Below are 57,671 nucleotides of genomic sequence, written 5' to 3' on the forward strand. Positions count from 1 at the left end.
GGGAGAGTAGGTAGCCGCCGTTTTTTATGAAGCCCCTTCAGTAGAAATACCGGAGGGGCTTCATCTGTTTATAAACTTTGCAGGATGATTACTATGAAACTTCTTTTAACATATAAATCTGATAACTGATTAAACAAAACACATTATAGCTTGTTTTTATAATAGAGTTAAACTTTTAAGCTTAAATGATGTGAACGACGACCAACTGATACTTTTTTATTGCTACATTTGTCGCGAAATTAAAGAGATCTAGTATAAACAACTAAAAAGAAATACCATGAAAGTTTCTCTGAAATTCATATTAGCCACGATTCTGCTAATGCTATCTTATAGCATCGGTGGAAATGCTATGGATTTCGCTTCATGTGTTTCTAAGTGCGAAAGCTCTTGCCAGTTGTCTGAATCGTCTTCCGATATAAAGTCCAATTCTTCTTTAAATAGCCGCGCTGTAGGCTTCGACAAGTCTTCTCAGTCATTGACTATTTCCGATGTAGAATTAGGCTTTAAATCAGTTTCCGAAACATCATCTAATAATTATCGTCTACGTAGAATTATTGAAGTAAATGACTCTTTAAAGGACGTGATGCACAAGTTTTCTTTGTTGAGAGAAAACTCATTAGTATTAGATCAAAGTAAATCTTATTATTCGGATAAGGATCCACATTACTCCATTATCTCCAGCGATTACTATGTATTCGCTTTGAGACGTATCCTTATTTAGTATTCTCACTTTTTCTCCGTATTAATTTACTTTTCGTACTCTGTATGAACTGTGTGATTTTTTGTGCTCAAAAAGTCGCAGGGTCTGTAGCGCAGTGTATCTAATCTTTTGAAATTTTCTAAATAACTAAAATTAATATCTTAACAAAAAAACTTATTATGGAAACTACTAAAAAATCTCAGATTGTAGGTATAAAAAATGCCGGTATCGTAATCATCTGCTGTTTTATTATAGCAGTTTGTATTTATCACTTCCTATTAGGAAATCCGTCCAACTTTATGAACAATGATCCTAACAATCATCCGTTGCCTGGGAACTTCTTGGGTACTATTTACAAAGGTGGTATTATCGTGCCTGTTATTCAGACACTGTTGTTAACCGTGCTCGCTTTGAGTATCGAACGTTATTTTGCCCTTCGTTCCGCTTTCGGAAAAGGTTCCTTGGCTAAATTCGTTGCTAACATCAAAGCTGCCTTGGCTGCCGGTGATATCAAAAAAGCACAGGAAATTTGTGACAAACAACGTGGTTCTGTTGCCAATGTTGTAACTTCCACTCTACGCAAGTATGAGGAAATGGAAAAAAACACATCTTTGCCTAAGGAGCAAAAGCTGTTGGCTATTCAAAAAGAACTGGAAGAAGCTACCGCGCTGGAAATGCCGATGATGCAACAGAATCTTCCGATTATTGCTACTATCACTACTTTGGGAACATTGATGGGATTGCTCGGTACTGTAATCGGTATGATCCGTTCATTTGCCGCATTGTCTGCAGGTGGTGGTGCCGACTCTATGGCTTTGTCACAAGGTATTTCCGAAGCTTTGATTAACACGGCTTTCGGTATCTTGACTGGTGCGTTGGCTGTTATTTCTTACAACTACTTCACTAACAAAATTGACAAATTGACTTACGGGCTCGACGAAGTCGGATTCTCTATTGTGCAGACTTTTGCAGCTACTCATTAATTCTGCGGACCCTTTAAAATCTATTAATCATGGGTAGAGCGCAAATTAAAAAGAAAAGTACGTTCATAGATATGACTGCTATGAGTGACGTGACCGTATTGTTGCTGACTTTCTTTATGTTGACTTCAACATTTGTGAAGAAAGAACCGGTGCAGGTCAACACTCCGGCTTCCGTATCGGAAATTAAGATTCCGGAGACAAATGTGCTTCAGATTCTGGTAGATCCGGATGGGAAAATATTTATGAGCCTCGACAAACAGCAGGATATGCAGGCTGTTTTGGAGAGCATGGGTGATGAGTATGGTATTAAGTTTACTCCTGAGCAGGAGAAGCGGTTTGTTCTGTCTTCTACTTTCGGAGTACCTATTAGAAGTATGCAGAAATTCCTGGATCTTCCCGAAGAACAACGAGACAAGATTCTGAAGAATGAGGGAATTCCATGCGATAGCGTCGATAACCAGTTCAAGTCATGGGTACGTAACGCACGTGCTGCCAACGCTGACCTGCGAATTGCTATCAAAGCTGATGCTTCAACTCCATACTCGGTGATAAAGAACGTTATGAACTCACTTCAGGACTTGAGGGAGAATCGGTATAATCTGATTACTTCGCTCAAAGTGGAATCTGAAGATTAAAAGGGAGGAAAAACAATGAGTGCTGAAGTACAAGAGAGCGGCGGAAAAAATGGAAAGAGCAAGCAGAAGAAATTTGCTGTACGGGTAGACTTTACTCCGATGGTGGACATGAATATGTTGCTGATTACTTTCTTTATGCTTTGTACCACGTTGAGCAAACCTCAGACGATGGAGATAAGCATGCCGAGTAACGATAAGAATATAACTGAAGAACAGAAGAGTATGGTAAAGGCTTCGCAGGCAATCACATTGCTGCTGGGGCCGGACAATAAGCTCTATTATTATGAGGGAGAACCTAACTATAAGGATTATACCTCATTGAAGGAGACTACTTATGGCCCGGATGGGTTGCGTAGCATACTTCTTCAAAAGAATGCAACTGCTGTCAATAAAGTGAGAGCTTTGAAACAGCAGAAACTTGATCTTAAGATATCGGATGAAGAATATAAGAAACAGGTTTCCGAAATAAAGAGTGGAAAAGATACGCCGACTGTGATTATCAAGGCGACGGACGATGCTTCTTATATGAATCTGATTGATGCACTGGACGAAATGCAGATATGTAATATTGGTAAATATGTGATAACGGACATTGCCGAAGCGGATCGATTCTTGATTAAGAATTTTGATTCTAAGGGAGAGCTGTCACAGAATATAGCCGATAAATGATGTAACACCTAAAAAAGAAAAGTAAAATGGCAAAAATAGATTTAACTTCTCAGGAATGGTGTCAACTGATTTTTGAAGGCAAGAATCAAGCGTACGGTGCATACAAGATGCGTGCTAACTCGACTAAGCGCCATAATCTCGCGATGTTGGCAGTACTGGTCATAGCATTAATCGGATTTACGATTCCTACGCTGGTGAAGTTGGCAACCCCGAAGCAGAAGGAAGTGATGACGGAGGTCACTACTCTGTCGAAATTGGCAGAACCGGAAATCAAACAGGAAGAGATGAAACGGGTGGAACCCGTTGCGCCTCCACCTCCTGCATTGAAAAGCTCCATCAAGTTTACTGCTCCCGTCATCAAGAAAGATGAGGAAGTGCACGAGGATAATGAAATCAAGAGTCAGGAAGAGTTGACTTCTACCAAGGTGGCTATTTCCATTGCCGATGTAAAAGGTAATGACGAAGCCAACGGCAAGGATATCGCCGACTTGAAACAAGTGGTGACACAGGCTGAGCCGGAACCCGAAAAGGTGTTTGATATGGTAGAGCAAATGCCGACTTTCCCGGGTGGACAACAGGAACTGATGTCTTATTTGGGTAAGAATATCAAGTATCCGACTATTGCACAGGAGAATGGAACACAGGGACGCGTGATTATACAGTTTGTAGTAGAACGCGACGGTTCGATCACGGATGTGCGTGTGGCTCGTGGGGTAGACCCTTATCTGGATAAAGAAGCGGTACGTGTGGTAAAAAGTATGCCGAAGTGGATCCCGGGTAAGCAGAATGGAAAAGCGGTGCGCGTAAAATTTACTGTTCCGGTAATGTTCAGGTTACAATAATATGATGATGAAGAGACAATTTTGGCTGATAGGAATCGTTTTGTTGGCGGTATTAAGTGCTTGCCGCTCTAAATCGAAGGAGGGACCGACGGATACTTATTCGTCTGGAGTGATAGCTATTGCGGCGGATGAAAGTTTCGAACCCATAATACAGGAAGAGATTGATGTATTTGAAAGCCTGTATCCATTGGCCGGAATTGTCCCTCGTTACACGACTGAGGTCGAGGCGATTAATTTACTTCTGAAAGACAGTGTCCGGTTGGCTATTACAACCCGGACACTGACCGAGGAAGAAATGAATTCGTTTCACAGCCGGAAGTTCTATCCTCGGGAGATGAAGCTGGCTACGGACGGGCTGGCATTGATTGTGAACCGTGCGAATCCGGATTCTTTGATAAGTGTGTGTAATTTTCGCCGTATCCTGACAGGAGAAGTGAAAGAGTGGAAAGCGGTGAACCCTAATTCCCGTTTGAAGGATATTCAGGTGGTGTTTGATAATAAAAACTCTAGCACCGTGCGTTTTGCAATAGATTCTGTTTGTGGCGGGAAACCTTTGTCTACGGGCAATGTAAGTGCGTTGAAGACAAATCAACAGGTGATAAATTATGTGGCGGAAAATCCCGGAGCAATGGGAGTGATCGGAGTAAACTGGTTGGGAGACCGCAGTGATACGACTAATCTTTCTTTCCGGCAGGAGATCAGGGTTATGGCGGTGAGTGCCGAGGATGTGGCGACTCCTGTCAACAGCTACAAACCTTATCAGGCTTATCTGTATTATGGTAACTACCCGTTGGCAAGATCGATTTATGCATTACTGAATGATCCTCGTAGTGGGCTGCCTTGGGGATTCACTTCTTTTATGACATCCGATAAAGGGCAGCGGATTATATTAAAATCTGGACTTGTTCCGGCTACTCAGCCGGTGCGTATTGTCCATGTGAAAGACGAATAATAACTAAAATTGAGACTATCATGAAACGAGTACAAATGTTTTTAGCTGGAGCGTTTATAGCAGTTGGGTCGCTCTACGCACAGTCGTCCGATGCCGAATGGCAGATGGAAGTTGCAAAGTTGAAAGAAACTATTCAGTCGGATCCGGCGCAAGCTGCCGAGCAAGCTGAACAACTGATAAAAGGAAAAAATAAAAAGAATGTGGAACTTTTGACAGCTATCGGCGAAGCTTATTTGCAGGCCGACAAGTTGTCCGAAGCACAAATGTACGCTGCTCTTGCTAAAAAAGCGAATGGCAAGTCTGCTTTGGCTTCCGTGCTGGAAGGGGATATTGCGGCCAAGCAGAAAAATGCAGGTCTTGCTTCACAGAAGTATGAGGAAGCTATTTATTTTGATTCGCGTTGCACGCCTGCGTATCTGAAATATGCTGATATTTATAAGTCTGCAAATGCCGGTCTGGCCATAGAAAAGCTGAATCAATTAAAGACCCTTGAACCGTCCAACACAGCCATAGACAAGAAATTAGCAGAGATTTATTATTTGAAGAACGATTTCAGTAAGGCGGCCGATGCCTATTCCCGTTTTGCAATGGGACCGACGGCTAACGAAGAGGATCTGGTGAAATATGCATTCGCCTTGTTCTTGAATCATGATTTTGCGAAGTCACTTGAAGTGGCTAATATGGGATTGAAAAAGAACCCGCGTCATGCGGCATTCAACCGTTTGGCGATGTATAATAATACGGACTTGAAACGCTTTGAAGAAGCATTGAAGGCGGCGGACGTTTTCTTTAATGAATGTGATAAGGCGGATTATTCTTATCTGGACTATATGTATTACGGACATTTGCTGGAAGAACTGAAGAAATATGATGAAGCTGTCGGCCAATATGAGAAGGCTGTGGAACTGGATCCGACAAAGACGGATTTGTATAAGAATATTTCCTCTGTTTACGAGCAGAAAAATGATTATAAAAAAGCGATCGGTGCATATCATAAATATTACTCGTCTCTCGAAAAGGAAAAGCAGACTCCTGATTTGCAGTTCCAGTTGGGGAGACTTTATTATGGTGCAGGTACACAACCCGATTCGTTGACTATCAATGTTGAAGAACGTAAGCAGGCACTGATGTCTGCCGATTCTGTTTTCCAAGTGATTTCAGAGGCCGCTCCGGATAGCTATTTAGGCAATTTTTGGAGAGCACGTGCAAATTCTGCACTCGACCCCGAAACAACGCAGGGATTGGCGAAACCTTTCTATGAAGAAGTAGCCGCATTGTTGGAAAGCAAGAACGACCCTCATTACAATTCGGCGTTGGTAGAGTGTTACAGTTATCTCGGATATTATTATTTGTTGGCTATTGAAAACCCCACATTGAAAGCGGAAGCAAAAGCCAATAAGGAGAAATCCAAGGAGTACTGGAGTAAAATTCTGGCTATAGACCCCGCTAATGCTACTGCTAAAAGGGCATTGGACGGCATCAAATAGTGAATAATTTTAGTTGTTTGTCGTGACAGGAGGAGTGGAGAGTGATCTTAGCTCCTCCTTTTTTTACACTTTTTTTTGCTTTTCTATTGGAATATTGAAAAGATTGCCTACATTTGCAGTGTACTATTATACTAATACACTAAAATGCAATTGATAATCAAAAGAAAATGCTATGATTACAGTAGAAAACCTCTCATTTACTTATCGTAAATCGAAGCGTGTTGTACTGCACGACTTCTCTCTCTCGTTCGAATCGGGCAGGGTATATGGACTGCTGGGGAAGAATGGTGCCGGAAAGTCCACTCTCCTTTATCTGATGTCCGGTCTGCTGACTCCTAAAGGTGGCAAGGTAATGTTTCACGATACGGATGTACGCCGCCGGTTGCCGGTAACTTTGCAGGATATGTTTCTAGTGCCTGAAGAATTTGAACTGCCTCCTGTATCTTTAGTCAGCTATATTGAGTTGAACAGTTCTTTTTATCCCCGTTTTAGCAAGGAGGATATGATTAAGTATCTTCATTACTTTGAAATGGATATGGATATCAACCTCGGTTCGCTTTCCATGGGCCAGAAGAAAAAAGTATTTATGAGCTTTGCACTGGCAACGAATACTTCGCTTTTGCTCATGGACGAACCGACGAACGGATTGGATATTCCCGGAAAAAGCCAGTTCCGTAAGTTTATCGCATCGGGGATGTCGGATGATAAGACGATTGTGATTTCCACACATCAGGTTCGTGATATTGACAAGGTGCTCGATCATGTACTGATTATGGATGAAAGCCGTGTACTGCTGGACGAATCGACAAGTAGTATCTGCGAAAAGCTTTTCTTTGTAGAAAGTGATGATCGCGAACTGGCGCAGACAGCTCTTTTTGCCATTCCTACTATTCAGGGTAATTACCTGATCCTTCCTAATAAAGAGAAGGAAGAATCGGACATAAATCTGGAACTTCTTTTTAATGCTACACTGGCTGCTCCCGAGGAGATGGCCCGATTGTTTCAAACTCAAAAATAAAAGACGATGATAAAAGATACTTTTTTTAGTTTGCCTCGTTTTATGAATCTTTGCCGCAAGGAAATGGTGGAGAGTTGGAAGTCGAATGTACTTCGTATTGTATTGCTTTATGGGGTGATGACTGTTGTGTTGGTCTGGAACGGATATTTTGCATATCGTACTCACGATTCGGTTCGTTTTCTCGAACGTCATATGGAGGCCGATCCTGCCTGGGGATTTATATTAATAGCTTTTCTTTGGTTTCTATTCGGATTTGGTTGTTTAAGCGGGTCGCTGACAATGGAGAAGATGAAAAGCAAGACAAACAGGCTGTCTGCATTAATGACACCGGCTACTCCTTTTGAGAAATTCTTTTCTCGTTGGTTGGTATCAACTGTTGTCCTGTTGGTTGTTTTTTTCATTACCTTTGAACTGGCTGATTATACACGGGTATTGGTTTATTCGCTTATCTATCCGGACGTAAAAGAAGTGATACTTCCTGTCAATCTGGGAGATTTGGTAGGTAGCGGGAAACGGTGGTACTTGTTCCACAAAACGTATGAGTTGACACTGGTGCTTTCTATCTATTGCTTTGTACAGTCATTGTTTGTATTGGGCAGTTCTGTATGGCCGAAAAATTCGTTTCTTAAAACATTTGTTTCTGTTACGATAATTGTTTTAATTTACGTATTGGTCGGAATGTTGGTGGGGGATATGTTATTTAGCGGAAGCAGTAAAGATTATGGTTATATTTTTTCTTCAATAACGAAGGAACAGGTTACTGTCATGGTAACTGTGGGCTTTATGCTTTTTGCATTCGTAAATTGGACGCTCGCTTATTTCCGTTTCAAGGAGTCTGAGATCATTCAACGTATGTAATACTTTAGACTATGAATTTTAAAGAAAGTAAAGCTATTTATTTACAGATTGCAGATAGAATCTGTGATGAGATACTTCTAGGACAGTTTGCTGAGGAGGAACGCATTCCCTCTGTCAGAGAATATGCTACTGTTGTGGAAGTAAACGCCAATACGGTGATGCGCTCATTCGATTATCTCCAGTCACAGAATATTATTTATAATAAACGCGGTATTGGTTATTTTGTCGCCACCGGTGCGAGAGAATTGATTCATTCACTGAGGAAGAATACTTTTTTGAAGGAAGAACTGGATTACTTCTTCCGCCAAATCAAGACACTGGATATTCCTATAAAGGAGATCACGGATATGTACCGGGAATTTTGTAAAAAAGAACAGTAAAATAAATATTATGAAACGTACAACTTATATATTAATAGGACTTTTTGTAGCCGGACTTTGTGTGCTGGTAGGCGGAATGTTTATGATTTTTTGTTTAGGAAGGCCATACATTTCCAATCAACTGAATTTGCAAGGAGAGCAGATAACTAAAGAAGTGCCGGCTTGCCGGGTGGTCTGGCTGACTCAAACAAGGCTGTATACGCCAGAACGTAACGTCTGGCTGGCGAATTCTCTTCTGGAAGTGCAGCCTTCAAAAGAAGGGAAGAATCTGTTTTCTTGCTCGAAGAAGGTAAATGACTATCTGAAAATGACCGTTATGGGGGACACGTTGAAAATCCTTTTGGACTATTCGCTGGATCAACTTCCGCAGGAGTTTAAGAAATCCAAATTTATGGGAATGAATATAGGAGACATGCGATTGGATATGACGCAAGATGTGGAGTGTATTATAAATGATATTAATTCGCAGAAAATAGGATTCAAACATTTGGAAAAGGATTCTTTGTCCATTGATACGTCTAATTCTATTGTGGTCGATTCTTGTGATTTTGCAGCTTTGCAAGTCATCAGGAGTGGCGGGAATGTGGATTTTCAGAGTGGGACTATTAATAATCTGTATTTGAATCTGGGTATGATGGGTAATTGGTCTGTAAATGTTGAAAAATGCCATATCGGTACGGAATATTTAACCGCACATTATGCAAATGTACAACTTCAAAAAGGAGAGTGTGAGCGTATGATCTGGATTCCTGAGAAAAATGATTCCAAGTTAAATGTATCTTTAACCGGAAAAGCTTGTGTGACGGTAATGGAGTGATTATATGTCTGAAATAAAAAAGAGCAAAAGTGAACTTGTCTCATCTTTGCTCTTTTTTATATACTGTATTATAATACTTTGGTTAATGTGAAGCAGTCGATATCCGGTGCCCAGTTATAACTATTGCCCATTCGGATCGTATTGTAACCGGCCTTCAATTCAACGGGAATTGTGATTTGACTATGTTTCTCATCTTCCCCCAATGCGGCAATCTTAGTGATGACGCCATTGATATCAACTTCCAGCTGTCGTCCTTTGCCGTGTGAATATTGGATAGTCATCTGGTAGCGTCCGCCGTCTGTGCTATATACTTCCCGCCATTCTGCATAGTTTTCCGGTTTTCCGCCGAGGAATCCAATTTTCATCTTACCGGAAGCATCCTTGTCATGAGCATAAATAATGCCTTTAGGATTTTTACCCAAATCATTGAATAGAGGTAAGTATGCCCATTCGGCTTCATATAATGTAGGCTCCAGACGCGTTTCTCCTTCCATGCGGAGGAACATAGCGCTGTGAGGAGGCAGTGTTCGTTCAAATACATCGGAGAAATTTCCCAAGTCATTTTGTCTTGCTAAATCGCGTACTTTCACGTTTCCACCAAATTCGAGTGAGGTAAACGGTACAGAGAAGCTGCATAACGTATCCGAAGGATTGTAAAGTGCAACGGCACGTACATTGCCGCGTTTTTGCTCAATATCTTTCACCAGTACATAACCTTCATTTTCATGCTGCGCCACATATGCCTGCAATCCTAACGGGTCTTGGTTGAGTGCGATCAATTCCTTGTTTGTAAGTAATTGGAGTGAAGAATCCGGCAGGTTTTCCAGGTTGCAGCCGATTAGGAGAGGCGAACTCATGATACACCATAAACCGAAATGAGCTTCTTCTTCTGTCGGAGTAAGTCCTTTTCCGCCTACTTTGCTATTGTCACGGAATCCGATCACCATCATATCCATATCGTTGTAATGTCCGTTTCCGGCATAGGCAGATAGATAAAGATTCTTTCCGACTACATATTTCAGTGATCCCCAATGTGCATTGATATCTCCACTGATGCGCCAGGAAGTTGCCACATCTTTTGCCCAGGTACCGGGGAAAGCCCAGCGGCAGATGTTGACGGAAACGTTTTTGTTTACTTTGTCAATGCTGTTGCGGATAGAAGTATAACGTTCTTCCTCGTCCAGTCCGAGGACATCGCCTCCACAATAGTCTATTTTGATAAAGTCGAAGCCCCAGTCGCCAAAGTATAGCTGGGCGTCTTGAGGTTCGTGCCCATAGATACCTGCGCCTACTCCTGCAAGGTCGTTGTCCCAGATAGAACCACAAGTGTTATTGCCTGCATCCGTATAGATTCCCGCTTTCATGCCGAGACTGTGTATGTGGTCGGCAACCGGTTTCATTCCGTTCGGGAAACGTTTCTCGTTGGTGAACATGATTCCGTTGTCGTCACGTTTGCCGAAGAAGCCATCGTCTACGTTGATATAGTGGTAGCCCGCATCCTTCAAACCTTTTTCTACCATAAGGTCGGCCTGATGTTTAATAATGTCTTCACTAATATCTACTCGGAAAGCATTCCAGGAACTCCAACCCATGATAGGCGGAGTGATTGTCTTCTCATTCTCAGAATGAGCCACTTGAGTCTTTGTGCAACTGAAACACAGCAAAGAGAGTGCTGTTGCCGTCAAAATGTAGAATCTGTTCTTCATGATATAATAGGTTGATAGATTTCAGTCCGGCTGTTCCGGTTACGTCCCGACAGCCTAAAAATAATAAAGGGTAACTTGCTGTATTCCAGAAAGCTACCCTTTACCTTGTCGGAATGAGGCGACTCGAACGCCCGACCCCTACGTCCCGAACGTAGTGCGCTACCAACTGCGCTACATTCCGATTGCTTAAGAAAGTGGTGCCACCAGGAATCGAACCGGGGACACAAGGATTTTCAGTCCTTTGCTCTACCAACTGAGCTATGGCACCTTTCTCGTTTGCGGGTGCAAAGAATTTTTTACTAAATAATAATACTATGAAAACCTGGATTTCTTTTTAGGGGATAAATATGTACTCAAATGCAAGACCGTATATTTTATAATTTTACACACTAAAACATTCAAACAAATATAAAATGTGTAACTATGGGACTGCTTTTGTTGTAATTGCTATTTTACTGGCTTTTCTTATTTTTTTGCAGGTAAATGCTGTTTGGTCAAGATGGTCTTCCCATACCTGCGGAGAGCGTGATACGAAGAATCGGAGACCTGCTGCACTGCGGTGTATTTGCCATGAAGCTGGCGAATAATTCTGTGGTAGCTTTGGTCTGTGAGTCGCGATTGCAACTGATAATGATGCCCTCCGAGCATCAGCGTATTATTTGGGTATTAACAAATCTACTTCATAAAGTTGGATCGTGAGGTGCAGGGGGCAGGATTAGGATTGACACTTTCACAAACGATTGTCTGCAGTCTGGGTGGGAGAGTCGGTCTGGAATCTGAAATGAACGAAGGTTCTACTTTCTGGTTCGTGTTGCCGTTGAAGGCAACATCGGAAGAAATTAATGAAAATAAGTAAAGAGTGCCAAAAAGCAGTCGTAATCTTTATTCCCCTTCTTAAAGAAGGAGAAGTGAAGTTATTATTAGTTTTTGGCACTCTTTACTTTTTTTAGGTAGAATGAACACTTAGTCTTTATGACTTAGGCGTATCCTTATCTTTGTCTCCGCTTCCCAGAGACGTGCTGGTTGATGCAGAACTTCCGCTCGAAGGAGCAGAGCTGTTTGATGAACTCGGACCGGAAGCGGTTGTGCTTGGCTTGGTAACACTCGGACTTGCAGTAGCAGGTTGAGCCTGTACTTCCCAGTGGAAAGGTTCGAAATTGGAATTCGGATCTACCCAAGACGGTTTCTTGGACGCATAGATGATGAACGGGGCAACAACTACGATGATTGCACCGATAATCAATACAGAGAACCAAACGGTATTGCTACCGGTTGAAATCTGGCTAGGCGGGATAAAGCTGAGGATGAAGGCAAGTAACGAACCACAGAAACCAAGACCACCGACGAACCACATCAAACCGTTACCGGACTTACCGATACGGAACGGACGGTTCAGTTTCTTCATCTTATACCGCAATGCGATAGCTCCAGAGAACATCAATAGGTACATAATAAGGTAAAGAATAACTGTCAGCTGTGACAAAATCTGATAAAAACTCTGTACAGAAGGCATAACGACGAACAGTAAGCTCAGTACTGTTACAGCAAGACCTTGCACGAACAGGATATTTTTTTGTACACCCAGTTTGTTTGTCTTCTGGAAGAACGGAGGCATATAACCGGCCTTACCTACAGCAAATATACCTTTTGATGGACCGGCAACCCATGTCAATACACCGGCTAATACTCCGAATGCCAGAGCAATAGCAATGATCGGTGATAACCAGGAAGCGTGGATGTATTTAAAGTAGTTGTCAAAGCCAACAAGCAAACTTTGGGTAAGGTTGATGTCTTTGGCAGGAATGATAACACCTAGTGCAAACGTACCCAAAACGAAGATGAGAACTGTGATAAGTGCACCGATAAATACGGCTTTCGGATAGTTTTTGGAAGGATTTTCCACGTCTTTTACGTGGATACCACCCATTTCCATACCGGCATAAAACAAGAAGATACTAGCAGCGAGAACGACATTGTCGAAGTTTGTGAAGTCGGGGAAGAAGCTACTATGGAAATCCATATTGGACTGTCCTCCGGTTGCCAGGTAAATGATTCCTAGGATAATCAGCAGAGCAGCCGGGATAATTGTACCTACCATACCACCGATTTTGGCAACCTTACCGACCCAGCTCATACCTTTCAATGAAATGAAAGTAGCCAGCCAGTAAATGACAAGCACTACGATAAGCGTATAATACTTGTTGTTTGCCAGTGACATATCGTGTACGTCATTCATTCCGATGAAGGCAATGGATACGGCGCCGAATGTCAATACTGTCGGATACCAGATTGTACTTTCAATCCATTGCACCCAGATAGCGAGGAATCCCAACTTTTTGCCGTAGGCTTCGCCTACCCACCGGAATACACCACCCTGTTTATCCTGAAACATTGCCGCCAGTTCGGCTGCAACGAGCGATGTCGGGATCAGGAAGACAATCGCTGCGAAAAGATAGTAGAAGGCCGAACTCATTCCGTATACGGCCTCGGCTGGCAGTCCACGTAAGGATACTACCGCCGTAACGTTCATGATAGCTAGGGTAAACACGCCTAGCTTCACTGCATTTTTAATATTTGCCATAAGTTAAGGTTTTAAGTGAAAAATATTTTAAAGTCAGTCTTATAACAACATTTAGCGTGAGATGTTTCAGCAATCTCTTTCAAAGTTCGTTAATTAACATCGATAAACTGCTCTTTTGCCAATCTCAATTTGTCTGTTTCAAAACAATCGCTTTCTCCGATTGTTTCTAAGCATTATAAATTACATACGAATCATTTTATTATAAACTAAGTAGTTATGAAATCAGCACTTTCAGATTTTATCTTAGGGAAAAAAGGCATTTATGGCATTCTCCACATTATTATATTGGTGATGTCTCTTTTTCTCGTAATTAGTATCTCGGTAGATACTTTTAAGGGAATTCCTTTTTATACACAGTCGTCTTATATGAAAACCCAGTTGTGGATTTGCATTTGGTTTCTTTTCGATTTTGTATTGGAATTTTTTCTGGCGAAACACAAAGGACGTTATTTACGGACACATTTCATTTTCCTGTTGGTAGCCATTCCTTATCAGAACATTATTGCTTATTATGGATGGACTTTTTCTCCCGAAATTACTTATCTACTCCGTTTTATTCCTTTGTTGAGGGGGGGATATGCGCTGGCGATTGTGGTCGGCTGGCTGACGTACAATAAGGCTTCGAGCCTGTTCGTTTCTTATCTGACGATGTTGCTGGCTACTGTTTATTTCTCCAGTCTTGCTTTCTTTGTGCTTGAGCATAAAGTAAATCCGCTTGTCCATAGTTATGGGGATGCATTGTGGTGGGCATTTATGGATGTAACTACTGTCGGGTCGAATATAATAGCGGTAACGGTGACCGGTAGAGTGTTGTCCGTACTGTTGGCAGCGTTAGGAATGATGATGTTTCCTATCTTTACAGTGTATATCACGAATCTTATTCAGCAGTCCAACAAGCGGAAGAAGCAATATTATGCAGAAGAGGAGGAAGAAAAGGAGAAGGCTGTCGGACAAGAAACTCCGGCGTAATCCGTACAAGAGGCAAAAACATAATGCTTTTATAAAAGATAATATCCTTCATATTGAAGTATAACCGGGAAGAAGAAAAAAGGTTACTATCTGCAGACAGTAACCTTTCATCTTTTTCATAGAGAGAGTCGTTAATCAACTATAGTGATACGATTGTTACCAAATACATTCAATCTTAGTTTGTTCATGATGCATTCGATAGCCAACTGAGCTTTTACAGAGTTACCCGATCCGTCCAAAGGAGGAGCGAATGCAGCGATACCGAATTGTCCGGGTAATACGCCCATTACCCCACCACCTACACCTGTTTTTGCAGGGATTCCGGAAGTGTACATCCAGTCACCGGTATGTTCGTAGAAACCTACTGCAGCAATCATGGCTGTGATTTTAGGAGCAAGGCTAGCATCGAAAACTTCCTTTTTAGTCACTGGGTTCACACCACCATTGGCAATTGTCCCGGCAGCAACAGAAAGCTGTAATGCAGTAACTCCTAATGAACATTGGCGGGTATAGAGGTCTAACGACATATCTGGATCATCGTAGATACGGTTGTAGTTTTTCAACAACCAGGCAATAGAACGGTTATTGAAGTTCGTATCCGATTCGGATTTATATAATTCATCAATCAGCTGAGGAGCGCTGCCGCACAAATCGGTTACGTTTCCAACGATAGCATCCCATTTCTTGGCAGAGTCACCGATAGGCTTCACCATACTGCAAGCAGAAATAGCACCGGCGTTTACTAATGGAGTAGACGGATGGTCGTTCTCCAGTAAGATAGCGATGATTGAGTTGAAAGGCAAGCCGGTTGCATCAGCTCCGATCTTGTCCAGAATTTCCTTGGCGCCATATTGACGTAATGCAAGGATAGCGGTATGTACTTTCGATACGGATTCTATTCCGAAGCGGTAATCAGTATCTCCCACATGGATAGTCTGCCCGTTGAGCAGGCAGACACTAATTCCGAAGAGATCTTTATTGACATTTGCCAAGTAAGGAATATAGTCGGCATTCTTGCCTCCTGTATTGGTTTTTACCTGGTCGTATGCCTCCTGTACCACTTCTTTCAATTGAGCGAGTGTTACTTTTTTATCCATAGATCTATTCTTATTTAACTGTTTTGTAACGGCGGCCACCATGGTTGAACATCTTTGTTTCTACCGGAAGATTCTTTTCCTGAGCCATACGGGTAGGAGTCGGATAATCCAGTTTTTCTAGTTCGGCAACAGCATTGTTGATGTCACCTAGTAACATGTCTGCCATATCGCGGCTGAATCCTTGGCGGACAACGACACGCATTACTACATAGTCTTCCAGTTTAGAAGGTAATGTATAAGCCGGAACCATCCAACCATGTTGAGACAATTTGTCTTGTAGGTCATATAACGTCCATTTGGCTGCTTTGGCGTATTCAGGTTTGAGATACCAGATGAACAATGGGTTCACTACATCTTCGGAGTAATTGACGAACGGAGCCATTTTGGCGATTTCATCGTGGATATATTTAGCGATCATCAACGAATTGTATTGTACTTCTTTGTATCCCTGGAATCCTAAACGAATGAATTGATAATATTGTCCCAGAATCTGAGCGGCAGGACGGGAGAAGTTCAGACCTACCTGTGTGATGTTAGCACCCAGATAATTTACGCTGAACGCCATTTCTTCGGGCAGATATTCTTTGCCTTTCCAGCAAACCCAACCAAGTCCTGGATATACTAAACCGAATTTGTGACCGGATACACTGATAGAAAGCACCCATTTCAAACGGAAGTCCCACTTCTTTTCCGGATAAAGGAACGGAAGGATGAAACCACCGCTTGCGGCGTCTACGTGGATAGGAATGTCATAACCAGTTTTTGCGTTGTAAGCATCAAGTGCTTTATCTAATGCTTCAACATCATCGTTCAATCCTGTCCATGTAACACCTTGGATAGGTACGACACAGATTGTATTTTCGTCACACATCTTCAATGCTTCTTCGGGGTCGAGTGTGGTTTTATCAAGTGTCAAAGGCACTTCACGCATTTCAATCTGCCACAACTGTGCAAACTTCTCCCATACCACCTGGAAACCTGTTGAAATAACGAAATTTGGTTTATCGAATGGTTTGCCTTGAGCCTGTCTTTTCTTACGCCAGCGCAACCATGCAGCTACACCACCCAGCATACAAGCTTCTGAAGAACCGATTGCCAATGCACCTGTTTTCCATGTGTCTTTTTCGGGAGAGTTCCATAAGTTGGCAACGATATTGATACATTTACCATTCATTACTGCGATACGTGGATACTCTGTTTCATCAATATAATTGATATTGATAGCTTCGTTCATCAGCTTGGTTGCATATTCGTCCATATAAGTGGTAACGAAAGTAGCCAGGTTCAAACGTGGTTGAGTTTGGGCGAATGTTTCGTCTTTCACCATTTGATAAGCGACTTCAGGAGTAGTAGGGCCATCAGGAATTTTCTCTACCGGAGAGGGTTGTAGCATTCTGTCTGAGCCAAATACATCGGTTTTTGCATCACCTTTTCTGAAATTTAAATCTTCCATACTAATTTGTTTTTTAAAAGGTTTAGGGCGATGGGGATTTTCCCCGTCGAATTTCCCACAACAACAGCAGATAGATTTGGCGTTTATTAAGGGGGGAAGTTTTTCCCGTATGTAGGGAGTTTCATTAGTGTGTAAGATATAGTTAAACGAAAAAAAATAAGTAGGGAGAGAGGAATAATGGATAGTGAGATCAATAAGAATAGGGAGGCGGGAAAATAAAAAAAGCAAAAGAAGAACAGCTCCTTTTGCTTTTTTATACCTATTGACTTAACTGAAAAATGGCGTTTCAACATAGACGCCGGACTCTTTGCCGTTTAGCGGAAGTCTTTTAATTCTTCCTGCAATTTTTGGCGTGTGAAGAAGATACGGCTCTTTACCGTTCCTAACGGAAGATTCAGCTTTTCTGCTATTTCACGATATTTGAAGCCGGAAACGTGCATCGCGAACGGGACTTTATATTCTTTAGGAAGTGTGTTGACCACACGGTGCATCTCTTTCAGGTCATAAGCCTTTTCTGTACTCTCAAAACCGGCGTCTTGTGGCAGGTTCAGGTGATAAAGGTTATCGGTCCGGTCGATGAATGTTTGGTCGCGAACTACTTTGCGGTAGTTGTTGATAAAGATGTTGCGCATGATGGTATACATCCATCCTTTGAAATTAGTATCAGGCGTATATTTGTCTTCGTTATCTAATGCTTTCAATGATGTTTCCTGCAACAAATCGTTTGCTTCTTCGCGGTCGGTTGTCAGTTTATAAGCGAACTGCGTTGCTTTTTAAATTGTGAGTATTCGTTGTAATAATTTCGATGATGCAAGTTTACGGCATTTTTTCAGATACGACGGGGTAGAATCCGACGGATTTTGACCCAAAAGCTATCGGTGGATAGTTTTTAGGTGGTTTTTGATAGTTTTCAGGTGGTCTTTTGGGGGAATTTCGTTCAGATTCTGGATATTTTTCTCTTCATTTTCATTCGAGTCTATCATGCAAATGTCTTTTTTCTTCAAAAATCATTTCTTGTTATTTTGAACTTTATACCGGAAGTATTGTTGTTCTTCCAATCTAAACTTTTAACGAGCAAGTATATGAAAATAAAGACAGGTAAAGGGACGATCCCTCTCATAACTTTAATAGCTATATGGTCTATTTCGGCATTGACGTCTCTGCCAGGGTTGGCTGTTTCACCTATTTTGGGTGATCTTACAAAAATATTTCCAAAAGCTACGGATCTGGATATTCAGATGTTGACTTCGTTGCCATCGTTGCTGATTATCCCTTTTATATTGCTCGGTGGTAAATTGACGGAAAAAGTTGATTTTGTCCGTGTGTTGCAAGTCGGGCTATGGCTGTTTGCAACAAGTGGAGTGTTATATTTGCTTTCCAATAAAATGTGGCAATTAATAGTGGTAAGTGCCTTGCTTGGTGTAGGGGCAGGGTTGATTATTCCTTTGTCCACCGGATTGGTTTCCAGGTATTTTGTGGGTACATATCGGGTGAAGCAATTCGGGTTAAGTTCGGCGATTACTAATTTTACTTTGGTTATAGCGACTGCTGTAACCGGATATCTGGCAGAAGTCAGTTGGCATTTGCCTTTTCTGGTCTATCTGCTTCCCTTGATTTCTATTCTGCTGGTTGGACATCTAAAGACGACTCAGCCGGAAGCTGCCGTATCTTCTTCTCAGAAAGATGATTCGGAAGCCGAAGATTCATCCATAGATATAGGAGGTGGTAAATATGGTATCCATATCAGGCATCTGATACAGTTAATGGCTTTTTACGGGATAATTACTTATATTGTAGTAGTGGTGATTTTCAATCTGCCTTTCTTAATGGAAAAACATCATTTTTCCAGCGGTAATTCGGGGTTGATGATTTCGCTTTTCTTCCTGGCTATTACGGCTCCGGGCTTCTGCTTGAATAAGATTGTCGGCCTTCTAAAAGAACGTACCAAGGCATATAGTCTGTTATCCATAGCTTTAGGGTTGTTATTAATCTGGATAGCTCCGTTGGAGTGGCTCATTATTCCGGGTTGTCTGCTTGTCGGATTGGGATATGGCGTTATTCAGCCTATGTTGTACGAGAAAACGACTCATGCGGCGCTTCCACAGAAGGCAACAATGGCACTGGCATTTGTGATGATGATGAATTATCTGGCAATTTTGCTTTATCCTTTCATTGGTGATTTTCTGCAATGGGTATTTCATACACAGTCGCAGGAATTTCCGTTTATCTTCAATCTGTTGATTACTGTTGGCACTTTCTTCTGGGCATACCGTTGCCGTGATACTTTTTTGTTTAACGACCAATTGAAATAAAGATGAGAAATAAAAAACTGGAAGCTAACGTCAGCATGGCCGTTTCAAAGATATTCGGTGGTTTTAATATGAATGCGTTGAAATTTCTTCTTCCGTTGTGGATGAGTCCGCTAACGGGAGCGGCAATCCGTTGTACGTTTGCTGCGGCCGCTTTTTGGATTATCGGTTGGTTCATGCCGAAGGAACAGTCCACTCCGAAAGAAAAAATCCTGTTGCTTCTGTTGGGGGCGTTTGGGTTGTACGGCTTTATGTTCCTTTATCTTATCGGGTTGAGTAAGACTACGCCTGTTTCCAGTTCTATTTTTACTAGTTTGGAACCTATTTGGGTGTTTGTGATTATGATTGTGTTCTATAAAGAAAAGGTGTCAGTAAAAAAAATAGTAGGTATGGCTATCGGGCTGGTCGGAGCTCTGGTGTGCATCTTGACTCAGAAAAGTGACGACCTTGCTTCGGATGCATTTACAGGGAATATGCTTTGTTTGCTTAGTTCCGTAGCTTATGCTGTCTATCTGGTAATGAGCCAACGTATCCTTGCAAACGTGGGAGCGATGACGATGTTGCGTTATACATTTACGGGAGCCGCCATTACCGGTTTGATTGTTACGGCTATCACCGGTTTTGATGCTCCTGTACTGACAATACCTATCCATTGGCAACCTTTCTTGATACTGATGTTTGTATTGATATTTCCTACCACAGTCAGTTATTTGCTGATTCCGATCGGATTGAAATATCTCAAAACAACCGTTGTTGCCATTTATGGCTATCTGATTCTGATTGTTGCTACTATCACTTCACTAGCTATCGGACAGGACCGTTTCAGTTGGACGCAGACCTTTGCCATAGTGTTTATTTGTGCCGGTGTTTATCTGGTTGAAGTGGCCGAAAGCCGTGACAAGTCTCCGGACCCGTTGAAAAAATGAGAGTTTTTTCTGAAAGAAGCAGGAAAAGAAAAAGGCGTCCTTCGCAAGACGCCTTTCGTTATTTTGTCATCATGTTTTATAGAGAGGAGTTGATTGCTTGTGCGATAGACTTGAATTCTTCGTCCGACAATTTCAGTTTCGGATTAGAGAACAGCATATCCGATTCCTTCTGGATAGGGATTAAATGAATATGTGCGTGAGGAACTTCCAGTCCAATCACTGCTTCACCCACCTTCTTGCACGGGAAGGCCTTTTCGATGGCACGGGCTACCTGCTTTGCAAATACGTGCATTGCAGCCAGGTCTTCATCGCTCAAATCGAAAATATAGTCTACTTCTTGTTTGGGCACTACCAATGTATGTCCCTTTACCAACGGGTTGATATCGAGAAATGCGAAGAACTTGTCGTTTTCCGCCACCTTGTAGCAGGGGATTTCGCCTGCGATGATTCTGCTGAATATTGTTGCCATAACTTTTATTGATAAAATAAGGCAAGCCTCATACGGAGACCTGCCTTAACGTTAAATGGATATGTTTACTACTTCTAATGCAATTTTGCCTTGCGGTACTGTAATTTCTGCTACATCACCGATCTTCTTGCCAAGCAGACCTTGTGCAATCGGGGTGTTTACTGAAATTTTTCCTTCCTTCAGGTTAGCTTCACTTTCGGAAACGATGGTATAAGTCATCTTCATACCATTCTTTACATTTTTCAGTTCCACCTTATTTAAAATCTGTACGGAATCAGTTTTGAGCTTGGACTCATCAATGATTTTTGCATCCGCAATCACTGTTTTCAGTTTGTTGATACGCATTTCCAACAGACCTTGTGCCTCTTTGGCTGCATCGTACTCTGCATTTTCTGACAAGTCTCCTTTATCTCTTGCTTCGGCTATTGCCGCGGAGATCTTCGGGCGTTCCACTGTTTCCAGTTCTTTCAGTTCCGCCATAAGTTTCTTGTAACCTTCTTCTGACATATAAGCCATGATGTTTTCCTCCTTTAATTGTTTTAAATGGTCATATAAACAAAAAAGAATTCCAACATGTGCCATGTTGGAACCCTCTTTTCATTATTTCTTTGCAAAGATAGCTTTTTAAGTGATACGTGTCAAGCAAAAAATGCTGCTATGTAACATATTTAAATGAAATATGCTAATTTATAACAACTTAGAGTAATGACTTGACGGATGCTTCCAAATCCTTGATATCCTCGCCACGAAGTTTCAATTCGTTGTTGCGGTTAATCAAAAAGATAGATGGAACCTGGCGAACATTATATACAGCTACATTGGTGGAATAAACTCCGTTGCCGTCACGCACACATATCCAAGGGAGGTTGGCTGCTGCCGTTTTCCAGTAGTGTTCGTCCGCATCGAGAGAGATCTGGTAAATTTCCAATCCCTGTGAAGCATACTTATTATATAGTTCGCGAAGCAACATATTGTGGGGAGCGCCTGCCGGTGACTGGAATACGGAGAAGTCGAGTAATACGACTTTGCCTTTCAGGTCAGTCAACTTGCGCACATTCCCGTGTATGTCGCGCAAAGCAATGTCGATGATGCCGGTTTCTACAATTTTTTCCTGTGGAATCTCCAGTGCTTTTGCCTGGGGTTGACGTGTGTTTTTCATACCTTTAATAACGATATTATAAAGGTTCTTGGAGCGTACTGCATCGGGATATGTATTGTTGAGGCTGGTAGCTACGGCTGCAAAACATTTCACATCGTCTTTGTTGTTCAACGGATCGAATATCAGATAGTTGTTGAGCTTTTGGAACAGGGCGAAATAAGCGGCTGCCGTATTCGGTGCTGCGAATATATAGTTTACTTTCACATCCTCTTTATAGTTATTGAGCAACGTGGCCAGGCTGTCTTCGAAAATATCGTGGCTGATATTATTGTTGCGTAATGTAGCTAGCAAGTCGTCCACATTCTTTTGAAGAGCGATTTGTTTCAGCGTTAGCTCTTTTATTTTGTTGCTGTTTCCGGAACCTTCTATGGTGTACGCAGTTGAAAAGTCTACATACGGTGCTTTTATCTGGAGCGTTTCGATAGAATCGACAGAAAAGTTAATGACTTTGTCGTCTATTCGCAAACGGTAAAATTCGGGTGATTCGGGGCGGGGCTGTTTGAAACTGAATGCTCCTTCTCCTTTCAGTTTGACCGAGTCCAATGCGGCGATCCCTTCAAGGCCGGACGCTTCGAGATAAAGCATTTTTCCGTCGGCTCCTGAAATATCTCCGTTCACTTGGAATTTAGGACCGGAACTACAAGCTGTAATAGTAAGTGCGGCAAGCGCAACAAAAGTAATCTTTTTCATATCTCGTGTGTTTTTTACAAGGTGCAAATATACGTCTTTTCGAGATTAGTCAAAGCATTTTGCAGTGTTCTTCATCCTAATTTAGAAAAAAAATCAGTTACTAACTAACTTTTTAGCTCATTTCCACCTAATTACCACGATAAATGTATATCTTTGCAGGAATTTTGAAAGAAAAAGTATAGATAAAACAATTTTTATGATTAACCCAATTGTTAAGACGATCGAGTTACCTGATGGAAGAACCATCACACTCGAGACGGGAAAGTTGGCAAAACAGGCAGACGGTTCTGTAATGCTACGCATGGGAAACACCATGTTGTTGGCTACTGTTTGTGCCGCTAAAGATGCAGTTCCCGGAACAGATTTTATGCCTTTACAGGTAGAGTACAAAGAAAAATTTGCGGCATTCGGCCGTTTCCCCGGTGGTTTTACCAAAAGAGAAGGTCGGGCTTCTGATTATGAGATCCTGACCTGCCGTCTTGTTGACCGTGCTCTCCGCCCCTTATTCCCCGACAATTATCATGCAGAGGTATATGTAAATATCATCCTCTTCTCAGCAGATGGTGTAGATATGCCGGACGCATTGGCAGGACTTGCAGCTTCTGCAGCACTTGCTGTTTCAGATATTCCATTTAACGGACCGATTTCCGAAGTGCGTGTAGCGCGTATTGACGGTCAGTTTGTAATCAATCCGACTTTTGAGCAACTGGAAAAAGCTGATATGGACCTTATGGTGGCTGCTACTTATGAAAATATCATGATGGTAGAAGGCGAAATGCACGAAGTATCCGAAGCAGAATTGCTAGAGGCTATGAAAGTGGCTCACGAAGCAATTAAGGTACATTGCAAAGCTCAGATGGAGTTGACTGAAGAAGTTGGCAAAACCGTAAAACGTGAATATGACCATGAGGTAAACGACGAAGACTTGCGTAAGGCAGTTCGTGAAGCTTGTTATGACAAGGCTTATGCTGTTGCTGCTTCCGGAAATAACAATAAACATGAACGTTTTGCTGCTTTCGAAGCTATTTGTGAAGAGTTTAAGGCTCAGTTCTCAGAAGAGGAACTGGAAGAAAAAGCGGCTTTGATCGACCGCTATTATCACGATGTAGAAAAAGAAGCAATGCGCCGTTCTATTCTTGATGAAGGCAAACGCCTGGATGGTCGTAAAACTACCGAAATTCGCCCGATTTGGTGTGAAGTAGGTTACCTACCCGGTCCTCACGGATCTGCTATCTTTACTCGTGGTGAAACTCAATCACTGACTTCTGTCACACTGGGTACAAAACTCGATGAAAAGATTATTGACAATGTATTGGAACACGGAAAAGAACGTTTCCTGTTACATTATAATTTCCCTCCTTTTTCCACTGGTGAGGCAAAAGCACAACGCGGCGTAGGTCGTCGTGAAATTGGTCATGGCCACTTGGCTTGGCGCGCTTTGAAAGGACAGATTCCTGCTGACTATCCGTACGTAGTACGTGTTGTTTCAGAAATTCTCGAATCTAATGGTTCTTCTTCTATGGCTACCGTATGTGCCGGAACATTGGCATTAATGGATGCAGGTGTGAAGATCAAGAAGCCGGTATCAGGTATTGCAATGGGACTGATTAAGAATGCAGGTGAAGATAAATATGCAGTATTGTCTGATATCCTCGGTGATGAAGACCACCTCGGAGATATGGACTTCAAGGTGACTGGAACAAGAGATGGTATTACTGCTACGCAAATGGATATTAAGGTAGACGGTCTGTCTTATGAAATCTTGGAACGTGCATTGAACCAGGCTAAGGAAGGGCGTATGCACATCTTGGATAAGATTGCTGAAACAATCGCTGAACCGCGTGCAGACTTGAAAGAACATGCTCCCCGCATTGAAACCATGACAATTCCTAAAGAATTTATCGGTGCTGTGATTGGTCCTGGTGGTAAAATAATTCAAGGTATGCAGGAAGAGACCGGTGCTGTCATCACTATCGAAGAAACAGAAGGTGTGGGACGTATCGAAGTTTCAGGTACTAATAAGAAATGTATTGACGATGCAATGCGCATGATCAAGGCAATTGTTGCTGTTCCCGAAGTGGGTGAAGTGTACAAAGGTAAGGTTCGTTCTATCATGCCTTACGGTGCGTTCATCGAATTTTTGCCGGGTAAGGACGGTTTGCTGCACATTTCTGAAATAGACTGGAAACGTTTGGAAACAGTGGAAGAAGCCGGAATTAAAGAGGGTGACGAAATTGATGTAAAATTGATTGATATTGATCCTAAAACCGGTAAATTCAAACTTTCTAGAAAGGTTTTGTTGCCAAGACCGGAAAAGAAGTAAAAAAGTGACAGTTTTAATATAATATAGAATAACCCGATTACTAGAAGTCGGGTTATTTTTTTGTCTAAACTTTTGCTTTTCTGCAAAAGTTTCCGTTGAGTTATTACATAAATATTTTAAGGGTAACACTACTGTTGAGGAAGAAAAATGTATTCTTAACTGGGTGAATGAATCGGAGGAAAACCGTCGGACATTGCAGAAAGAACATATGTTGTTCGATATTGCCCTTTTCACCAATACCAAAATAAACAATAAGGGAGAGAAAGTGGCTGTGGGTACTCATATCTTACCTATGTTAAGGTAAGAGTGCCCGTATAGCTGCCGTTATAGTAGTAGCAATCAGTTGTGCTTTTTTATTCAAGGAGTATCATTATGGTAATACAGCGCATCTGCAGACAGTGACAGTGCCTGCTGGCCAGCGAGCACAGATTACTTTGGCAGACGGTACGAAAGTATGGCTGAATGCACAGCCTACATTAACATACTCCCATGATTTCGGACGGAATGAGAGGAATGTGGAACTAGACGGAGGAGCTTACTTCGAGGTGGCGAAAAATAAAGAAATCCCATTCTATGTAAATACGGAAACTAATCAGGTGAGAGTAGTGGAAACACATTTTAATGTGTGTGCTTACCGGGGTAGCAATGAATTTACAACTACTTTGCTTGAAGGTATTGTCGATATCTATGCGAAAGGCAGCGAACATTCGCTTACACGTCTGGGGGTGAACGAGGTTTTTATTTTCTGGGACGAAAAGTTCAGAAAGGAGCGTTTTACTGATTTTGATTATCTCCGTTGGAAAGATGGTTTATACTGTTTTGATGATACTCCTTTTAACCTGTTGCTTGGTAAACTGGAGAAATATTATAAAGTGAAGATCGTTGTGGAGAATCCGAAAGTACTGAATTATCGTTGCACGGGTAAGTTTAAAGATCAGGATGGGGTGGAACACGTACTGAAAGTAATTCAGAAAGATCATTCGTTTATTTACTCCATAAGTGCCGAAAAAGACAGTATCTTTATAAAATAAAGAAATGAGCTCACGCTAAATATATACCTTAAATTAGTACTAACCCTTAAAAGCATAACAATTATGAATAACAGTCAATAGCATCTCATTAAAAGAGAATCGGAAAGTACCCCCATACTTTCCGATTCGAAACAGTCAAAAATCGACCTTAATCAATTTATTAACTTAACACGTTGCAAAGATATGAGAAAAATTTCTTTGAAAGGGCTTTTTTGCCCAAATGAAGATCACTTTATTCCTTCTTCTGTTCGTAACATTTCAAGCTTATTGTGAGAATGGATACTCTCAGAGTGTAAAAATCAGCATTCCCCACTCAACGCTGAAAGTAAGTGAGTTACTCTCTAAAATAGAGTCACAGACCAACTATTTGTTTGTCTACAACAAAAAAACAGTAGATGTAAAACGGGTAGTTAATGTAGCTGCCAACAATCAGTCGGTATCCGAAATTTTGGACCGAGCTTTTGAAGGCACAGGTATTCATTATGTAATGGAAGGCAATATTCTCTGCATCCCATACCCAGTTCTCTTACGGGCAGGAGGAATTCTCAATAGCCTATTGGATGTGTATTAAAGAAGGTGGCAAGCTAGGAGATATTTATGGAAATGCTTTTGTTTGCAATGGCGATGGTTCTATTCAAGTAAACGCTGACGGTTCGCCGGTGAATAAGACCGGAAATAAAGACCTGCCGGAGCTTTAAAGGTGGATGAATAGTTTATAATTATAGGTGTAACTTTTTTTGATTCAAACGTGTTTCTCCGTGTATTAGGAAATGAGAGGAGAAAGATTGTGAGGGGGTGAAGTCGAGGGGGCTTCGCTCCCTTTTATTAAAAATACTCCCTCCTTTAAAAGAAAGAGGGCGTTAAGGCAAAAAATAGTTGAGGTGTTTTTTTCCATATATTTGCTTTGAGGGTGATAGAAGCATATTGATTTGTGTTGATTATCAGCGTTTTATCAATACGATAAAAACGGTGAAACTCAAGAATGGGAAGTTTGTGTTATTTATAAATTTGTATCGGAAGTTCTCCTTTCAATGCCCCTAGCGCATTGAAAGCCAATGATTCCATTTCGTTTTCTCCGGGATAAATATGGATCGGAGCTAAAAAAGAAATACGTTTTTTGAGTCGTGAAATGACATAATCGGAGTAAGCAATCCCTCCTGTCAGGAGAATAGCATCTATCTTCCCACAAAGTACAGTAGCGGCGCCACCTATTGCTTTTGCTACGTTATAAATCATGGCGTCCAATACGAACTCCGCTTTTTTGTCTCCTTCTTCTATGGATTTGATAATCACAGGTACATCGGTAGTACCCAAGTGAGCTGTCAGTCCCGCACGTCCGGAAATACGCTTCTTCAATTCATCTTTGGTGAACTGTCCGCTAAAACAAAGGTCGATGAGTTGACCGGCAGGCAGTGTACCTGCACGTTCCGGCGAGAAAGGGCCTTCGCCGTCCAACGCATTGTTTGCATCAATAGCCCGTCCATGGCGGTGAACTGCAATAGAAATACCACCTCCCAAATGGCAGATGATTAAATCAAGGTCTTCGTATTGTGTTCCCTGCTCTCTGGCGAAGCGGCGTGCTATTGCTTTCTGGTTCAAGGCATGCCAAATTGTAATTTTGGGCATTAACGGTGAGCCTGTGATACGGGCTATATCTTCCAGTTCATCCACTACTCCCGGATCGGCAATGAAAGCACGACAATTGGGTAAGGAAGAAGCAAGTTTGTCTGCAATTAATCCTCCAAGGTTACAGGCATGAGTGCGCATGGCGTGTACCGTATCACGTTTCATGGCTTCATTTACCTCATATACTCCACCCGGTATCGGTTTTACCAGTCCTCCGCGTCCGATGACTGCATCAAAGTCAAAAGGTATCTTATTGGCTTCCAACTCCTGGAGTACCAGATTCTTCCGAAATTCAAACTGGTCTACCACTTGTGAATAAACGGATAATTCTTCTACTGTATGGCTGATATTACGGACCAGTAGCGGAGTTTCATTTTCATATACTGCAATCTTCGTCGAAGTGGAGCCGGGATTGATAACTAGAATTTTCATCAATATTGATTTTTGAATTATGAATTATTGGGGACTTGATTTATTTGTTTTCTGCATTCACAGTCTCCTGAGACTTGCAGGCAAGCCATTGCCATGCTATAATATTTGGACAAGCCGGAGTCACTACGAGACGGAAGTACCACTGGGCAGATCGGTCCTTGCAATAAACCCGCCATTTCTGCCTGTGCAAACAGGGACACAGATTTGTAGAATGCATTACCCGATTCTATATTGGGGAATATCAGCACATCCGCTTGTCCGTTGATAGGAGATACAATACCTTTAATATCGCCGCTTGCCTGCTCGCAGGCGGTACGTACATCCAGCGGGCCGTCAATAATTACATTTCCGAACTCTCCGGCTTCGGCAAGTTCCACGATATTTACATAATCCAGTGAGTGGGGAAACTTGGCGCTTACTTTTTCCGTACAGTGGATTAAGGCGATACGTGGTTGTTCAATACCGAAGTGGCGGCACGTGCATATAGCATACCAGATCATTTCTATACGTTGTTGCAAAGTGGGACGCGGAATAACGGCAGCATCCGAGAAGAAAAGTAATTTGTGATACGTTGGAATTTCCATTACCGCCAGATGCGTAAGAATTTTCCCTTTCGGAAGCAATCCTTTTTCTTTGTCAAGTATAGCGTGCAACAGGTTGTCCGTATTAATAATTCCTTTCATCAGAATATCTGCTCCTCCCTCACGGACAATGCGTACCGCTTCGCGTGCTGCCTCGTCCGAATCTTCTATATGGATGATTTTTATGTATTCGGGATATTGTTTGAGTGTAGGATATTTTTCCAGAATAGCCGAATCTCCGATCATCAGAAACTCCGCAATTCCTTCTTCCAATGCGCGGGTAATAGCATATTCCGTGTTAGGATCATTGGCACAGACTACGGCAATCCGTTTTCTATGATTTAGTTTTTTGAGATGAGCCGTCAATTGGGCAAAACTTTGAATAGGTTCCATAACGTTAGATTTTTAGCAAATATCAGAAAAAGGATTGAGAAAATAGCGATTGCAATCCGAAAAATTACATCCATTATGTAACATTTTGCTATATTTTATTTGTTTTGGTCGATAGATATGCATGGAATCGTTTTTTCCTGTATTTTTGCAAATGAATCCCCCAATGAAATAAAAAAGACATGAAACAGTTTAAAAATCTATTTTTTGTTAGCTTAATCCTCCTTTGTTGGCTGTTCATTTCGTGCAAGACGACGAAGGTTCCTGAAGGTTGGTCCTTGGTCTGGAAAGAAAACTTTAATCAAAAAAAGAATTTTGATTCAAAGGTGTGGAGTAAGATTCCACGAGGAAAGTCGGATTGGAATAATTACATGACTGACTTTGATTCTTGTTATGCAATGCGTGAAGGCAAACTGGTGTTGAGAGGTATCGTCAATCAGGTTCAGCCCAATGACACGGCTCCTTATTTGACGGGCGGTGTTTATACAAAAGGCAAGAAGGCTTTTATAAACGGGCGTATTGAAATTTGTGCCAAGTTGAATGCTGCGAAAGGGGCATGGCCGGCTATCTGGATGTTACCCGAAAAAGCGGCATGGCCGTCCGGTGGCGAAATTGATATTATGGAACGTTTGAATAACGATTCAATTGCTTATCAGACTGTTCATTCTCATTATACCTACACATTGGGCATCACAGAAAATCCCAAGTCTCATTCCACGGGACCTATTTATCCTGACCGGTACAATGTTTACGCAGTAGAAATGTATCCGGACAGCCTTTCATTTTATATCAATGATATGCATACGTTTACCTATCCTCGTATACAAACAAAAGAAGAAGGGCAATACCCTTTTAACCAGCCTTTTTACCTGCTGATTGATATGCAATTGGGAGGCTCGTGGGTCGGAGCGGTCGGTCCTGAAGATCTTCCGGTAGAAATGGAAGTGGACTGGGTACATTTTTATCAACGGAAGTCAAAAAAATAAGAACATATATGGATATTCAATTTCCTCCTTTTTTGCAGAAAGGTGATAAAGTAGTTATCGTATCGCCCTCCAGTAAGATAGACAAACAATTCCTGAAAGGTGCCAAGAAACGGATTGAATCATGGGGGGTGAAAGTTGTTATGGGAAAGCACGCCGGAGGTTCATCCGGGCGATATGCCGGCACGATCAGCCAACGTCTGAAAGATTTGCAGGATGCAATGGATGATCCGAAAGTGAAAGCTATCCTTAGTAGTCGTGGAGGATATGGAGCTGTACATCTGATAGATAAGATTGATTTTACGGCATTTCGTGAATATCCGAAATGGTTGTTGGGCTTCAGTGATATTACTGCATTGCACAATCTGTTTCAGAAAAACGGATATGCTTCGTTGCATTCGTTAATGGCACGTCATCTTGCGGTAGAGCCGGAGGATGATCCGTGTACAAACTATTTGAAAGATATCCTGTTCGGAAACTTGCCTTCTTATACTTGTGAGAAACATAAGTTGAATAAGCAGGGCAGTACGCAGGGGGTTCTTCGTGGGGGGAATATGGCGGTAGCTTACGGTTTGCGCGGTACTCCTTATGATATTCCGGCAGAAGGAACTGTGCTGTTTATCGAAGATGTCAGCGAACGACCTCATGCCATTGAACGCATGATGTATAATCTAAAATTGGGCGGTGTACTTGAAAAATTATCTGGACTGATTGTCGGACAGTTTACGGAATATGAAGAAGATTGTTCGCTGGGCAAAGAGTTGTATGCTGCTCTGGCGGATTTGGTAAAAGAGTATGATTACCCCGTTTGCTTTAATTTTCCTGTAGGGCATGTTACTCATAATTTGCCGCTTATAAACGGAGCAAAAGTAGAGTTTACGGTTGGAAAGAAAAATGTAGAATTAAAGTTTATTTGTTAATAATCTATTTCATCTGAACAATGCTGTGATGAAAATGACTAATTTTGAGACTTTAATAGAAAAGAGGATGATGAAAAAGAAAATTATGATAGTATTGGTAAGTGCCTTTTTGTTATTATCAGCATTCTCCTGCGGAGGTGGCAATAAGGCAAATAGTACAAGTGAACAAAACGAAAAGATAGTTGTGAATGTACCACAGTTTGATGCAGATAGTGCTTATCTGTATGTAAAGAATCAAGTAGATTTTGGTCCTCGTGTTCCTAATACAAAGGGGCATGTAGCTTGTGGAAATTATCTGGCTAAGCAATTAAAAGATTTCGGTGCGCAGGTGACCGATCAGTATGCCGATCTGATTGCTTATAACGGTACTTTGTTGAAAGCGCGAAATATTATCGGTTCTTATAAGCCGGAAAGTAAAAAAAGAATCGCTTTATTTGCCCACTGGGATACACGTCCGTGGGCCGATAACGATCCTGACGAAAAGAATCACAAGACTCCGATTCTGGGAGCGAATGATGGTGCAAGCGGAGTAGGAGCTCTGTTGGAAATAGCCCGTTTGGTCAATCAACGGCAGCCGGAACTTGGTATTGACATTATTTTTCTTGATGCCGAAGATTATGGTACACATGACCAGGATAATGAAGAATCATGGTGTCTGGGTGCACAATACTGGGCGCGTAACCCTCATGTACAGGGATATAATGCTCGTTTTGGTATCCTGCTTGATATGGTAGGTGGCGAAAATACGGTTTTCCTGAAAGAATCATATTCTGAGAGATTTGCGCCGGATATAAATAAAAAGGTGTGGAAAGCAGCCAAGAAATTGGGATATGGCAAAATGTTCATTGATGAAGACGGAGGAGGGGTGACGGATGACCATTTGTTTATCAACCGCCTGGCACGTATTAAAACGATCGATATTATTGCTTCCGATCCGGAAGGTGGTTTTACCCCGACCTGGCATACTATCAATGATAATATGGAGCATATAGACAGGAATACACTGAAGGCGGTCGGGCAGACTGTATTGGAAGTAATCTACAATGAAAAATAATCTCCTTGTTATTTAGAGTATTTAGAAATTTGTAAATAGCAATTATATATATGTCAATTAATGAATTACAAGACGAAGTGATTGCAGAGTTCAGTGACTTCGATGACTGGATGGATCGGTATCAACTACTTATTGATTTGGGAAATGAGCAGGAACCGCTTGAAGAAAAATATAAGACGGAACAGAATCTGATTGAAGGATGTCAAAGCAGAGTATGGCTTCAAGCGGACGAGGTAGACGGTAAGATTGTTTTTAAGGCGGAAAGTGATGCTTTGATTGTAAAAGGAATTATTGCCTTGCTGATAAAAGTCCTTTCAGGACACACTCCTGATGAAATCTTGAATACTGATCTTTATTTTATAGATAAGATAGGGTTGAAAGAACATCTGTCACCTACACGTAGCAATGGGTTGTTGTCCATGGTCAAACAAATACGAATGTATGCATTGGCATTCAAAGCAAAAGAGGGGAAGTGAGAACTTCCCTTTTTTATGATATGCTTGTTGATCTTGTGAAAATTTTATAAAATTATAGATTTTATTCAGGAAAGCTTGTACATAGGTTTATGGAAGTTTTTTGCTAGTTTTTCTGTTGTTTTATTTAGAAAAAAGTAAGAAATCTGTCTATTTGCCCAATGTTTAAAAATATATAATATAATAAGTTTCGTTTGATACTTTGCTTTTTTATTTGTTTTTTTGCAAAAAAGTGAATAAAACGCGAGCTTATGAAAAATTATGTGAAAAGAGTAATCCTGTTCTGGTTTTGTATGGTTTTCTATATGTTAGTACAAGCTCAAGTGAGGGAAAACCGAATAACCGGACACGTATATGATTCTCAGAACTTGCCTTTGGCTGGTGTAAACATTAAAGTAAAAAATACTCCTTATGGGACAGTCTCCAATGAAAAAGGAGAGTTTGTGCTAGCAGGTAAATGGGAGCAAGGTGTATCAATTGAATTTTCGTTTATTGGTATGCGGCGTAAAACTATCACTTATAAAGGTCAGACTAAGCTGGAAGTAACTTTGGCGGACGACACTAATAATATGGATGAGGTTGTTGTGACTGCTAAAGCCAATATTAACGAGATAGATATTCGTGCTCGTTCCGGTGTAGTGCAAGAAGTCGATATGCGGCGTATTAATAGTAAGCCGATGATTGATATGGGCTTGGCTTTGCAGGGATCTGTACCGGGGCTGATTGTAACAAATACAGGAGAACTGGGTTCTGCTCCTGAGATACGCATCAGGGGAAATTCCTCTTTACGAAGGGGAAACACAACCAATGAGCCACTGTATGTAATGGATGGAAAGGTCATAAGCTCGGAAACTTTTTATAATCTGAACCCTCAAGATATTAAAGAAATCAAGGTACTTAAAGATGCGGCTGCTTGTGCTTTATATGGTATAAAAGCTGCTAATGGGGTACTGGAAATAACTTCCCAGCGTGGAATTAGCGGACAAACAATGGTTACCTATACTTTGGATATGGGTATAACTACTCGTGGCCGTCGGGGAATTTCTATGATGAATTCTGTAGAAAAGCTGGAACTGGAACGTCGTTTGCAAAATGTAGAAACTCCCGGTTACCGATATAGTGCAGATTATTATAATAAATATCATGCTGATGATCCGAATTTGCCACAACTGATAGCGGCAGGACAACAAAAACTGGATGAATTGAAGAATATTAATACCGACTGGTTCCATGAACTTATCCGGAATAGTCTTTATCAGAAACATAATGTCAGTATTCGTGGAGGAAGTGAAGAGACAACCTATTATGTTTCTGCTAACTATACTCAACAGGGAGGGCGTTTGCCGGGTAATGATAAACGGCGTATGAGTTTGCGCATGAATATGGACCAGAAATTGGGACATATCGGTTATGCATTGCTAAGTGTAAATGGGGGATATGCTAAGACAAATACACCGAATGGTACAACCTCGGACCCTACTCAACTGGTTTATGAACTGAATCCTTATGAAACAAAAGATAGTGGCGAATTAGTTTCTTATCCGGGACGTACCTACAATGATTTGATGAATCAGTACAGTCAGGAAGATGCGGCAAAGACAGCCGGTATTAGTGGCAGTTTGATTTTGAACCCATTACCTGGACTGGATGTGGCGGCAGTGGCCGGCCTGGATTTTTTGCTGGACGAGACAGAACAATTTACTCCTTCTACTGCATATTCGGAAATGACAACGGGAGTTCCTGAGATTCAACGTGGTATTTATTCAAAATCAAAGAATACGACAACCAATGTTTCTACTAATGTTCGTGTGACTTATAATAATGTATATGCAGGGAAACATAATCTGACGTTAGGTGCTAATATAGATTATTACCTGACGCAGTTGGATAATGTTTCTATTACTGGTTATGGGGTTGGAACTATAAAATCTGCGGCTGCTATCAATCAATCTATTCAAGGAACGCGTAAAGCTGAAGTGGGGGCGTTGAAAGATAAAAATGCCCAGTTGGGATTTGGTGCTGTTGTCGGGTATACTTTTGATAATATTTATGACCTTTATGGTACTTATAAGACTGACGCTTCCTCTATTTTGCCTTCCGACAAACGCTGGAACAGTGCTTGGGCAGTGGGGATTGGTTGGACTCCTAGTTATTATGAATTTCTGTCGGATAACCCCGTTTTAACCCGTCTGAACCTAAAAGCTTCTTATGGATATACTGCCAATTTGAATGGCGTCTCTGTCTCTTCAACAGTAGCCACTTTTGCTTATTCTACTAACAGTTATGAAGACCAGCGTCCACTTGACTTAATGGGGCTTTATAATAAAGATCTGAAACCGGAACAGACTAAGTCTATTGATGCAGGAATTAATATAGGTCTGTTTGATCGTATCACTTTAGAGGCGAGTTGGTACAACCGTCGTACCGAACAAGCGTTGTTGGATGTTCCGATTCCGTCTTCTACTGGATATACTACATTGAAACGTAATATAGGAATACTTGAGAATAGAGGTTTCGAATTTGGAGTGAATATGAAAGTGTTGGATACAAACGATTGGTTGCTTAGTTTGCGGGGGAATATAGCTTATAACCGTAACAAAGTTATTGATCTTTATTATGCTGATAGAATATATACCTCTGAAGAAGCATTGCTTCCTGATTATGAGGTGGGTAAGTCGTATGATATGATTTACGGACCTTCTTCTCTGGGGATTAATCCTTTGACTGGTTATCCTGTTTTTCTGGTGAAAGGTAATAAGGAAAAACAAGCAAGTGAAGCATTGACTGCTGAAGATGTGGTAGCATTGGGTCATTCTACGCCTCCATATAGCGGAAGTTTTGGACTATCGCTTTCTTATAAATCATTCGATTTGGATATGGATTTCTATTATGTACACGGTGGTATCCACCAATTTAACTATTCGTATGTGCGTGATAAAGATGATTCAAATAAAAATGCTGTTGCTGGACAAACAGATAAAATGTGGTTTAAACCGGGAGATGAAGGTAAAGTTTATCCGACTCCTTTTTACACATCTGCTGTAGCAGAAGACAATTTAAGCCAATACCCGAACTCGTTGACAGTAGGTAAGAGTGATTATTTGAAGCTCTCTATGGTTTCTCTTCGTTACCGAGTGCCACCTCATTTCTTAAGAAAGACATTACCGTTTGTAAAGTATGCGACGCTTGCTTTTCAGGGTTCTAATTTGTTTACGTGGACCTCATATAAGGAATCGGATCCGGAAAGTGGTACATTGGCGGGTAGTATGCAGCCTATTTATACATTCAATATGAGTCTGACTTTTTAAAGAATAATGATTATGATAAAGAAATTCATCTATATATTTACTGCCATATCAGGAATTTTAGCGGGAGTATCGTCTTGTTCACTTGATATTCCTCCTGCTGACCAGTATTCGGATCCTGATGCTATTACTAATGTTTCCACGGCCCGTTCGCTCCTGACATCTGCTTATTTACTATATCCGCACTATGAATATGAACTTTCTATCTTAGGTGATGACTTTTGTCAAACGTCTATTACAGGAAAGGATATGAGTCAGAAGAATCTTTATTTGTGGCAGGATAACTCTATAACTTCTTTTGCGGAGACTATCTGGCTGGAATATTATAATACAATTGCTTCTTGCAATACTTTGCTTGAACGGGTGGATAATATCGTATTGGAGAATGCTTCGGAGGAGAGTGCAAAAGCAGCTATAATAAGTGAGTGCAAAGCATTGAAGGCTCTTTGTTATTTCAATTTGCTAAGGTTGTTTGCACCAGCTTATGACAAAGATCCGCAAGCTGATGGCATTGTTTTGAAAGAACGTTTGGGACTTGAATTTCCAAAACGTTCTTCTATTGAAGATTGTGTATCTGCTATCCGTACATTGTTGACAGAGGCGGCCGATACGGAGAATGATCCGGAAAGAAATGGGTGGTTATCTCAAACAGCGGTTTATTATTTGCTTGCTGAACTGGAATTATATGCAGGACAATATGGACAGGCTGCGATTTATGCAGAGAAAATATTAGAGCAGGCAACAGATGATATGTTTACTGTTGCGGGATATAAACGTTTGTGGGAAACTGCTTCTTGCAAGGAGCGTATCTTTGCGTTTTATACAGCAAAGAGTTATTATGCGGACATTCAGTTTAATGAAACAAGTGGTGATTATTTCGCTTTGAATCCTCAGATTGTTTATGGGGAGGAAGATATACGGAAGACATACAATGTTTATCCTTTTGAAATGGAAGGAGAACAAAGGAATTTGCTAGGTAAATATAATAAAGTAAATAAGGATTCAGAAAGTATACAATATATAAATATAATGCGTTATGCCGGAGCTTATTTCATAGCTACCGAGGCTTATAGTCGGATGGTGGGTAAAGAAGATGTCGCAATTCGGAAATTGAATGAATATTTGGCAGCTTGTCAAGCCACGACTCTTGATGAGGGACTGACAGGTAATGCACTGCTGCAGGCTATTCATCTGGAAAAAATGAAAGAATTTGCGGGTGAAGGTATACTGTATTTTGATTTGAAACGTTTACATTCTGGAAGCCTTTCCCGGTTAGCGAAATGGGGGAGCAGTGAAGATGTAAAAATTGAGAGTAGCGATTATCGCTGGTGTTTTCCTATTCCTCGTTCTGAATATAAATATAATGAGAATATGACTCAAAATGAGGGGTGGCCTCTGAATAGATAATTTTTCTATCTTAAAAACAAAGAAGATTATGAAATACAAATATTATTCTTTATTCATATTTTTGATTTGTCTGTCCTGGATTGTTATAGCTTGTAGTAACAACATTGATTATACTTATAAGGGACGCAATTATATACAAATGAGTACTTCCGATGATCCTGCACTTTCGGAAAGTGATGAACGTGCAATTACTGTTGATGTACTTCTGGCTACTTCCGTAGAAAATGATGCTGTAATTAATTTCGAATTGTTGGATAATGCAGATGATATTTTGCGCTTGGAAAATGGGGCAGTACAAATAAAGGCGGGAGAGAAGACGGCGCGTTTCAAGGTACTTTCCAATCGTCAGAGTTTGCTGAATAACCAAAGGATGATAACTTTAAAGGTAAAGGATTATACAGACGAACGTATGCAACCATGGAATGAATTGAAACTGACTGTAAGGCCAAATCCAACCTTGCCGGACTTGACCGAACAACAGATTGAGTTTGTTCATGGCTATATGGAGAAGTACAGGCTTAATCTTAATCGCTTTATGGGTGAAGTAAGCTGTCGCGTAGAGGTGACTTTCCCAGCAGATGAGGTTGGAGTATTTAGTGATACGGAGACTCGCTCCTTTGAAGGAAAGAGTATGATAACATTGAGTGAGAATGCTACTGCAGATCGTCCGATACTTAAGATGATTGATAATCCAATGGGAATAACTTCATTTTTGTGGGAAATATACAGAAAAGAAACGGTGGAGAATGAATTTTGGATTTTTGAAGGAAGTAAATATGTCTCTATGATGGAGGCGATTGGCTATGACATGAGTAAGGAAGTATTTAGTGTAGTTCTTGATAATTTGGAATTATTGCCGGATGAAGGTACTTTTTCATTCGTAGGCCCGACTTTAAATCTTTGGGATGAAGAAATAGAATCATTGCCTTTTGAATATTCTTTTACCGCTTGGGAGCGTTGGAAGAAAATGGCTGACGAAGGTGGTACGATTTTAGTTCAGGAGGGAGATAATATGGTGGAAGCGAGTGTTAGTGATTTGATAGAGGAAGGAATAACTTTAAATCCAGTTTGTTTAGTGTATTCGTCTATTGATGAAGACAATTGGGAGAATGAACCTTCAGACTGGATTGAACCGAAAGGAATGTTTAATGAGAAAACCTTTAGTTTTCAATTCCCTTGGGATCATGTTAATTCGTTAGGGTATACTCAGATTCGCGTGACTTATACATTAAATGAATAAATATAATATATAAAACGACCATTCATGTTTAAGCAGACAAAGTTTAAAGTTTTTCTATTCTTGGCAGTTCTATTAGGAGGACTTCCCGTGAATATGCTTGCACAACAGAAAGCTTCTCATTTGGAGAAAAAAGTAAATTTACCTCCTAATACAGTTGAAGGGACCTTGGCTAATGGGTTACATTATTTAATCCTTCCTAACGAGGCGCCGATTCACACAACAGAATTCCGGTTAGTGATGCGTATCGGTTCTGTTCAAGAGTCGGAAGAGCAAAAAGGAGCCGCCCATTTTCTGGAGCATATGTCGTTTGCCGGTAGTAAACATTTTCCTGGCAGGGGAATGGTAGACTATCTGGAAACTTTGGGCATGAAGTTTGGACGTGATATAAATGCGGTAACCGGATATGATCGTACGATCTTTATGTTGACAGTGCCTATGGATAAAACTGACCATAAAGTTAGTAGCAAAACTTTATTGATTTTGAAAGATTGGCTGAGCGGAATCACTTTCGAAGAAGAGCGGACGAAGAAGGAACGGGGCGTTATTTTGGAAGAATTGCGCGGATATGACTTGGGGGATGATTTTTATGCATTAAAAATCGGAAAGAACCATTTCACGGAGCGTATGCCGTTGGGAAGTTCCGAGGATATTCGTAGTATTGACCGTAAGACGTTGATTGAATTCTATAAAAAATGGTATTCTCCGCAGATGGCTACCGTAGTTGTGGTTGGTAATGTAGATCCGGAATCTATTGAAAAACAAATCAAGGAAATGTTTTCATCTATTCCTCGTAAAGAAGTCAAAGGCTATCGTACTTATCCATTGACTTATGACCCGGGAGTTGAGTTATATGAAATTGGGGATGATCTGGAGCGTAGTTCAGAGTTGGAGCTGATGATTCCTCATCCTTGTGTGATTGGTAATACAATCGGCAGTATTTATCAGAAGGAACTCGGATCTTTATTGATACGTGCTATCAGTAACCGGTTGAAATACCAGAATATCCGGTGCAATGTTTCTGATGCATGGTTTCTTTCTGATAAGAATCATTTTGTTTTTGCTTTTTCCGGGGTAGATAAGGCAAATCTCTTGCAACAAGTATCCGAACTGTCTAATGAAATGGAGTCTATTCAGAAAAACGGCTTTAAGCAGGAAGAAGTGGAGGATGCTATTAATGAGCATCTGAGGCGTTTGAAAGTAGATAACTCAACTCAATTATCTTCTAAATGGTGTGATGATTTTGTTGATTATGTGATATCCGACGACCGTTATATTCAGTCAGATAGTGAAATGAAACAGTTGGCGGACAAGATACGGGCGACTGATAGCGCTACTTTGCAACAACTTTTGCGTGAGTGGCTTTCATACAAAGATCAAACCTTATTGGTGGCTTATCGTAATAATGCAGGTAAACAAAATTCTCTTAAAAAAGAAGAAGTTGTTCAGGCATGGGATGAAGGTATTAAGAACCCGTTGAAAGATTTTACGTATGTACGTAAAGATGTGAAAGAAGAAAGAGTAGTGACACCTGCTTGCCTGGTTGAGAGTTATCCTTTTAAGGCCTCAGATATAGTTAGTGAGAAGAAATACGCAGACCTTAACATAACAGAAGTAATTCTGAAAAATGACTTACGTATTCTTCTCCGTCCGACAAATGATGAAAGTCAATCCATTTTTGTGACAGCTTTTGGAAGAGGAGGGACAGCAGATTTATCAGATAAAGATTATCCTTTATATGAAGGGACAGGAGGTTATATGGAAATGGGAGGGGTAGCTTGTATTCCTTATGATACTCTATTTTCTTTTATGCAACAGGAAGAAATATCTATGAATATTGCTATCAGTAATTATTGGCATGATATTATGGGAATGTCTCCTGCTGCCAAAGCACGAGAACTCTTTAATTTGATGTACGAGAAGATGTGTCGTCCGGAGCTTTGCTATGAGGATTTTGATGAGATTCGTAAAGATGAAATGGAGCGTTTCGGGAAGGAAAGTGTATTGGAACAAATGATGAAACGTGCTTCTGATCGTATGTTGACAAACCGCCTGGATTCTCTAATGGGAAATACGGTACCTCGTCCGGCTCTAACAAAAATGGATCTGGAAAGATTGGATCTGGATAAGATTGCAGATTATTATTGTTCATTATACAGCAATCCGTCGCAAATGACATTCGTAGTAACAGGAAAGTTTGATACGGATAGCATCAAAGAATTGTTAACTGCGACGTTCGGACGTATGCCGAAAGTAAATACAGTGTCTTATCCCAACAAAGCGTTTAAGCTCCCTAAGAAAACTTACATAGAAGAATTTCCGAATGATAATGATACGCAGACTATCTTTGATTATGTTTTCTGTGGAAATTATCAGCCTTCCTTGAAAAATAGCCTTACACTGAAATTGATGCGTGATATCTTGCAAAACCGCTTGTTAAGTGTTTTGCGTGAAGGAGAGAATATAGTCTATTCTCCATACGCTTCTTTATTTTATAATGGGCTGCCACAACAAGTCTTTTATTTTGATTTGTCGGCCTCTGTTGATTTCGTAAATACGAAGAAGGTGGAGGAGCTTATAAAGCAGATTATAAATGAGCTTCGTACAAGTAAAGTGAGCGAAGAGGAATTGGAAACTTTGAAAAAGTCTTTTTGGGTTACAAAACGAAAAGTGCTTTCGGATGAGGCTTCTGCCGAATGGCGTACTAATCTTGTGAATTTGCTGAAGAATGGTGAGTCTGTCGCTGATTTTGAGCGATATGAACAATGTCTCAATAGCATATCCACTGTGGATATTCAGAAAGCATTTAAGCATTTTACGAATCCCGATAAATTTGTATTGTTATATATTGGAAAACATCAAAAATATGAATAATTTATTTTTCTCAAGATTTTGTGGGTTATTGCTTTTGTGTTCTATAGGAGTAGCGGCCTTTGCTCAGAAAGGATACAAGAGAGCATATACATTGTTTAATGCCGAAGGCAAGGAGATAGGCTATGATGAGCTTATTGAAGCGTTGGCACAACCGGATGTCGTGTTTATAGGCGAGATTCATAATTGTTGTATTACTCATTGGCTGGAATATGAAATAACCCGTTCGCTATATGCTATTCATAAGGAAAAACTGATGTTGGGAGCTGAAATGCTTGAGGCGGATAATCAGCTGATTTTGGATGAATACATGAGTCGCGCGATTTCTTATGACAGATTTGAGGCAGAAGCCCGGTTGTGGGATAATTATAGTACGGATTATGCTCCATTTGTCTTTTTCGCAAAAGAGAATAAAATTCCATTTATTGCAACTAACGTACCACGACGCTATGCTAATGTTGTAAAAGATAATGGCTTACAGTATTTGGATTCATTATCTAATGAAGCAAAGCGATACTTGCCGCCTCTTCCTATTCAGTTTACCTACAAGGAAGAAGAAGGTGGTGCTTTTGCATTAATGCAGATGATGGGTAAGAGTAAAGGCAATCAGGAATATTTGGCACAGGCGCAAGCTATCAAAGATGCAACAATGGGCTGGTTTATAGCTCATAATATAAAGGATAAATTCCTGCATTTTAACGGGAACTACCATTCTGATTTTAAAGGAGGAATAATTCCTTATCTGCTTCAATATCGTCCGGGGACAACGATTAAAACTGTCTGTTCAGTCCGTCAGGAAAGTATAGACCAATTAGATGAAGAAAATAAAGGAAGAGCAGACTTTTATATTTGTGTTCCTGAAGATATGACCTCTACTTATTAGAGGTCATGCGTTGCATATATGGAATGACTCCTGCCAGTATGACAATTGCACCGATAAGAATAATAAGATACGGTGTACCGCTAATCAGGTCATCCATATTCTCCGCTTCGGGATATTTGATACTGAGATATACTGATAAGGAGTTATTTAATATATGCATGAATATACAAGGTATCAGACTACCCGTTTTATAATAAGTCCATGCCAACAGGATACCGATCAGAAATGCCGGAAGTATCTGTGCGGGATTTATATGAAAGGCACCGAATAGAAGTGCCGAAATAAGAATTGCTTTGGTCGGATTATATTGTTGGAGCAAAGCTTTGGTGATTGCTCCCCGGAACAATAATTCTTCAAGTACAGGGCCTACGATTGCTATTGCAAGAATCCCTCCCCAGCCGGATTGGAGGATATCGAAAGATTGCTCCATGATATTAGGTATCCAATCCAGCAAACTCATTAATGAAGAAACAACAAATCCACTGGTAAGGATTGCCACTGCACTACCTAAAAGATAAGGAGCGGACACAAGTGACCAGGTCTCTTTCTTTGTGCTGATGTAGCCGGCCTTCCACAGATAGATACCCATCATTATCTGACCGGCCAATTGCGCCGGAATCATAATTGTTTGTGTCAGAACAGCCTTATCTAAATTTCCTGTGGTTACTAACAAATAGATAGTACAAGGAATCATAATCAGGACAGGGGCAACAATTTGCGCAATGACAAGGTCTATTAATACAAGTTTGATAGCCGTCTTCATATTTTACTTTTTTATTTAGTAGCGAAGAAGCTGCATATAAACATAGCTAACATAGAAATTGCTATTACCACCAGAGAAATACTCATAAATGACTTTTGCATAAGAATCTATTTTAAGTTGTTATTCGGTTGATGTATTATTTTCTTGGTTCTTCCTGTTGGTTACTTCTTGCTTTGCTGGCAAGAAGAATCGCTTCGGTTTCTTCTGCATCTTTGTGGAGTTGGACTATTAGCTCGTCAATGCTGGAGAACTTCAGTTCGGGGCGTGTCCGTTTTACAAAAGTGAGCCGGATGAATTTATCATATATATTCGAGTGGAAGTGAAGGATATTCACTTCAATTGTTCGATTCGGACCATTGTCAATCGTCGGGCGGACACCTATATTTAGCATTCCCATGTATGTTTTCCCGTCAAACGTTACCCATACGGCATATACGCCATCGGCAGGAATAAGTTTATCCGGATCATCTACGCTTAAATTGGCAGTCGGAAAGCCGATCTTTCTGCCTACTTGGTAACCGCCTACAACAGTCCCGTCCAAAAAATATTCATATTTCAGGCAACGGGCTGCGATTTCCACTTCTCCTTCATGTAACAGTTTACGAATCAAAGACGAACTTACCGGAATGTTTCGGGTAGTTCCTATTTCTATGTCACTGGTATATGCCTGTGCACGAATTACCTCTATACCAATTTCTTTCCCGTAGCATACATAGTCCTCGAATCCTTCGCTGCGATTATGTCCGAAACGGTGGTCATAACCGATAACCAGACATTTCACCTGATAACGCTCTTTTAACAGTCGGTTCATAAATTCGCGGGCGGTTAACTGCGAAATGTCCGGGGTGAAATCGAGCATCAGGCAATAGTCTACACCAATGTCGGCAAGCAGACTAATTTTCTCTTTCGGAGTAGTCAGGAGTTCCGGCCGATAGGTTGCATTCATTACCTTACGGGGATGAACAGGGAAAGTGACCAATGCAGAACGTAGACCTTTGGCTGCGGCTATCTCTTTCACTTGTTGAATCAGATAGCGATGTCCTGCATGCACTCCGTCAAAGAAGCCTATGGTAGCTACACAGGGTTCTGGTTTTATAGCCGATATGTCACGTATAATCTGCATATCTATTAAATTATTTACTGTTGAAAAGATGACTCCAGTCTTCGCCGGCTTTTGCCGTATAAGTAGAGATTCCTAAGTTCTGTGCCGCTTTGCAGTTGATTTCGGAATCATCAATAAAAAGAGTCTCCTCCGGTTCGATGCCGGCATCATCCAATATTGCTTTAAAAATTTCCGGTTCGGGTTTGGCCATTTTCATTTCAAAAGAGAGATATGTTTTTTCAAAATAGTCCTCTACTTTGAAAGTACGGTAGGGGAATAGATTCTTACAAGTCCATTTCCAATGAATCTCGTTTGTATTACTCAACAAATAGACTACATATTTTTCGCGTAACTTCAGCAATAAATCAAGTTTGTGTGTTGGTATATCTACCAGAAAACTATTCCAGGCGGCATCAATTTGTTTGTCACTAACTACTTTACCTATCATTTCGCGAACGCCATTACGAAATTCTGCGGGAGTAATCAAGCCTTTCTCCTGCTGCATCAGGATTCCGTCCTGATTTGAGATGTCCAATAGTTCCTCCACGTTACGGAGCCCTAATTTCTGGAAGTTCTCGATACAACGTTGACGGTCGAGATTGATAAGTACACCGCCTAAATCAATAAGAAGGTTTTTAATTCCTTTACTTTTCATTTCTTTTTCTTTTGTGAATAATACGCTGAACAAGGCGAACAAGTTCTCCAACCCATAACACCATGGACGAAACGCCTATAATTAGAAGCCATGTCTGCCAGTCGAGTGGTTCCGTGCGGAATACAGCACCACCGAACTGTACAATAAGGAATTGTCCGACAAGAATGGCAAGCACAATTAATTCCATGCCATACGATTTGGAAAGTCCTTTGAATGCCGAGTCGGTAGTGCCGAACACACGTGCATTAAACAGGTTCCAGAATTGTAACATGACAAAGAAGGTGAAGAAAATAGTGAGGTTGTGTACATCCATACCTTTTGCACTGTGGTCGAAATAATAAATCATTCCGAGCAGTACGATGAGGAAGATAGAACCTACCCCTAATATGTTAGACCTCATTGCTTTGCTGATAATGAAATCAGTACTGCGACGAGGCTTTTCGAGCATAACAGTTTCGCTGGGCGGAATAGAAGCCAGGGCCAGCGCTGCGAAAGTATCCATAATCAAGTTTACCCACAACATCTGCGTCACAGTCAACGGAAGTTCCGTGCCGATAACGGAACCCAATAGAACGATAAGTAATGCAACGAAGTTGATCGTTAACTGGAAAACGATGAAACGCTGGATATTCTTATAAAGCGAACGTCCCCACATGACGGCGGTTCCGATACTGTTGAACGAATCATCAAGCAATGTAATATCACTGGCCTCTTTGGCTACAGAAGTTCCTGTACCCATTGATAAGCCGACTTGTGCATGGTTCAGAGCAGGCGCATCATTTGTTCCGTCTCCGGTTACGGCTACTACCGCTCCTTTTTGCTGGAGCAACTGCACAAGGCGTTGTTTGTCTGTAGGACGGGCACGCGACATAATTTTCAAATCCATTACCCTGTCAAGTGCTTCTTCGTCACTCAATTCAGCAAAAGCAACACCAGTGATACGATTCCGGTCGGTGTCGGTTTCCGGCTTCCAAAGACCTATCTGACGAGCAATCTCGGTTGCAGTCCCCGGAGTGTCGCCGGTCACAATCTTGATACCGATACCTGCCGACTGACATTTGGCTACGGCGGCAGGAACATCCGGACGAATCGGGTCAGAGATAGCAACCACTCCCAAGAAGTTCAAGTCGTTTGTCGAAACAAGTTCTACACAATCATTCGGCTCATTCTCCTCTACGATTTTGAAGGCGAAGCCCAGTGTGCGCATCGCCATATTCTGGTAATTCAGTAGTTGTGCTTCTACTGTTGAACGGTATTCCACGGCATCCACCCGTCTTCCGTCCAAGACAACTTCTTTACATTTGCCCAGAACAATTTCGGGAGCACCTTTTATATAGAGTATTTTCTTTCCGATTAATGGTGATTCTACAAGCGTAGCCATGAACTTGCGCTCCGTAGAGAAGGTGAGCTGGTCGAGAACACGGGCGTTCTCACGGAGTTTCAGGTAATTTCTTCCCTGACTATTGAGCCATAATAGTAAGGCCACTTCCGTCGGATTTCCTACTCCTTTCGGCTTTTCCCCGGCTTCTGTTTCCTCAAGGAAGGCGGTTGAATTAGCGCTGATTCCCTCTGCAATCAATGCACTGATATCATCATCGGACAGGTTACTGCCGTTTTTGATTCCATAGAAGTTTGGTTCGTGCACTTGCATCAGATTTTGCGTCAGCGTACCGGTTTTATCCGTACAGATGACAGTGATAGCACCCATTGTCTCGCAAGCGTGCATTTTCCGAACCAGGTTGTTGGTAGAAAGCATACGGCGCATATTTAGGGCCAGACTAAGAGTCACACTCATCGGCAATCCTTCGGGAACAGCAACAACAATCAGCGTAACAGCCATCATAAAGTATTTAAGTGTCCGTTCAAATACCGGAAGCCATTCGTGCCAGCCGTTTAATGCACCGAAATCAAAATATAGCAATACATCTTTTACGAAGAAGATAAGGAAAGCCAGGCCGGCAACAGTAAAACCAATTTTTCCGATTAGATTGGCTAATTTGGTCAACTGTATATTTAGTGGAGTCGGTTCAAGGTTTTCTTCCGTACTTTGGCGGGCCACTTTTCCTATTTCCGTTGCATCTCCTACGTGCAGAACGCGCATTGTGCCATGACCGTCGACTACCGTAGTGCCACGCATCACCAAATTAGAGGCGTAAGTCGCTTCTTCGTCAAAATCTGCTTCTATAATCGTCTTATTGATAACAGGTTCTCCGGTCAGGTTGGATTCGTTTACTTGCAAAGAGATAGCTTCCACCAATTCTCCGTCAGCCGGGATTTCTTCTCCGGTTTCCAAAATCACGATGTCGCCTACAACTATATCTTTGCGCGGAACTTCCTGTACGCGGCCGTTACGAATCACTTTAACTAGTGTTTCCTCATTAACGGCATTCAGTAAGTCGAATTTTTTGTTGGCATCATATTCAAAAAAGAAACCGATACCCGTAGCCAGCAAGATAGCGGCTATGATACCGATCGTTTCGGCGTACTCATTTTCGATAATGGAAATAATCAACGAAAAGACGGCTGCAACTAGCAGTACGCGTACGACCGGGTCCTCAAATTTCTCAAGATAAAGTTTCCATAAAGAAGGACGCTTGGGGGGTGTTAACAGGTTTATACCATTCTTTTCCCTGCTTTGTAGGACCTCACTGTCCGTAAGGCCTAAATGATTGTAATCATCTTTATTTGTACTCATGCAGATACATGCGTTTAGTTTGGACTGCAAAAATACAACATATAATTGTGATAAAATGTTTAATTAAAACTTTTTATGAAGTAGAATTTCTTACTGAGGTTTGCCGCATGAAAGATAAGGGAGGGTAAACCAGAAGGTAGAACCTTCTCCTTCAATGGAATCCGCTCCGATCTGGCCGCTCAATTTGCCTACAATCGTTTGTGAAATCGAAAGTCCCAGTCCTGCACCTTTTTGGTCTTTATTCAGTTTCACAAAACGCCCGAATACATTCGACAGTTTTTCTGCCGGTATGCCCGTACCCGTGTCTTTCACGTAGAAATATAGTTCAGTATCTTTAGCTTCATAACCGATACGGATATTTCCTTCCCGGGTAAATTTAATAGCGTTGCCCACGAAATTGGAAATGACCTGTGCCACCCGATTGCGGTCGGTCTGTATAAAGCAGGAAGAAAGTGAAGGCTCTGCTATTATCTGTACTTTTCCTCCGGCATCATTAATCCTCATTTGGAAAAGTCTTTGTAAATCGGATAGCAACAAATTAATATCTACCGTTGAATACACAAATTCTAAAGTGCCCGCTTCTATTTTTGACATATCAAGAATATCATTTACTAATTGCATCAGAAGATCGGCATTCATTTTGATAATTTCTTGGTATTGTGTTTTTTCTTCTTCTGTGTTTGCGCTGCCCATTACTTCTGCAAACCCGGTGATAGCATTCAGCGGAGTACGAATCTCATGGCTCATGTTGGCCAGGAAGGCTGATTTTGCTATATCTGCATTTTCCGCTTTCTCTTTTGCCACTTTTAATTCCCTTTCTACTTGTTTCAAATGGGTAATATCATGTACGGTAAGCACCATATTTTCTTCTTCATTGAGGAGGAAATAAGAGCCGGAAATAACGGCTTCACAGGCTACCGTTTGATTTTCGGAAGTAACCATATTCAAAGTGGCTTCCAGATTAGTGAATCCTCTTCTTTGTTCGAAAGCCTGACGGATAGCCTGGCGTATAGGACAGGAGCCACAATAAACATGTGTACCGCAACCTCCCTCTGCCGATAATGCATTACGGCACTGCAACAAATCACCTACTCTTTTTTCTTCCGGTCCTTTTCGTGTTCCGGTCTGTTGGTAGTAATTCGTTTTCAGCACTTTGAAGTCGTTGTTTATTAACAGGATGAAGGCGTGTACATTTTTCAAGATAGCACTGGCAACATGGTTGGTATGTTCTAGTTTTCTGGATTCCCGAAATAACCGTTTCTGCATTCGAAGGCATTTCCTGCGCTCCCACAAAAAACTGATTAACAGGATTGCACATAAAATTATGAGGGTAGATAAAAGTGCTATTAACATGACATAATATTGTTGGTTCAGCTTGTTGAATACGGTTACAAAGATAGTTTTTTTCTTTCACTATAAAAAAGTGTTGAACAAATATCTTGTTATTTGTGTTATATTAATTAGAAAACCAATTAAAAATACGAACGTTATGAAGAAGTACATTTGCACGGTCTGTGAATATATTTACGACCCCGAACAAGGAGATCCGGAAAGCGGAATTGAACCAGGAACTGCTTTTGAAGACATTCCAGATGATTGGACTTGTCCTCTATGCGGAGTCGGGAAAGAAGATTTCGAGCCGTACGAAGGATAAAACAAAGGGAGAGAATTTATTAAGAGGAAATGGGAGGTGTGTCAAAATGCGCACCTTCTTTTTTTTAAGCGCAAAGCCCCGACTTTCACAAGCTGGGGCTTTGTTATTACCTAAAGATTTTGTATCTTTAGACAAGGCAACTACCAGTTCTAACTTCCTCTTATATCCTGTTATCTCTTTTTTGTTGATGTTCGGGCTTTTAATAGCTGGTTGTAGTGATAATGAGAATGAAGAAGAACTACCTGCTCCTGATGTTCCTGATTATAGTACGATAATAGTCAAAGACATACAGAATATGCCGAAAAATTTTACATTCGACCGGGTGGAGGTAAAAGTGACCGGCTTGGACTGGCAAGTGATTGAAACTCTTATATTCCCTTATGAAAACGGGCAAATTGTAATGACACTTCCTGCTACTTTCCCTTCGGAAAGACTTCAGAAAGTAGATCGGCGGAATGGTGATATGGCTGGTTATTGGACTGGAACCTCAAATGACGGTGATGCGCTTGTAGCAACATTGGGAGACTTTTTTGTTTTTAATGGCGATACGAGGGTAGGACGAATAGCACTTTCCAATTGGTCCGGCAAGGGATCGTCTGCAGAAAAAGCAACATTGGTGAGTTATCAGTATGCCGACCGCCCCTTCATATTGACTGGCAGTGATAAATCTTATTATTATAGCGAGTGTTCCTTTAATAAAGGGTGGAATATTTTTGCTAATATCAATCCCTCGGAAGGCAGTTCGCAAAAGGTACTTCGGACAACTACCGTCCCGGAATCTACTTTATTCTGGCGACTGGCAGAATCCTATGTCTATAATAAATAGTGAGTAAATACAAAATAATTGATAAAGAAAAAGGAGAAGCAGTTATGTACTAATGCATCTGCTTCTCCTTTTTCTATTCTTTATTTCTCCTATTTAGGAAGCTTTCTTTTCTTTTACATCACTGCTGGCTTCTACCACATTTACTATATAATCACCCAGTTTCTCACATTCGGCGATAATATCCATATAGTAAACTCCCATTTGATAATCATATTCCTTGTTGTTTACATCCAAGATGTTCTGATTCTTCAATTGGTTGCGGTAATTATTGATTTCGTTTTCGATATTGAAAGACTTGTTGATATCAATACTCTGATGTTCCGGTTTCTCTACTACCACAATCATTTGTGCAAGAGCGTCGTTCGTCAGCTTCATCATAAAATGGATATGCTCATATTGCTTTTCGGTGAAGTCTTGATTTGTCTGGCGTTTCCGGTTAATCGTACGTGCCAAGTTGTAACAACTGTCCCCGATACTTTCAATTTCCGTCACTTCACGCAACATGGCGCGTATCTGTAACTTACTTTCAGAACTCAAACGACCCTCTGATACTTGATTCAGGTAGTTGGCTATCTCCAGTTCCATGTTGTCGCTGATATTCTCGTATTTCTCTATCCGGCTGAACAACTTATTGAAATCATCATCCTTTTCCGTATGCAGCAAATCTTGCACCATGCCGAACATACGGTGGGTACGTTCAGCGAATAAATGAATTTCCTTACGTGCCTGAAGGATGGAAAGTTCTGCCGTAGAAAGCATACCGCCTGTAATGAACCGCAGTCTTGGTTCTTCGTCTTCTTCCTTCGGGTGGATTAAAGCGCATACGGTACGTTCAATTAACTTCACACCCCATATCAGGATACATACGTTGCAGATATTGAAAATAGAGTGGAAGGCGGACAGTTTGTAAGAGATAGCAACTTCCGGATTACTTGTCTGGAAGAAAGTATCTACTACCCAGTTAACCAACTGCATGAACGGGTGGAAGATAATCAATACCCAGATAACACCGAACACATTAAAAACAAAATGCGCCAATGCTGCCCGTTTAGCCTGTGTGTTGGCTGTTAATGCGGCAAGATTGGCGGTGATCGTAGTTCCGATATTTTCTCCCAGTACGAGGGCTGCTCCCAGCTCCAGGCTAATCCAGCCGTTGGCACACATAATCAGTGTGATTGCCATTGTCGCGGCTGAAGCCTGCACAATCATAGTCAGTATCGTACCGATGAATAAGAACAGGAGGATAGAGAAGAATCCCATGTCCGTGTAGTTCTGTACAAAGGCAAGCATTTCCGGGTTGGCATTCAGGTCGGGAGCATTCGCTTTCAGGTAAGAAAGTCCCATGAAGAGGAAAGAAAAACCGAAAATGAATTCACCGACAGACTTACGGTTGCTTTTGCCGGAGAAGATGAGCGGAAGGGCAATGGCCAGAAGAGGAAGGGCAAATGCGGCCATATCAACCTTAAATCCGAAAATTGAGATAATCCAGGCAGTGACCGTAGTACCGATATTGGCACCCATGATGACACTGATAGATTCAGCGAGAGTGAGTAACCCGGCATTCACGAAACTCACGACCATTACCGTCGTTGCTGAAGAAGATTGGATAAGGGCTGTGATTAACACACCTGTTAAAACTCCCGTTACCCTGTTGGTAGTCATTGCCGTCAAGATACTTCGTAGTCTGTCACCCGCGACCTTTTGCAAGCCCTCACTCATTATCTTCATTCCGTACAGGAAGAGCCCTAATGAACCTATGAGCTTTAAAAAATCATAAAAAGAATATTCCATCTATAATATTGTTAATGGTTATTTGTTCTCAGTCTGATTATAAGTATATTAGTCCCAAATTATTCACCTTTTAACGAACTCGATGAAACAGATGTTACAAATATGTTGCAAAAATAACAATATTTCTAAAGAATTCCCCATCGGGAGCTCACTTTTGGATATTTATTACGGTTTTAATCTTAATTTTCCTTATCAAGTGGTTAGTGCTAAAGTCAATAACCGCTCTGAGGGACTTAATTTTAGGGTATATAATAATAAGGATATAGAGTTTCTGGACGTGAGAGACCAGTCCGGTATGCGTACCTATGTCCGTTCGCTCTGTTTTGTACTGTTTAAGGCGGTCACGGAATTGTTTCCCGAGGGCAAGCTGTTTGTAGAACATCCCGTTTCGAAAGGTTATTTCTGTAATCTGCGTATCGGGCGTCCCATTGAATTGGAGGATGTGAAACGCATCAAGCAACGTATGCAGGAGATTATTGCAGAAAATATACCCTATCATCGTATCGAATGCCATACAGCCGAAGCTGTACGCATTTTCAGCGAACGGGGTATGAATGATAAAGTCCGGTTGCTCGAAACTTCCGGTTCCCTCTATACCTATTATTATACGTTGGGCGATACGGTCGATTACTATTATGGCAACCTGTTGCCCAGCACCGGCTATCTTAAACTGTTTGACATCGTGAAGTATTACGATGGACTATTGCTGCGTATTCCCAGCCGCGAGAATCCCGAAGTGCTGGAAGACGTTGTAAAGCAGGAAAAGATGTTGGACGTCTTTAAAGAATATCTGAACTGGAGCTATATCATGGGACTCAACAATGCAGGCGATTTCAACCTCGCTTGCGAAGAAGGCCATGCAACAGATTTGATTAACGTTGCTGAGGCATTGCAGGAAAAGAAGATAGCCCAGATTGCCGATACCATTTTTCATCGTGGCGAAAACGGTAACCGGGTGAAACTGGTACTGATTGCCGGACCGTCTTCTTCCGGAAAGACCACTTTCAGCAAGCGGCTTTCAATCCAGTTGATGACAAATGGGTTGAAACCTTTTCCTATCTCTCTCGATAATTATTTCGTAGACCGTGAGGATACTCCTTTGGATGAAAACGGAAACTATGATTATGAATCGCTTTACGCGCTCGACCTCGAGCTGTTCAACCAACAGCTGCAAGCCTTGCTGCGTGGTGAAGAAGTAGAACTTCCCCGCTTTAATTTTGCTCTCGGCAAGAAAGAATTTAAAGGTGATAAACTGAAAATTGAAGATAACACGATTCTGATATTGGAAGGTATTCATGCCTTGAATCCGGAGTTGACGCCACATATTCCTGCCGAACGTAAATTTAAGATTTATGTATCGGCATTGACCACTATCTCTCTGGACGACCACAACTGGATTCCTACTACCGACAATCGTCTGTTGCGTCGTATTATCCGTGATTTCAATTATCGGGGCTATTCTGCCCGTGAAACCATTTCACGTTGGCCTAGTGTGCGTGCCGGTGAAGATAAGTGGATATTCCCTTATCAGGAAAATGCAGATGTAATGTTCAATTCAGCTCTTCTTTTTGAGTTTGCAGTGCTCCGCCTGCACGCTGAACCTATATTAATGGGAGTTCCGCGTAATTGCCCGGAATACTGCGAAGCCTATCGTTTGTTGAAATTCATCAAATATTTTGTTCCGGTTCAAGACAAAGAAATACCACCGACTTCTTTGCTTCGGGAATTTTTAGGAGGAAGCAGCTTTAAATATTAAGTAGGAAAATTAGGATATATTCGTTTTTTCAATTTACTTTGCGTAATTATCCTAACCTGTCTGTTAGGGTCAGACAGGTTGGAATACGAAACAGCAATAATTAAATTCGTTGGAATTATTCAGACGAGAGGGTCAATAACTGTTATATGGCACTTGAATAAATGAACCTTTGGGTATTTATTCTGTTATGAAGATATTACATACAACAAAAAAAACGGGAATATGATTTTTTATAATAATCTTTTGGCAAAATGGTTCTTAGGGAAAAAGAAGCATTATTTTATGGTAGGCGGGCTTTTCTTTACCCGATATAAATATTTAGAAGTTTGGGAAGATATGGAATTACGGATACATGCAAGGCAATATTGGGAATGTTTCTTTTTGACTTTAGCTCCGGCATTAATTTTGTCTTTGTGGCTTTCGTGGTGGTGGATGATAGTTCCTTTCGTTACCTATGACATACTTTATTGGTTGGAAAAAGCATTCCGTTCTCATTCTGTATTCAACTGGGAAGCGGTAGAAAATTGTGGTGATACGCTTTATTTAAGAAAAAGAAAATCTTATGCATGGATGAAATGGTACGGTAAAAAGACGTTGCCTTTATCCGATTGGGACGAATAAAGGTCGTTTCTTTATGAAACTGTTCATTTGGGCACTCCTATAAAAATGACGGAGGTTTTCCGGTATTAATGAAAAACTTCCGTCATTCTAGTGGTTGTCTGAGAAGCCAGTGTTAATGTGATTAATTTTTTGCTTATCGTAAAGCTTCCACTTCGTCCGGAGTCAGAGGGATTTTCTTACCCAATCTGCGGGCACCAGTTTCCGTAATCAGGTAGTCTTCTTCGTTGCGGATACCACCGAAATCCTTGTAAGTTTCCACTTTTTCGTAGTTGATGAAATCGGCAAACTTCTTTTCCGCCTTCCACATATCTATCAATTCGGGAATGAAATAGATACCCGGTTCTACCGTATGCACAAATCCCGGTTCCAACGGAATGGCGAGACGTTGTGATTTACGTCCGAACTGCGTGCTTTTCGGTTGTCCGTTATATCCTACCCAGATTTCACCCAAGTTTTCCATATCATGAACATCCAGTCCCATCATATGACCTAATCCGTGCGGATAGAACAACGCATGAGCACCCTCGCGCACGGCGTCTTCTGCATTTCCTTTCATCAGCCCCAGTGCCTTCATTCCTTCTACCATTACACGGGCGGATAATTCATAAACTTCCATGTAAGGAATGCCCGGACGTAGCGCTTTGACCGATTCCAGATGCATGGCATTCTGTATTTCGTAAACTTCGCGTTGACGGGTAGTAAACTTTTTGTCAGCAGGAACCGTGGACGACATATCGCCGGCATAGCCCGATTCAATTTCCGCACCCGCATCAATCAGGAACAAATCACCCGGTTTCACGAGATTGCCGTGATAATGATTGTGCAGCGTCTGTCCGTTGATAGTAGCGATAGTGGCAAAAGAAAGTTCGCAGTTGTTAGCTTGCGCTACCCGGTTCATTTCGGCTACCACTTCATACTCGTACATCCCCGGGCGGAGTACCTTCATCGCTGTGATATGCATATCGGCCGTCACATCGCACGCCTTTTCTATTTCTACGATTTCTTCCGCAGATTTATAATTACGTTGTGCGATTACGGCACGGATAAAAGGCACCGAGCCTTCCTGACGTGCAGGCGGTATGCCCAGCCAATCCATTAGCTTCAGTTTATGTTCGGGGCGGTAAGGAGGCAGATAATGAATCGCCTTTCCTTTCTGCACACATTTATGCAGATAACCGACGATGTCGGCCGAAGGCATTATATCTTTTACTCCTACACGTTCGTATTTTTCGCGTAGCGTAGGCTGCGATCCCATCCATACGATAGCGTCAATAGACAGTTCATCACCAAAAATGATTTCTTTGTCCTCATCAATATCAATAATTGCCGAAAGTCCGGCGCATGAAAGTCCGAAGTAATAAAGGAATGTAGAATCCTGACGATAACGGAACGTGTTATCCTCATAATTCAGTCCGCACTCGTCATTTCCCAGAAATAACAAAACTCCGGAGCCTAAATTCTTTTTTAGCAGGAAACATACTGTCTTAATTTTTAAGTTCGTGCAACAAAGATAACGATTTTTGTGTTATAGGATTAAAAATTATCTCCCTAATCTGTGTAATCTCTAGTTAAAAAGTTACTTTTGTAGCGAGAAACAGTAGAAAGCAAAAACGAATATGGCACAAGGTTCCCGTCAAATACAATCGCAGGCGCAACAGCAGGTACAAACGCTCTCGCCCCAGCAGATTCTGGTCGTGAAACTGTTGGAGCTTCCCGCAGTAGAACTGGAAGATCGTATCCATGCTGAACTATTGGAAAATCCGGCACTCGAAGAAGGAAGAGAAGAATCCGCAGCGGACGAATATTCCGATGTTGAAGGTTCTGAAGATGGCATGGATAATGCATCCACCGACTATGATTCTTTGAATGACTACCTCACCGAGGACGATATTCCCGACTATAAACTGCAAGAGAACAATCGTTCGCAAGATGATCAGCCGGAAAATATTCCCTTCTCCGAATCTACCTCCTTTTATGAAATATTGAAGGAGCAACTCGGTGAACGCAATCTGACAGAACATCAGAATGAACTGGTGGAATACCTCATCGGTTCATTAGACGACGACGGACTGCTCCGCAAATCACTTGAAAGCATTTGTGACGAACTGGCCATCTATGCCGGAGTTGAATCCACCGAGGAAGAACTGGAAGAAGCATTGTGCATCTTGCAGGACTTTGATCCCGCAGGAATCGGTGCCCGTACTCTCCAGGAATGCCTGTTGTTACAGATCTGCCGGAAGAAGGATGAAGAACGGACCCCCAACCCTATATTGGAACTCGAAGAACGTGTTATCAGAGACTATTATGAAGAATTCACCCGCAAGCATTGGGAGAAAATCATCAGGAAACTGGATGTCGACGAAGATACGTTCAATGAAGTTATCAGCGAAATCACCAAGTTGAACCCGCGTCCCGGTGCCTCTTTGGGAGAAACTATCGGGAGAAACTTCCAGCAGATCATTCCCGATTTCATCGTGGAAACATACGATGACGGAACAATCAATGTCAGTCTCAATAACCGTAATGTTCCCGAGCTTCGTATGAGCCGTGACTTCACGGAAATGGTGGAAGAACATACTAAAAATAAGTTCAACCAGACAAAGGAATCAAAAGAAGCCATGATGTTCCTCAAGCAGAAAATGGATGCGGCACAAGGGTTCATTGATGCTATCAAACAGCGTCAGAATACGTTGATGACTACCATGCAGGCAATAATCGACCTGCAACGTCCCTTCTTCCTCGAAGGAGACGAATCTTTGTTGAAACCGATGATTCTGAAAGATGTGGCTGAACGTACCGGACTGGATATATCTACCATTTCCCGTGTGAGCAACAGTAAATATGTGCAGACGAATTTTGGTATCTATCAGCTTAAATTCTTTTTCGTTGACGGATATACAACGGAAGACGGCGAAGAAATGTCTGTCCGTGAGATTCGCAAGATCCTGAAAGAGTGCATCGACAGCGAAGACAAGAAGAAACCGCTGACAGATGACGAACTGGCGGAGATCTTAAAAGAAAAAGGATACCCTATCGCCCGCCGGACGGTAGCCAAGTATCGTCAGCAACTGAACATTCCTGTAGCGAGACTTCGGAAGTGATAGGAAGAAGTAACATGAAAATGAGAGTTGAGATTTTGTAATAAATAACTAGTAATAAAAAGAAGAGTGGATAAAGAAAGAGAGCATATCATAGCGGATAAGACCATGTTGCGGGTAGCGAGAGTTACCTCAATGGTGTTTACTCCATTTTCGATTCCGTTTTTGTCGTTTTTGGTGTTATTCCTTTTTTCTTATCTTCGTATCATGCCGATACAATATAAGTTGATTGTGTTGGGAATTGTTTATTGCTTTACCATACTGACGCCTACCATTACTATCTTCCTGTTTCGTAAGATTAATGGCTTCGCCCGTCAGGAATTGAGCGAACGTAAGAAACGTTATGTACCTATCCTGCTGACTATCATCTCGTATGTATTCTGCCTGCTGATGATGCGCAAGCTGAATATCCCCTGGTATATGACAGGCATTATTCTGGCATCTCTGGTAGTTTCTGTCATTTGTATTGCCGTCAACCTGAAATGGAAACTGAG

47 protein-coding genes, 2 tRNA genes and 4 pseudogenes (1 of these 53 running past the window's edge) are annotated in these 57,671 nt (G+C 41.4%); 34 read left to right on the forward strand and 19 right to left on the reverse strand.

From position 1 onward, the window contains the following. The first annotated feature begins 277 nt into the window (after window positions 1–277). The 11 genes from BHV72_RS16255 to BHV72_RS16305 all read left to right on the forward strand — a co-directional run bounded on the left by BHV72_RS16255 (window position 278) and on the right by BHV72_RS16305 (window position 9,341). Complete coding sequence (locus BHV72_RS16255) at window positions 278–721, forward strand: DUF8440 family protein (protein WP_005682835.1); 444 nt, start codon at window positions 278–280, stop codon at window positions 719–721. Window positions 722–879: 158 nt separating this feature from the next. Next, window positions 880–1,683 carry a MotA/TolQ/ExbB proton channel family protein gene (locus BHV72_RS16260; protein WP_005675486.1) on the forward strand — a complete coding sequence of 268 codons (804 nt, stop codon included), beginning with the start codon at window positions 880–882 and terminating at the stop codon, window positions 1,681–1,683. 29 nt (window positions 1,684–1,712) lie between these two features. Continuing rightward, window positions 1,713–2,318 carry an ExbD/TolR family protein gene (locus tag BHV72_RS16265; protein ID WP_005675487.1) on the forward strand — a complete coding sequence of 202 codons (606 nt, stop codon included), beginning with the start codon at window positions 1,713–1,715 and terminating at the stop codon, window positions 2,316–2,318. A 15-nt stretch (window positions 2,319–2,333) separates the two neighbouring features. Further along, window positions 2,334–2,987: an ExbD/TolR family protein gene (locus tag BHV72_RS16270; RefSeq protein ID WP_005675488.1), complete on the forward strand. Its 654-nt coding sequence runs from the start codon at window positions 2,334–2,336 to the stop codon at window positions 2,985–2,987. 26 nt (window positions 2,988–3,013) lie between these two features. After that, window positions 3,014–3,829 (forward strand): energy transducer TonB, encoded by an 816-nt coding sequence (locus BHV72_RS16275; protein WP_005675489.1) that lies wholly within the window; start codon window positions 3,014–3,016, stop codon window positions 3,827–3,829. A gap of 4 nt (window positions 3,830–3,833) precedes the next feature. Continuing rightward, entirely contained in the window at window positions 3,834–4,781 is a 948-nt protein-coding gene (locus tag BHV72_RS16280; protein WP_032838671.1) for a PstS family phosphate ABC transporter substrate-binding protein, read from the forward strand. Window positions 4,782–4,801: 20 nt separating this feature from the next. Then, window positions 4,802–6,268, forward strand: coding sequence for a tetratricopeptide repeat protein (locus BHV72_RS16285; protein WP_161990474.1), 1,467 nt, complete (start codon window positions 4,802–4,804; stop codon window positions 6,266–6,268). A gap of 172 nt (window positions 6,269–6,440) precedes the next feature. Further along, on the forward strand, window positions 6,441–7,286 hold the full coding sequence (locus BHV72_RS16290; RefSeq protein WP_022041347.1) for an ABC transporter ATP-binding protein: 846 nt from the start codon (window positions 6,441–6,443) through the stop codon (window positions 7,284–7,286). A 6-nt stretch (window positions 7,287–7,292) separates the two neighbouring features. Continuing rightward, window positions 7,293–8,144 carry a hypothetical protein gene (locus tag BHV72_RS16295; RefSeq protein WP_022041346.1) on the forward strand — a complete coding sequence of 284 codons (852 nt, stop codon included), beginning with the start codon at window positions 7,293–7,295 and terminating at the stop codon, window positions 8,142–8,144. A gap of 11 nt (window positions 8,145–8,155) precedes the next feature. After that, window positions 8,156–8,524, forward strand: a complete 369-nt coding sequence (locus tag BHV72_RS16300; RefSeq protein ID WP_022041345.1) for a GntR family transcriptional regulator — start codon at window positions 8,156–8,158, stop codon at window positions 8,522–8,524. A gap of 10 nt (window positions 8,525–8,534) precedes the next feature. Beyond that, entirely contained in the window at window positions 8,535–9,341 is an 807-nt protein-coding gene (locus BHV72_RS16305; protein WP_022041344.1) for a hypothetical protein, read from the forward strand. A gap of 68 nt (window positions 9,342–9,409) precedes the next feature. Here BHV72_RS16305 and BHV72_RS16310 read toward each other — a convergent pair whose 3' ends face one another. The 3 genes from BHV72_RS16310 to BHV72_RS16320 form a co-directional block, all read right to left on the reverse strand. Further along, a complete protein-coding gene (locus BHV72_RS16310) occupies window positions 9,410–11,047 on the reverse strand; it encodes an alpha-galactosidase D (protein ID WP_022041343.1) in 1,638 nt (545 codons plus the stop codon). 108 nt (window positions 11,048–11,155) lie between these two features. Continuing rightward, window positions 11,156–11,228 (reverse strand) — tRNA-Pro (locus BHV72_RS16315). A gap of 14 nt (window positions 11,229–11,242) precedes the next feature. Then, window positions 11,243–11,315 (reverse strand) — tRNA-Phe (locus BHV72_RS16320). Between the two features lie 290 nt (window positions 11,316–11,605). On the opposite strand from BHV72_RS16320, the pseudogene BHV72_RS16325 reads away from it, so the two are divergent. Next, window positions 11,606–11,903, forward strand: a pseudogene (locus BHV72_RS16325) (ATP-binding protein); the annotation flags it as partial. 114 nt (window positions 11,904–12,017) lie between these two features. Here BHV72_RS16325 and gadC read toward each other — a convergent pair. Then, window positions 12,018–13,628, reverse strand: coding sequence for a glutamine/gamma-aminobutyrate antiporter GadC (gadC, locus tag BHV72_RS16330; RefSeq protein WP_005675504.1), 1,611 nt, complete (start codon window positions 13,626–13,628; stop codon window positions 12,018–12,020). A gap of 216 nt (window positions 13,629–13,844) precedes the next feature. Here gadC and BHV72_RS16335 point away from each other — a divergent pair, with 216 nt between their 5' ends. Further along, on the forward strand, window positions 13,845–14,597 hold the full coding sequence (locus BHV72_RS16335) for a potassium channel family protein (protein WP_022041508.1): 753 nt from the start codon (window positions 13,845–13,847) through the stop codon (window positions 14,595–14,597). Between the two features lie 131 nt (window positions 14,598–14,728). Here BHV72_RS16335 and glsA read toward each other — a convergent pair whose 3' ends face one another. The 3 genes and pseudogenes from glsA to BHV72_RS16350 all read right to left on the reverse strand — a co-directional run. After that, window positions 14,729–15,694, reverse strand: coding sequence for a glutaminase A (gene glsA / locus BHV72_RS16340; RefSeq protein WP_286856716.1), 966 nt, complete (start codon window positions 15,692–15,694; stop codon window positions 14,729–14,731). A 10-nt stretch (window positions 15,695–15,704) separates the two neighbouring features. Next, on the reverse strand, window positions 15,705–17,147 hold the full coding sequence (gene gad / locus BHV72_RS16345) for a glutamate decarboxylase (protein ID WP_022041380.1): 1,443 nt from the start codon (window positions 17,145–17,147) through the stop codon (window positions 15,705–15,707). A gap of 314 nt (window positions 17,148–17,461) precedes the next feature. After that, window positions 17,462–17,911: pseudogene (locus BHV72_RS16350) on the reverse strand (RNA polymerase sigma factor); the annotation flags it as partial. 318 nt (window positions 17,912–18,229) lie between these two features. On the opposite strand from BHV72_RS16350, the gene BHV72_RS16355 reads away from it, so the two are divergent. Together BHV72_RS16355 and BHV72_RS16360 are read left to right on the forward strand one after the other, a co-directional pair. Next, on the forward strand, window positions 18,230–19,459 hold the full coding sequence (locus BHV72_RS16355) for an MFS transporter (RefSeq protein ID WP_005675511.1): 1,230 nt from the start codon (window positions 18,230–18,232) through the stop codon (window positions 19,457–19,459). Between the two features lie 2 nt (window positions 19,460–19,461). Then, window positions 19,462–20,382 carry a DMT family transporter gene (locus tag BHV72_RS16360; RefSeq protein ID WP_022041369.1) on the forward strand — a complete coding sequence of 307 codons (921 nt, stop codon included), beginning with the start codon at window positions 19,462–19,464 and terminating at the stop codon, window positions 20,380–20,382. A 76-nt stretch (window positions 20,383–20,458) separates the two neighbouring features. Here BHV72_RS16360 and BHV72_RS16365 read toward each other — a convergent pair whose 3' ends face one another. The 3 genes from BHV72_RS16365 to BHV72_RS16375 all read right to left on the reverse strand — a co-directional run bounded on the left by BHV72_RS16365 (window position 20,459) and on the right by BHV72_RS16375 (window position 22,700). Next, a complete protein-coding gene (locus BHV72_RS16365; RefSeq protein ID WP_005675513.1) occupies window positions 20,459–20,851 on the reverse strand; it encodes an HIT family protein in 393 nt (130 codons plus the stop codon). A 51-nt stretch (window positions 20,852–20,902) separates the two neighbouring features. Further along, entirely contained in the window at window positions 20,903–21,367 is a 465-nt protein-coding gene (gene greA / locus BHV72_RS16370) for a transcription elongation factor GreA (protein WP_032838703.1), read from the reverse strand. Between the two features lie 181 nt (window positions 21,368–21,548). After that, window positions 21,549–22,700 (reverse strand): TlpA disulfide reductase family protein, encoded by a 1,152-nt coding sequence (locus tag BHV72_RS16375; RefSeq protein ID WP_022041370.1) that lies wholly within the window; start codon window positions 22,698–22,700, stop codon window positions 21,549–21,551. A 196-nt stretch (window positions 22,701–22,896) separates the two neighbouring features. Here BHV72_RS16375 and pnp point away from each other — a divergent pair, with 196 nt between their 5' ends. The 4 genes and pseudogenes from pnp (at window position 22,897) to BHV72_RS16395 (ending at window position 26,752) form a co-directional block, all read left to right on the forward strand. Beyond that, entirely contained in the window at window positions 22,897–25,023 is a 2,127-nt protein-coding gene (gene pnp / locus BHV72_RS16380) for a polyribonucleotide nucleotidyltransferase (protein WP_005675516.1), read from the forward strand. A 97-nt stretch (window positions 25,024–25,120) separates the two neighbouring features. Continuing rightward, window positions 25,121–26,054: pseudogene (locus BHV72_RS16385) on the forward strand (FecR family protein); the annotation flags it as partial. 220 nt (window positions 26,055–26,274) lie between these two features. Beyond that, window positions 26,275–26,553 (forward strand): annotated as a pseudogene (locus tag BHV72_RS16390) (STN domain-containing protein); the annotation flags it as partial. Between the two features lie 61 nt (window positions 26,554–26,614). Then, window positions 26,615–26,752 carry a hypothetical protein gene (locus tag BHV72_RS16395; RefSeq protein WP_005675522.1) on the forward strand — a complete coding sequence of 46 codons (138 nt, stop codon included), beginning with the start codon at window positions 26,615–26,617 and terminating at the stop codon, window positions 26,750–26,752. 298 nt (window positions 26,753–27,050) lie between these two features. Here BHV72_RS16395 and buk read toward each other — a convergent pair whose 3' ends face one another. Together buk and BHV72_RS16405 are read right to left on the reverse strand one after the other, a co-directional pair. Beyond that, window positions 27,051–28,112 (reverse strand): butyrate kinase, encoded by a 1,062-nt coding sequence (gene buk, locus BHV72_RS16400; protein WP_005675523.1) that lies wholly within the window; start codon window positions 28,110–28,112, stop codon window positions 27,051–27,053. A gap of 17 nt (window positions 28,113–28,129) precedes the next feature. Continuing rightward, window positions 28,130–29,086 carry a phosphate acyltransferase gene (locus tag BHV72_RS16405; RefSeq protein WP_005675524.1) on the reverse strand — a complete coding sequence of 319 codons (957 nt, stop codon included), beginning with the start codon at window positions 29,084–29,086 and terminating at the stop codon, window positions 28,130–28,132. 179 nt (window positions 29,087–29,265) lie between these two features. On the opposite strand from BHV72_RS16405, the gene BHV72_RS16410 reads away from it, so the two are divergent. From BHV72_RS16410 to BHV72_RS16450, 9 genes are all read left to right on the forward strand, one after another. Continuing rightward, window positions 29,266–30,069 (forward strand): glycoside hydrolase family 16 protein, encoded by an 804-nt coding sequence (locus BHV72_RS16410; RefSeq protein ID WP_022041373.1) that lies wholly within the window; start codon window positions 29,266–29,268, stop codon window positions 30,067–30,069. Between the two features lie 8 nt (window positions 30,070–30,077). After that, window positions 30,078–30,986 carry a S66 peptidase family protein gene (locus BHV72_RS16415; protein WP_005675526.1) on the forward strand — a complete coding sequence of 303 codons (909 nt, stop codon included), beginning with the start codon at window positions 30,078–30,080 and terminating at the stop codon, window positions 30,984–30,986. Window positions 30,987–31,056: 70 nt separating this feature from the next. Beyond that, a complete protein-coding gene (locus BHV72_RS16420) occupies window positions 31,057–32,040 on the forward strand; it encodes a M20 family metallopeptidase (RefSeq protein WP_122265054.1) in 984 nt (327 codons plus the stop codon). 50 nt (window positions 32,041–32,090) lie between these two features. Beyond that, window positions 32,091–32,516, forward strand: a complete 426-nt coding sequence (locus tag BHV72_RS16425) for a SufE family protein (protein WP_005675528.1) — start codon at window positions 32,091–32,093, stop codon at window positions 32,514–32,516. 248 nt (window positions 32,517–32,764) lie between these two features. Continuing rightward, window positions 32,765–35,821, forward strand: coding sequence for a SusC/RagA family TonB-linked outer membrane protein (locus tag BHV72_RS16430; protein WP_005675529.1), 3,057 nt, complete (start codon window positions 32,765–32,767; stop codon window positions 35,819–35,821). Between the two features lie 12 nt (window positions 35,822–35,833). Then, the gene (locus BHV72_RS16435) at window positions 35,834–37,225 is read left to right on the forward strand and encodes a RagB/SusD family nutrient uptake outer membrane protein (protein ID WP_122295804.1); all 1,392 of its coding nucleotides are present in this window, start codon (window positions 35,834–35,836) and stop codon (window positions 37,223–37,225) included. 28 nt (window positions 37,226–37,253) lie between these two features. Next, on the forward strand, window positions 37,254–38,465 hold the full coding sequence (locus BHV72_RS16440) for a DUF4929 family protein (protein ID WP_005675533.1): 1,212 nt from the start codon (window positions 37,254–37,256) through the stop codon (window positions 38,463–38,465). A 24-nt stretch (window positions 38,466–38,489) separates the two neighbouring features. Continuing rightward, the gene (locus BHV72_RS16445; RefSeq protein ID WP_005683010.1) at window positions 38,490–41,336 is read left to right on the forward strand and encodes a M16 family metallopeptidase; all 2,847 of its coding nucleotides are present in this window, start codon (window positions 38,490–38,492) and stop codon (window positions 41,334–41,336) included. Beyond that, window positions 41,329–42,216 carry a ChaN family lipoprotein gene (locus BHV72_RS16450; protein WP_005675535.1) on the forward strand — a complete coding sequence of 296 codons (888 nt, stop codon included), beginning with the start codon at window positions 41,329–41,331 and terminating at the stop codon, window positions 42,214–42,216. The genes BHV72_RS16445 and BHV72_RS16450 overlap by 8 nt, the downstream gene beginning before the upstream one ends. Here the strand turns inward: BHV72_RS16450 and BHV72_RS16455 are convergent. The 5 genes from BHV72_RS16455 to BHV72_RS16475 form a co-directional block, all read right to left on the reverse strand. Then, window positions 42,206–42,979, reverse strand: coding sequence for a CPBP family intramembrane glutamic endopeptidase (locus BHV72_RS16455; protein WP_022041376.1), 774 nt, complete (start codon window positions 42,977–42,979; stop codon window positions 42,206–42,208). The genes BHV72_RS16450 and BHV72_RS16455 overlap by 11 nt on opposite strands. A gap of 136 nt (window positions 42,980–43,115) precedes the next feature. Beyond that, window positions 43,116–44,102 carry a bifunctional riboflavin kinase/FAD synthetase gene (locus BHV72_RS16460; protein ID WP_022041377.1) on the reverse strand — a complete coding sequence of 329 codons (987 nt, stop codon included), beginning with the start codon at window positions 44,100–44,102 and terminating at the stop codon, window positions 43,116–43,118. Window positions 44,103–44,112: 10 nt separating this feature from the next. Then, entirely contained in the window at window positions 44,113–44,736 is a 624-nt protein-coding gene (locus BHV72_RS16465) for an HAD family hydrolase (RefSeq protein ID WP_005675538.1), read from the reverse strand. Next, window positions 44,726–47,431 (reverse strand): calcium-translocating P-type ATPase, PMCA-type, encoded by a 2,706-nt coding sequence (locus BHV72_RS16470; RefSeq protein ID WP_022041378.1) that lies wholly within the window; start codon window positions 47,429–47,431, stop codon window positions 44,726–44,728. The genes BHV72_RS16465 and BHV72_RS16470 overlap by 11 nt, the downstream gene beginning before the upstream one ends. Before the next feature lie 90 nt (window positions 47,432–47,521). Beyond that, window positions 47,522–48,697, reverse strand: coding sequence for a sensor histidine kinase (locus BHV72_RS16475; protein ID WP_122295803.1), 1,176 nt, complete (start codon window positions 48,695–48,697; stop codon window positions 47,522–47,524). Window positions 48,698–48,920: 223 nt separating this feature from the next. Here BHV72_RS16475 and rd point away from each other — a divergent pair, with 223 nt between their 5' ends. Both rd and BHV72_RS16485 read left to right on the forward strand, forming a co-directional pair. Beyond that, the gene (gene rd, locus BHV72_RS16480; RefSeq protein ID WP_004306971.1) at window positions 48,921–49,085 is read left to right on the forward strand and encodes a rubredoxin; all 165 of its coding nucleotides are present in this window, start codon (window positions 48,921–48,923) and stop codon (window positions 49,083–49,085) included. A 100-nt stretch (window positions 49,086–49,185) separates the two neighbouring features. Then, window positions 49,186–49,911, forward strand: a complete 726-nt coding sequence (locus tag BHV72_RS16485) for a hypothetical protein (RefSeq protein ID WP_286856816.1) — start codon at window positions 49,186–49,188, stop codon at window positions 49,909–49,911. A 93-nt stretch (window positions 49,912–50,004) separates the two neighbouring features. On the opposite strand, the gene BHV72_RS16490 is transcribed toward BHV72_RS16485, so the two are convergent. After that, window positions 50,005–51,702, reverse strand: a complete 1,698-nt coding sequence (locus BHV72_RS16490; RefSeq protein ID WP_005675546.1) for a Na/Pi cotransporter family protein — start codon at window positions 51,700–51,702, stop codon at window positions 50,005–50,007. A gap of 82 nt (window positions 51,703–51,784) precedes the next feature. Here BHV72_RS16490 and BHV72_RS16495 point away from each other — a divergent pair, with 82 nt between their 5' ends. Further along, the gene (locus tag BHV72_RS16495; protein WP_005675548.1) at window positions 51,785–53,458 is read left to right on the forward strand and encodes a nucleoside kinase; all 1,674 of its coding nucleotides are present in this window, start codon (window positions 51,785–51,787) and stop codon (window positions 53,456–53,458) included. 222 nt (window positions 53,459–53,680) lie between these two features. After that, on the forward strand, window positions 53,681–54,079 hold the full coding sequence (locus BHV72_RS16500) for a hypothetical protein (RefSeq protein WP_005675550.1): 399 nt from the start codon (window positions 53,681–53,683) through the stop codon (window positions 54,077–54,079). 133 nt (window positions 54,080–54,212) lie between these two features. Here BHV72_RS16500 and BHV72_RS16505 read toward each other — a convergent pair whose 3' ends face one another. Further along, a complete protein-coding gene (locus tag BHV72_RS16505; RefSeq protein WP_286856920.1) occupies window positions 54,213–55,568 on the reverse strand; it encodes an aminopeptidase P family protein in 1,356 nt (451 codons plus the stop codon). A 127-nt stretch (window positions 55,569–55,695) separates the two neighbouring features. On the opposite strand from BHV72_RS16505, the gene rpoN reads away from it, so the two are divergent. Further along, window positions 55,696–57,180, forward strand: a complete 1,485-nt coding sequence (gene rpoN / locus BHV72_RS16510; protein WP_055173696.1) for an RNA polymerase factor sigma-54 — start codon at window positions 55,696–55,698, stop codon at window positions 57,178–57,180. Window positions 57,181–57,246: 66 nt separating this feature from the next. Then, a protein-coding gene (locus tag BHV72_RS16515) for a hypothetical protein (protein ID WP_005683014.1) crosses the window boundary here: on the forward strand, window positions 57,247–57,671 show its 5' portion. Its footprint extends 247 nt past the window's final position; 425 of the gene's 672 nt are visible here — the first part of the coding sequence; it begins with the start codon at window positions 57,247–57,249; the stop codon falls past the right edge of the window.

It is taken from the genome of Bacteroides sp. 43_46 (assembly GCF_001915455.1).
In the GTDB taxonomy this organism is placed as follows: domain Bacteria; phylum Bacteroidota; class Bacteroidia; order Bacteroidales; family Bacteroidaceae; genus Bacteroides; species Bacteroides caccae.

What these genes read in the sequence shown, in the direction of transcription:
- BHV72_RS16255 (WP_005682835.1), top strand. Translation starts at nt 278, where the DNA reads ATGAAAGTTTCTCTGAAATTCATATTAGCCACGATTCTGCTAATGCTA.
- BHV72_RS16260 (WP_005675486.1), top strand. Translation starts at nt 880, where the DNA reads ATGGAAACTACTAAAAAATCTCAGATTGTAGGTATAAAAAATGCCGGT.
- BHV72_RS16265 (WP_005675487.1), top strand. Translation starts at nt 1,713, where the DNA reads ATGGGTAGAGCGCAAATTAAAAAGAAAAGTACGTTCATAGATATGACT.
- BHV72_RS16270 (WP_005675488.1), top strand. Translation starts at nt 2,334, where the DNA reads ATGAGTGCTGAAGTACAAGAGAGCGGCGGAAAAAATGGAAAGAGCAAG.
- BHV72_RS16275 (WP_005675489.1), top strand. Translation starts at nt 3,014, where the DNA reads ATGGCAAAAATAGATTTAACTTCTCAGGAATGGTGTCAACTGATTTTT.
- BHV72_RS16280 (WP_032838671.1), top strand. Translation starts at nt 3,834, where the DNA reads ATGATGAAGAGACAATTTTGGCTGATAGGAATCGTTTTGTTGGCGGTA.
- BHV72_RS16285 (WP_161990474.1), top strand. Translation starts at nt 4,802, where the DNA reads ATGAAACGAGTACAAATGTTTTTAGCTGGAGCGTTTATAGCAGTTGGG.
- BHV72_RS16290 (WP_022041347.1), top strand. Translation starts at nt 6,441, where the DNA reads ATGATTACAGTAGAAAACCTCTCATTTACTTATCGTAAATCGAAGCGT.
- BHV72_RS16295 (WP_022041346.1), top strand. Translation starts at nt 7,293, where the DNA reads ATGATAAAAGATACTTTTTTTAGTTTGCCTCGTTTTATGAATCTTTGC.
- BHV72_RS16300 (WP_022041345.1), top strand. Translation starts at nt 8,156, where the DNA reads ATGAATTTTAAAGAAAGTAAAGCTATTTATTTACAGATTGCAGATAGA.
- BHV72_RS16305 (WP_022041344.1), top strand. Translation starts at nt 8,535, where the DNA reads ATGAAACGTACAACTTATATATTAATAGGACTTTTTGTAGCCGGACTT.
- BHV72_RS16310 (WP_022041343.1), bottom strand. Translation starts at nt 11,047, where the DNA reads ATGAAGAACAGATTCTACATTTTGACGGCAACAGCACTCTCTTTGCTG.
- gadC (WP_005675504.1), bottom strand. Translation starts at nt 13,628, where the DNA reads ATGGCAAATATTAAAAATGCAGTGAAGCTAGGCGTGTTTACCCTAGCT.
- BHV72_RS16335 (WP_022041508.1), top strand. Translation starts at nt 13,845, where the DNA reads ATGAAATCAGCACTTTCAGATTTTATCTTAGGGAAAAAAGGCATTTAT.
- glsA (WP_286856716.1), bottom strand. Translation starts at nt 15,694, where the DNA reads ATGGATAAAAAAGTAACACTCGCTCAATTGAAAGAAGTGGTACAGGAG.
- gad (WP_022041380.1), bottom strand. Translation starts at nt 17,147, where the DNA reads ATGGAAGATTTAAATTTCAGAAAAGGTGATGCAAAAACCGATGTATTT.
- BHV72_RS16355 (WP_005675511.1), top strand. Translation starts at nt 18,230, where the DNA reads ATGAAAATAAAGACAGGTAAAGGGACGATCCCTCTCATAACTTTAATA.
- BHV72_RS16360 (WP_022041369.1), top strand. Translation starts at nt 19,462, where the DNA reads ATGAGAAATAAAAAACTGGAAGCTAACGTCAGCATGGCCGTTTCAAAG.
- BHV72_RS16365 (WP_005675513.1), bottom strand. Translation starts at nt 20,851, where the DNA reads ATGGCAACAATATTCAGCAGAATCATCGCAGGCGAAATCCCCTGCTAC.
- greA (WP_032838703.1), bottom strand. Translation starts at nt 21,367, where the DNA reads ATGGCTTATATGTCAGAAGAAGGTTACAAGAAACTTATGGCGGAACTG.
- BHV72_RS16375 (WP_022041370.1), bottom strand. Translation starts at nt 22,700, where the DNA reads ATGAAAAAGATTACTTTTGTTGCGCTTGCCGCACTTACTATTACAGCT.
- pnp (WP_005675516.1), top strand. Translation starts at nt 22,897, where the DNA reads ATGATTAACCCAATTGTTAAGACGATCGAGTTACCTGATGGAAGAACC.
- BHV72_RS16395 (WP_005675522.1), top strand. Translation starts at nt 26,615, where the DNA reads ATGTGTATTAAAGAAGGTGGCAAGCTAGGAGATATTTATGGAAATGCT.
- buk (WP_005675523.1), bottom strand. Translation starts at nt 28,112, where the DNA reads ATGAAAATTCTAGTTATCAATCCCGGCTCCACTTCGACGAAGATTGCA.
- BHV72_RS16405 (WP_005675524.1), bottom strand. Translation starts at nt 29,086, where the DNA reads ATGGAACCTATTCAAAGTTTTGCCCAATTGACGGCTCATCTCAAAAAA.
- BHV72_RS16410 (WP_022041373.1), top strand. Translation starts at nt 29,266, where the DNA reads ATGAAACAGTTTAAAAATCTATTTTTTGTTAGCTTAATCCTCCTTTGT.
- BHV72_RS16415 (WP_005675526.1), top strand. Translation starts at nt 30,078, where the DNA reads ATGGATATTCAATTTCCTCCTTTTTTGCAGAAAGGTGATAAAGTAGTT.
- BHV72_RS16420 (WP_122265054.1), top strand. Translation starts at nt 31,057, where the DNA reads ATGAAAAAGAAAATTATGATAGTATTGGTAAGTGCCTTTTTGTTATTA.
- BHV72_RS16425 (WP_005675528.1), top strand. Translation starts at nt 32,091, where the DNA reads ATGTCAATTAATGAATTACAAGACGAAGTGATTGCAGAGTTCAGTGAC.
- BHV72_RS16430 (WP_005675529.1), top strand. Translation starts at nt 32,765, where the DNA reads ATGAAAAATTATGTGAAAAGAGTAATCCTGTTCTGGTTTTGTATGGTT.
- BHV72_RS16435 (WP_122295804.1), top strand. Translation starts at nt 35,834, where the DNA reads ATGATAAAGAAATTCATCTATATATTTACTGCCATATCAGGAATTTTA.
- BHV72_RS16440 (WP_005675533.1), top strand. Translation starts at nt 37,254, where the DNA reads ATGAAATACAAATATTATTCTTTATTCATATTTTTGATTTGTCTGTCC.
- BHV72_RS16445 (WP_005683010.1), top strand. Translation starts at nt 38,490, where the DNA reads ATGTTTAAGCAGACAAAGTTTAAAGTTTTTCTATTCTTGGCAGTTCTA.
- BHV72_RS16450 (WP_005675535.1), top strand. Translation starts at nt 41,329, where the DNA reads ATGAATAATTTATTTTTCTCAAGATTTTGTGGGTTATTGCTTTTGTGT.
- BHV72_RS16455 (WP_022041376.1), bottom strand. Translation starts at nt 42,979, where the DNA reads ATGAAGACGGCTATCAAACTTGTATTAATAGACCTTGTCATTGCGCAA.
- BHV72_RS16460 (WP_022041377.1), bottom strand. Translation starts at nt 44,102, where the DNA reads ATGCAGATTATACGTGACATATCGGCTATAAAACCAGAACCCTGTGTA.
- BHV72_RS16465 (WP_005675538.1), bottom strand. Translation starts at nt 44,736, where the DNA reads ATGAAAAGTAAAGGAATTAAAAACCTTCTTATTGATTTAGGCGGTGTA.
- BHV72_RS16470 (WP_022041378.1), bottom strand. Translation starts at nt 47,431, where the DNA reads ATGAGTACAAATAAAGATGATTACAATCATTTAGGCCTTACGGACAGT.
- BHV72_RS16475 (WP_122295803.1), bottom strand. Translation starts at nt 48,697, where the DNA reads ATGCAGAAACGGTTATTTCGGGAATCCAGAAAACTAGAACATACCAAC.
- rd (WP_004306971.1), top strand. Translation starts at nt 48,921, where the DNA reads ATGAAGAAGTACATTTGCACGGTCTGTGAATATATTTACGACCCCGAA.
- BHV72_RS16490 (WP_005675546.1), bottom strand. Translation starts at nt 51,702, where the DNA reads ATGGAATATTCTTTTTATGATTTTTTAAAGCTCATAGGTTCATTAGGG.
- BHV72_RS16495 (WP_005675548.1), top strand. Translation starts at nt 51,785, where the DNA reads ATGAAACAGATGTTACAAATATGTTGCAAAAATAACAATATTTCTAAA.
- BHV72_RS16500 (WP_005675550.1), top strand. Translation starts at nt 53,681, where the DNA reads ATGATTTTTTATAATAATCTTTTGGCAAAATGGTTCTTAGGGAAAAAG.
- rpoN (WP_055173696.1), top strand. Translation starts at nt 55,696, where the DNA reads ATGGCACAAGGTTCCCGTCAAATACAATCGCAGGCGCAACAGCAGGTA.